The organism is Lentzea sp. NPDC102401, assembly GCF_044765805.1.
In the GTDB taxonomy this organism is placed as follows: domain Bacteria; phylum Actinomycetota; class Actinomycetes; order Mycobacteriales; family Pseudonocardiaceae; genus Lentzea; species Lentzea sokolovensis.
In genome coordinates this window covers 165,959-223,629 of sequence record NZ_JBIWKS010000013.1, presented here as the reverse complement: position 1 = coordinate 223,629, position 57,671 = coordinate 165,959, and the positions used below count along the sequence as shown (strand labels likewise).

Here is a 57,671-nt window from a genome sequence, read left to right as displayed (position 1 = left end):
CTCGAAAAGGAGCTCGACACCAACACCTCGACGCCGCCGTCCACGACGACGCCGAAGCCGCCGAAGCCGACCAGGTCGTCGGAACCCACGACGCCGTCCTCCACGCCGTCGACCGAGCCGTCGACGCCTCAGCCGTCCACGCCGACCTCGTCGGAGACTCCGGCGCCGCCGACGTCGAACGGCGAGGTGATCCCGCCGCCTCCGCCGCCGCCGGACCCCGGTGGCGAGACCAGGTCGACCGGCACCGCCGGTGAGACCATCGGCGAGACGACCGGCTCCAACTGAGACGCAGTGTGAACGGCCCCTGACCTTTCGAGGTCAGGGGCCGTTCACATGCTCAGGCGTTCACACGTCAGGTGGAATGTGACCGGTCCTGCGGTCAGCGGGCCGACTCGGTGGCCGTGACGCCGTCCGCGTATCCCCGGCAGTACTCCCAGCTGACGTAGGAGCCGGGGTTCGGGTCGAAGGCCGGCTCGTGCGGGCGCATGCGGCCGTCGGCGAGGAGTTGTTCGAGTGAGGCTCGCAACAGTGCCCAGTCGTGATAGTGCGGTTCCTCGCACTCGCCGCAGTCCACGACGATGCCGCGCACGCCTCTGTGTTCCAGCAGCGCTTGGTAGACGGCGAGATCGCTCAGGTCGCTGACCAGCTCTGTTCGCTCGTCGTCGTCCATCGGGGGGTGGTCGTGGTGCGGTTCGCCCAGAGAGAGTGCGGGGTCTTCTGGGTCACCCGCGAAGGGGTCTGGTGGCAACGCGTCGTGCGGCACGACCCCGCACGGTACCCGCCGTACCCCCTCGGTCGTCCAGATACCATGGGTCGCACCGCCTCCGCCTGCGGAAACTGGACACGCAGGACCCCAAAAGGGCAGGCAGAGCGCAGACCGCACGACGGAAGGCATGTCACCCGCTATGACCAGCGAGCTCAACGCTGATGGAGTCCCGCAGAAGTTCGCCATGCTGGGACTGACCTTCGACGACGTGCTCCTGCTGCCTGCCGAGTCCGACGTCGTTCCGAGTGGCGTCGACACGAGCACCAGGATCTCGCGCAACATCACCCTCAGGATTCCGCTGGCCAGCGCCGCCATGGACACGGTCACCGAGGGCCGGATGGCGATCTCGATGGCACGTCAGGGCGGCATCGGCGTGCTGCACCGCAACCTGAGCATCGAGGACCAGGCCCGTCAGGCCGAGACCGTCAAGCGGTCGGAGGCCGGCATGGTCACCGACCCGGTCACCTGTTCGCCCGACGACACGCTGGCCGAGGTCGACGCGCTGTGTGCGCGCTACCGCATCTCCGGTGTGCCGGTCACGGACTCGAACAACAAGCTCGTGGGCATCATCACGAACCGCGACATGCGGTTCGAGCTCGACCACACCAAGCGCGTGATCGAGGTCATGACCAAGGGCCCGCTGGTCACCGCGCAGGTCGGGGTGTCAGCGGAGGCCGCTCTCGGCCTGCTGCGCCGGCACAAGGTCGAGAAGCTGCCGATCGTCGACGGTGACGGCAAGCTGCAGGGCCTGATCACGGTCAAGGACTTCGTCAAGACCGAGCAGTACCCGATGGCCACCAAGGACCCGGACGGCCGCCTGCTGTGCGCCGCCGCCGTGGGTGTGGGCGAGGACTCGTTCGTCCGCGCGATGACGCTCGCCGAGGCCGGCGTCGACGTGCTGATGGTCGACACGGCCCACGGGCACTCGCGCGGCGTGCTGGAGATGGTCGCGCGCATCAAGAAGGAGCTCGGCGACTCGGCGGACGTCGTCGGCGGCAACGTCGCGACGCGGGCCGGCGCCCAGGCGCTGGTGGACGCGGGCGCGGACGGCGTGAAGGTCGGTGTCGGTCCCGGCTCGATCTGCACCACGCGCGTCGTCGCCGGTGTCGGTGTGCCGCAGATCTCCGCGATCTACGAGGCGTCGCTGGCCTGCACCCCTGCCGGTGTGCCGGTGATCGGCGATGGCGGCATCCAGTACTCCGGCGACATCGCCAAGGCCATCGCGGCCGGCGCGTCCGCCGTGATGCTCGGCTCGCTGCTCGCGGGCACCCAGGAGGCGCCCGGCGACCTGATCCTGGTCAACGGCAAGCAGTTCAAGACCTACCGCGGCATGGGCTCGCTGGCCGCGATGCAGTCCCGTGGCGAGAACAAGTCGTTCTCGAAGGACCGCTACTTCCAGGACGACGTGCTCAACGAGGACAAGCTCGTCCCCGAGGGCATCGAGGGCCGCACGCCGTTCCGCGGCCCGTTGTCGCAGGTCGTGCACCAGCTCAACGGCGGCCTGCGCGCGGCGATGGGCTACACGGGCTCCCACACGATCGCCGAGCTGCAGAACCAGCAGCTCGTGCGCATCACCGCGGCGGGCCTGAAGGAAAGCCACCCGCACGACATCACGATGACCGTCGAAGCCCCGAACTACACCACCCGTTAGGGTGTTCGGGCTGGTTGAGGGCTCGTTCTAAAGCTTTGGAGAGGAACCACAGGTGCGCGATCTGGTCGAGATCGGCATGGGCCGGACCGCGAGGCGGGCCTACGAGCTGGACGACATCGAGATCATCCCGTCGCGTCGGACGAGGTCGTCGAAGGACGTCTCCACGACGTGGCAGATCGATGCCTACCGCTTCGACATCCCGCTGATCACCCACCCGACCGACGCCATCGTGTCGCCGGGCACGGCGGTCGCGATCGGTGAGCTCGGTGGCCTCGGTGTGCTCAACGCCGAGGGTCTCTGGGCCCGCCACGGCGACGTGGACGAGGCGCTGTTCCGCCTGGTCCAGGCGACCGAGGACAGCGACGACCCGGCGGCGGCCGTGAAGGTCCTGCAGGAGCTGCACTCCGCGCCGCTGCGGATGGACCTGATCGCCGAGGCGGTCAAGCAGATCCGCGAGTCGGGCGTCACGGTCGCGGTCCGCGTCAGCCCGCAGCGCGCTGCCGAGCTGACGCCGGACCTGCTGGCCGCGGGCGTCGAGATCCTGGTCGTGCAGGGCACGATCATCTCGGCGGAGCACGTGTCGCGTGACGGCGAGCCGCTGAACCTGAAGTCGTTCATCGCGGACCTCGACATCCCGGTGATCGCCGGCGGTGTCGGCGACTACCGCACCGCCATGCACCTCATGCGCACCGGCGCGGCGGGCGTGATCGTCGGCTACGGCTACACACCCGGCGTCACCACCACCGACTCGGTGCTGGGCATCGGCGTGCCGATGGCCACCGCGATCGCCGACGCCGCGGCCGCGCGCCGCGACTACCTCGACGAGACCGGCGGCCGCTACGTGCACGTCATCGCCGACGGTGGCGTCACGACCTCGGGCGACGTGGCGAAGTCCATCGCCTGCGGTGCCGACGCCGTGATGCTCGGCGAGCCGCTGGCCGCCGCGACCGAGGCACCGGGCCAGGGCCTGTACTGGACGGCGTCGTCCGCGCACCCGTCCGTGCCGCGCAGCCTCGTCGCCGACGCGGTGGACCAGGAGCTCGACCTGCGCAAGCTGCTGTTCGGCCCGTCCGCCGACCCGCGCGGCGTGACGAACCTGTTCGGGGCCCTCAAGCGCGCCATGGCCAAGACCGGCTACTCGGACCTCAAGGAGTTCCAGAAGGTCGGCCTGACCATCCGCGGCTGAGATCAACCAGGTCGAGGGGCGCGTTCCAGCAGGGACGCGCCCTTCTGCTTTCCTGGACGCCGTGCCGCTCGTCGAGATCACCTACGCACCCCACGTCCCCCACGCAGTGCTCAAGGAACTGGCGGCAATGCTCCCGCACGCCGTCTCGGTGGCGGTCGAGTGCCCGGAAGAGCCCTACGACGGCGATCTCCAGCCGGCGATGTGGAACTGCGCTTCCGCCCGCGCGGCCCGTTCGACGTCAGCGGCATGGACATCGTTGTCGAGGTCCGCTCGAAGTGGTTCGAGAGCCGCGCCGCCAACCGCCAGGACCGGGTCGACGACCTGTGCAAGGCCATCGCCGACGCTTGCGGCCTCGCTGACGTGGGCGTTTACCTCAACCTCCCGATCGCCGCGTGGGCCCAGACCTGATCTTGCAACCAGACGGCTACTCCGCGCGTCCTTGTGTGCGTGGAATTGGATGCCTTGTTCGGCGACGGCAAGAACAGTGATGTGGACACGATCGACCCGGACGCCGAAGTCCAAGAGTTCGAGATCGACGAAGCGCCAGAGGAGGTCGACGAGCGAGTCGGGGACATCGGCTGGAAGATGCTGACCCTGTTCGTCTGCGGTGGGCTGGTGATCACGGCGCTGGCCGTGGCGTTCATGGTGTGGGTGATCGAGGGCCTGGTCCTTTGAGTCGACGGGTGCGCCTGCCCGCGCACCCTCGACCTTCTGTCCAGATTTTCTGTATAGTTCGGTACATGACCGCACTTCACGAGGCTCGCGAGCTGACCGTCACGGAGGCCACGAAACGTGGCGTCGCCGGGCTGGTCGCCGACGCCGAGCAGGGTGGTCCGGTGGTCGTCACGCGGCACAGTCGTCCAGTGGCCGCTGTCGTCGCGATGAGTCGCCTGGCTGAGATCGACGAAGCAGCGGCGGATCTGAGGGACCTGGCGCTCGTGCTGGCGCGGTCGGCTGCCGACTCGGGCCGGCGCACGTCCTTCGACGACGTGCTGGCGGCGTTCGGGCACACCCGTGAGTCGCTGGCGGCGGTGAAGGACGACGACTCGCTCGATGGCTGAAGTTCTGTTCACCGACGCGGCTGTCGATGACCTGCGTCGCCTTGGCCCTGATGTCGTGCCCAAGGTTCTCAAGAAGATCCAGATCCTGCTCGACAACCCGGAGGCCGGGCATCCGCTCGGTGGCGAGTTGACCGGATTTCGCAAGTTGGTGGTGGGACGCAACCACTGGCGGATCGTCTACCGGGTCACGTCTGACGGCGCGATCGAGATCTGTGAGGTCTGGTGCGTGGGCGCACGCTCGGATGCCGAGGTCTACGCCGAGGCGTCCGCGAGGATCGCGTCGATCGCTGACGAGGACTCCACGCTGGCCAAGCTGGCCGATGTCATCGGCAGGCTCGGTCGCCTCGCGGGCGACGTGGTCGTGGAGGAGGTCCCGCCGCGGGAGCCGGTCCCCGACTGGCTGGCGCAGCGTCTCGTGCACACCGCCGGGATTCCTCTGGAGCAGGTCGCGGCGCTGAGTCTGGAGCAGGCGGTGGACCTCTGGACCGCCTTCATGAGCGTTCCTCGCCCGTCTGAACCGATAGGGGACTAGGCGTTACCGGAAGTAACGCCTACTCTCCGGTTCATGGGTGAACTCGCCGGTAACTTCGATGTCGTCATCGTCGGCTCCGGGTTCGGCGGAAGCGTGGCCGCGCTCCGCCTGACCGAGAAGGGCTACCGCGTCGCCGTCCTGGAGGCGGGGCGACGGTTCGCCGACGACGAGTTCGCCGAGACCAGCTGGAATCTCCGCAAGTACCTGTGGGCGCCGCAGCTCAGGTGCTTCGGGATTCAGCGCATCCACCTGCTGCGCAACGTCATGGTGCTCGCCGGTGCGGGCGTCGGTGGCGGAAGCCTCGTGTACGCGAACACGCTGTACCGGCCGCTCAAGCCGTTCTACGAGGACCGGCAGTGGGCGCACATCACCGACTGGCAGGACGAGCTGGAGCCGTTCTACGACCAGGCGAGCCGGATGCTGGGCGTGGTCACGAACCCCACGACGACCCCGAGCGACGTCGTCATGCAGAAGGTCGCGAAGGACATGGGGGTCGAGAACAGCTACCACGCGACGCCCGTCGGCGTGTTCTTCGGCGAGCCCGGTCAGAAGGCGGCGGATCCCTACTTCGGGGGCGCCGGGCCGGAACGCACCGGGTGCACCGAGTGCGGCAGCTGCATGTCGGGTTGCCGGGTCGGCGCGAAGAACACCCTGGTCAAGAACTACCTGTACCTCGCGGAGAAGCTCGGCGCGAAGGTCTTCCCGCTGACCACGGTCACGCAGCTCAGCGAGAACAACGGCACCTGGACCATCGACACGAAGATGACCGGCGGGAAGGCCAAGGCCACCTTCACCGCCGACCAGGTCGTGATCGCCGCCGGCACCTGGGGCACCCAGCAGCTCCTGCACAAGGCGAAGGCCACGACGCTGCCGAAGATCTCGGCCAAGCTCGGCGAGCTCACCCGCACGAACTCCGAGTCGATCATCGGGGCCGCGCGCTACACGGTCGACCCGGACACCGACTTCACTCAGGGCGTCGCGATCACGAGCTCCATCCACCCCGACGAGATCACGCACATCGAACCCGTCCGGTACGGCAAGGGCAGCAACGCCATGGGCATGCTGCAGACCCTCGCCACGGACGGTGCGCTGAGCACGCCGCGGTGGTTGCAGTTCATCAAGCAGGCGGTCCGGCACCCGCTGCGGCTCCTGAGGCTGCTGAGCGTGCACCGGTGGAGCGAGCGGACCGTGATCCTGCTGGTCATGCAGAGTCTCGACAACTCCATCACCACGTTCCTCAAGCGCGGCAAGCTCACCAGCAAGCAGGGGCACGGCGACCCGAACCCGGCGTTCATCCCGGCCGGTCACGAGGCGAACCTGCTGGCCGCCAAGCACATCGACGGCATGGCCGGCGGCACGTGGGGTGAGCTGTTCAACATCCCGCTGACCGCGCACTTCATCGGCGGCTGTGCGATCGCGAGCGACGAGGAGCAGGGCGTGATCGACGCGTACCACCGGGTCTTCAACTACCCCGGACTGTCCGTTGTGGACGGTGCGGCGATCAGTGCGAACCTCGGCGTGAACCCGAGCCTCACGATCACCGCGCAGGCCGAGCGTGCGTTCTCGCTGTGGCCGAACAAGGGCGAGCAGGACCAGCGGCCGGAGCAGAGCCTGCCCTACCGCAGGATCAATCCGACGAAGCCGAAGAACCCGGCGGTTCCCGATCAAGCTCCAGCCGCTTTGCGGTTGCCGATCGTGAAGGCGTCCTGAGCTGGTTTCATTTGGCTACGGTGGAGGCATGGCCAAAAAGCCTTTTGCCTCCAGCGCCGACCTCGCCCCCAAGGACGAGGTCTTCGTCGAACTCGCCGAGGGCGTCTACACCCTGACCGCCGAAGGCGACCCCAACGTCGCGGCCATCGAGGCCGAGGACTTCCTGATCTGCTTCGAGGCCCGTGCCACACCCGCGGCCGCGCGACGATGGCTCACGCAGCTGCGCAAGCACACCAAGAAGCCGGTCCGGTACCTCGTGCTCAGCCACTACCACGCCGTGCGCACGCTCGGGGCCAGCGCGTTCGACGCCCAGGAGATCGTCGCGCACGAGATGACGCGGGTGCTGATCGCCGAACGCGGGCAGCAGGACTGGGAGAGCGAGTTCGGCCGCATGCCGCGGCTCTTCGAGTCGCCGGAGGAGATCCCCGGCCTGACCTGGCCGACGCTCACGTTCTCCGACCGCATGACGATCCCGCTCGGCGACGAGCGCGGCGATCTGGTGCTCCAGTTCCTCGGTCGCGGGCACACGGCCGGCGACATCGTGGCGTGGCTGCCGCAGCAACGCATCCTGTTCGCCGGCGACCTGGTCGAGTCGCAGGCCGCGCTCTACACCGGTGACGCGTTCCACGACGAGTGGGCAACGTCCACTTTGGACGAGATCGAGGAGCTGGGTGCCGAGGTCCTGGTCGGCGGACGCGGCAAGGTCGCCCGGGACCGTTACGAGGTCGAGGCCGCGATCAACCAGAGCAGGCACTTCCTCAACGAACTGCGCCGCACGGTCGGCGGGGTCCACGCCGAGGGGGGCACGCTCAAGCAGGCCTTCGAACTGGCGCACCAGGCCCTCGTGGACCGCTACGGGCGCTGGCCGATCTTCGAGCACTGCCTGCCGTTCGACGTGAAGCGCTACTGGGACGAGTGCGACGGCAGGGACTGGCCGGAGATCTGGACCGCCGAACGCGACCGCGCCGTCTGGAACGCCCTGCAGTGACGGTCCTGGTGGTGGGTGCCGGACCGGTCGGCCTCGCCGCCGCGCTGTTCCTCGCGCGAGCCGGTGTGCCGAGCATCGTCCTGGAGAAGGAGCCGAGGCGCGCGCAGACGGGCAGTCGTTCGATCTGCGTCCAGCGCGACGTGCTGGAGATCCTCGAACGGGTCGGCGTCGGGCAGGCCGTCGCCGACGCGGGCGTCACCTGGTACACCGGCCGCACCTACCACCGCGACCGCGAGGTCCTGACCCTGACCTTCCCGCCGGCCTCGGGTTTCCCGCCGTTCGTGAACACTCCGCAGGCCGTCGTCGAGCAGCTGCTGGAGGAACGGGTCCGCGCCGAACCGCTCATCGAACTCCGCTACGGGCACGCGGTCGAAACCCTTGCCCAGCAGGACGACGGAGTGTCCACACAGGACGGGATCAGGGCGAGTCACTGCATCGCGGCGGACGGCGCGCACTCAAAGGTGCGGCAGCTCCTGAACATCCCGTTCGAGGGCTTCTCGTTCGACGACAGGTTCATCATCGCCGACGTCCGCGTCGACTTGGACTTCGAGACGCCCGAACGCCGTTTCTACTTCGACCCGCCCTGGAATCCTGGCCGGCAGGTCCTCCTGCACCCGCAGCCGAAGGGCGTCTGGCGGATCGACTGGCAGGTCGCCGAGGACGTCGAGCTCACCGACGACCACGTCCGCGCGATCGTCGGCGACCGGCCGTACGAGATCGTCTGGCAGTCCACCTACCGCTTCCACCAGCGCCGAGCCGCCCGGTTCCGCGACGGGAGAGTCCTGCTCGCGGGCGATGCCGCGCACGTGATGAGCCCGTTCGGCGCCCGTGGCCTGAACTCGGGGATCTGCGACGCCGACAACGCGGCCTGGAAGATCGCCGCCGACCGCAGGGGCGAGGCGGGCCCGCACCTCCTCGACTCCTACGACACCGAACGCGGTGCCGCCGCCGACGAGAACCTCCGCGTCACCGGCGACACCATGCGTTTCCTCGTGCCGGGCACTCCCGAAGAACGAGCCCGTCGGCGGCACGCGCTCGAAACCGGCGAGGGCATCGACTCGGGCAGGCTCTTCACCCCGTTCGCCTACCCGAACGGCGGCGTGCTGGTCGAACGATCCCGCACGGCGGGCCCTGGCTTCACGGTCCGGGACGGCCTGCTGATCCGGCCGGACGGCCACGTCGCCGGACCGGACGACGAGGAGACGAGACGTCGTGCACTCGGCTGGTGACCCGCAGAACACCCTTTACGCACACCGAAAACCGCTTGAGGTGGTGAGGTGCGCACGGGTCGAGGACGTCCAGGCGGGCCTGGAACGCGCGGCACGCCAACGCATTCCGGTCGCCGCACGCAGCGGCGGCCACAGCTACGCGGGCTACTCGTGGCCCGACGGAGGCCTCGTCCTCGACCTCGCGGGGTTGTCGGACGTGCGGATCGACGGCTCGACAGCGGTCATCGGTGGCGGGGCGCGGATGTACGACGTCTACGAGGCGCTCGGTGTCGCGGGCCAGGCGTTGCCCGCCGGCACGTGCCGCTCGGTCGGCATCGGCGGACTCGCGCTCGGCGGCGGCATCGGCGTGACCGCGCGCAAGTTCGGCCTGACCTGCGACCACCTCGTCGAGGCGCGGATCGTCACCCCGGACGGCGTTCTGCGCACGGCCTCGGAGGAGCCGGACCTGCTCTGGGCGTTGAAAGGCGGCGGTGGCGGCAACTTCGGCGTCGTCACGGAGTTCACGTTCCGCACGGATCCCGCGCCGGGCCTGACCGTGTTCGGCCTCGACTACCCAGACGGCACGGCGGACGTGGTCGACGCTTGGCAGGAGTGGATCGCGGACGCGCCGGACGAGCTGTGGACGAGCCTGCGCGTCGACTCCGGCCCGAAGTCGGTGCCGAGCGTCAGGGGCGCGTACGTGGGACCGGCGAAGGACCTGCACCGGTTGCTGGACCGCATGCCGCCGGCCGAGCGCGAGGTCGAGGAGATGACGTACCTGCAGGCGATGCGCCACTACGCGGGACCTGCGGAAACCGGCGAACCGTACGTGGCGTCCTCGCGGATGCTGCACACGCCGGTGCCGGGGTCGAAGGTCGCCGCGCTGATGGACGGGCAGCCGCCGTTCATGATCCAGCTCGACTCGTTCGGTGGCGCGGTCGGACGGATCGCGGCCGACGCCACGGCGTTCCCTCACCGCGACGCCACCGCGAGCGTCCAGATCTTCGTCCACATCGGCGACCTGACCGAGTCACGGGCTCGCGCACTGCTCGCCGGCGTCCGTGACGGGCTCGGCGCCGGCACCACCGGGTACGTGAACTACATCGACCCGGAGATGCCGGACTGGCCGACTGCCTACTACGGCCGCAACCTCGCGCGCCTCAGGGAAGTCGCGAACAGGTACGACCCGGACCGAGTGCTGGCGTTTCCGCAGGGCCTATAACTGGATGCCCGTCAGCACGGTCACGCGTTCCTCGGTGAAGTCCTCCATCGCCGACCGGACGCCCTCGCGCCCGGTGCCCGACCCCTTCACGCCGCCGTACGGCATCTGGTCCGCGCGGTAGGACGGCACGTCACCGATGATCACGCCGCCGACCTCGAGTTCGGCCGCGGCCTCGAACGCCACCTGCACGTCCCGCGTGAACACCCCGGCCTGCAGCCCGTACTTGGAGTCGTTGGCCTGCGCGAACGCGTCGTCCACGCCGTCCGCGACGGACACCACGAGCACCGGCCCGAAGATCTCCTCGGTCCAGACCTTGGCCGTCTTGGGCACGTCCGCGAGCACCGTCGGCTCGACCGTCGACCCGGTCCGCTTGCCGCCGAGCAGCACCCGTGCGCCCACGTCGGTGGCCATGTTGATCCACTCCTCGACGCGGCGTGCGTTGTCCTCGTCGATCAACGGCCCGACCTCGACCTCGGGGTCGTGCGGGTCGCCGGTCTTCAGCGCGGCAACGGCTTCCACGAGTTTCGGCACGAACTCGTCGGCCTTCGAGCGGTCCACGATCACCCGTTGCACGGCGATGCACGACTGCCCGGCCTGGTAGTTGCCGAACGTCGCGATGCGCTGCGCCGCGTGGTCCAGATCAGTCCAATCAGGACAGATGATCGCCGCCGCGTTGGAACCCAGCTCCATCACGACGTGCTTGCGCGGCGCGGCTTCCATCAACGACCAGCCGACCTTCGTGGACCCGGTGAACGAGATCACCGGCAGCCGTTCGTCGCGCACCAGGACGTCCATGTCCTTGCCGCGCACGGGAAGGATCGAGAACACGCCCTCCGGCAGTCCGGTCTCGGCCAGGATCTCGCCCAGCAGCAACGCCGAGAGCGGCGTGGCCGAGGCGGGCTTCACGATCACCGGCGCACCCACCGCGAGCGCGGGCGCGACCTTGTGCGCCACCAGGTTCAGCGGGAAGTTGAAGGGCGCCACGGCCAGCACCGGTCCGAGCGGCACGTGCCGGACGATCGCCATCCGCCCCACACCACCGGCCTCGGTGTCGAGCCGTTGCAGCCCACCGGTGAACCGGCGCGCCTCCTCGGCGGCGAAGCGGAACGTGTTGACGGCGCGCGAGACCTCGATCTCGGCCCACTTCAGCGGTTTGCCGTTCTCGGCCGTGATCGTCTCGGCGATCTCCTCCGCGCGTTCGGCCAGCGTCCGCGACACCTGCAGCAGTGCCTCGGCGCGCACGTGCGCGGGTGTTCGCCGGAACTCCTTCGCGACGGACGCGGCCGCCGCGATCGCGCGTTCCACCTGATCTCTGCCCGGTACGGCCACCGAGGCGACCTCGGTGCCGTCGAACGGGTGGAGGACCTCCAACGCCTGCTCGCCCTGCTCGGGGCGGCCGGCGACCCAGCACGGCCTGGGTTGCGGTGTGAACGCGTCCATGGAAACCACGTTAAGCCCTAGTGGCTTGCACAGCAGACACCCTGGAAGACGGAATTCGTTTGGTGGCTGAAATGGGCTTCGCCGATTTCAGCCACCAATCCGACTGATGAGACCCAAGTAGTGGTCGACATGCCCTTCGGCCCGCTGAAGCACGAACCTCGGATCCTCCAGGATCGTTTGGATCGTGTCGTCCAACCGGGTCAACACGTGTTCGCGGTCGTACTCGATCCCGTATGTCTCGCAGAACAGCCTCGTGCGCCGTTCTCGATCATCCGGCAGACCCAGCACGAACTGGATGATGGCCCAGCTGACGTCCCACCAGCGCGGACCGGGATGAGCGGTGTCGAAGTCGAACACGCCCACCGGAAGGCCATCGCGGTAGACCGTGTTGTACGGCGCGAAGTCTCCGTGCAGCACCACCTCGACCGGTTCCCTGGCGGCGTGCTGCCATCCGTCGAGCTGATCCACGAGCGGGATCGTGGCGTCGTGCAGCCTGCGCAGCATCAACGCCGACTCGACCAGCGGCGCGTCGCCGGAGGGGAACACGTGGCCAACGTCACCGGGCAGGTAGGTGAGCAGCTCGTGCTCGTCGTCGAGCGCCAGCGGGACCGGCGCGATCCCCAGCGGTGCCAAGCGCCGCAACAGGTCGTGCACCCGAGGCGCCCACGGCCCTGCCGGTCTGCGCACCGCGTCACCCACCCTGAACACCTGGTTCAGCCCGCCACCGGTCAGCAGTTCACCGTCCACGCATGAGATCCTTGGCGACGTGTCCGACACCAGCAACCGCCCTGTTCTCGTCGTCGACTTCGGCGCCCAGTACGCGCAGCTGATCGCCCGCCGCGTCCGCGAGGCCCAGGTCTACTCCGAGGTCGTCCCGCACACCGCGACCGTGAGCGAGATCCTCGACAAGAACCCGCTGGCCATCGTTCTGTCCGGTGGCCCGTCGAGCGTGTACGAGGAGAACGCCCCGCAGGTCGACCCGAAGCTGTTCGAGACCGGCGTCCCGGTCTTCGGCATCTGCTACGGCTTCCAGGCCATGGCGCGCGCACTTGGCGGCGCGGTTGAGCAGACGGGCACCCGCGAGTACGGCCGCACGGACCTGAGCGTGCCCACCGAGGGCGGCGCGCTGCACCAGGAGCTGCCCGCGAGCCACCCGGTGTGGATGAGCCACGGCGACGCCGTCACGAAGGCACCCGAGGGCTTCACCGTCACCGCGACCAGCGAGGGCGCGCCGGTCGCCGCGTTCGAGAACAGGGAGCGCCGGTTCGCCGGCGTGCAGTACCACCCGGAGGTGCACCACTCGCCGCACGGCCAGGAGGTGCTGCGCCGGTTCCTGCACGAGATCGCGGGCATCCGTCCGCAGTGGACGACGTCGTCCATCGTGGACGAGCAGGTCACCCGGATCCGCGAGCAGATCGGTGACGGCAAGGCGATCTGCGGCCTGTCCGGCGGCGTCGACTCGGCCGTCGCGGCCGCGCTGGTCCAGCGCGCCATCGGCGACCGCCTCACGTGCGTCTTCGTCGACCACGGCCTGCTGCGCTCCGGCGAGCGCGCCCAGGTCGAACGCGACTACGTGGCCGCCACGGGCATCCGCCTGGTGACCGTCGACGCCCGCGAGCGTTTCCTCAACGCCCTGGCCGGCGTCACGGACCCCGAAGAGAAGCGCAAGATCATCGGCCGCGAGTTCATCCGCGTGTTCGAGCAGGCGGAGCGCGACCTCAAGGCCGAGGGCGACTACAAGTTCCTCGTCCAGGGCACGCTCTACCCGGACGTCGTCGAGTCCGGCGGCGGCGCGGGCACCGCGAACATCAAGTCGCACCACAACGTCGGCGGCCTGCCGGACGACCTGCAGTTCGAGCTGGTCGAACCGCTGCGCGCACTCTTCAAGGACGAGGTCCGCCGCGTCGGCACCGAACTCGGCCTGCCGGAGACGATCGTGCAGCGCCAGCCGTTCCCCGGCCCCGGCCTCGGCATCCGCATCATCGGCGCGGTCGACCAGGAGCGCCTCGACACGCTGCGCCAGGCCGACGCCATCGCCCGCGAGGAACTGACCCTGGCGGGCCTCGACCGCCAGATCTGGCAGTGCCCGGTCGTGCTGCTCGCGGACGTCCGCAGCGTCGGCGTCCAGGGCGACGGCCGCACCTACGGCCACCCGGTCGTGCTGCGCCCGGTGTCGTCCGAGGACGCGATGACCGCGGACTGGACCCGCCTGCCGTACGAGGTGCTGGAGCGGATCTCGACCCGCATCACCAACGAGGTGGCCGAGGTCAACCGCGTGGTGCTGGACGTGACGTCCAAGCCGCCGGGCACCATCGAGTGGGAGTAGAGACGTGAGGAAAGGGCCCCGGTCAGCTGACCGGGACCCTTTCCCAATTCAACGCTGCTGGTGCTGCAGGAAGCTGGAGTCGACGGCCACCGGGCCTGTCAGGCGCCAAGCTCCCCGCTCGAAGGCCAGGTTGCCGGTGACCGTGAACGGCAACCTGTTCCGGTGAGCGAAGATCGCCCAGTCGTAGTCCTCGCCGCCCAGGAGGATGTGGATCTTCCGTGCCCTTCCTCGGACCTCGGCGCTCAAGATGATCGTCGTCTCTTCCTGGTCGTCTCCACCGGAGTCTTCTCGAGTGAGCGACCGAACCTGACCGACGATGGTCTCCGTGCGCGGCGGCTCTTCGCGCCGAACCAGGCGTTCCCGAACGCGCGACAGACCGGCCATGGCGTCACGGTTGACCACGATGCGCGAGGCGGGAACCTTTGGCCGAGGTTCGCCGGCCGCCCAGTCGAAGGACAGGTCCAGTTCGCGCAACGAGTCCGACTCCGTCAGGTCTTGGAGCGACTCCACGAGGTTCGCGCTGAGACCGCGCTCAGCGGCGCGTTCGACAGCAAGAGCGTCCCAGTTCAGCGACAGGTCTCTGGCCGCGTGCAAGCCTGTGGCCAGCGTTTCCATCACACGTCGCGGGAACGGGGTCACGCGAGAGCCGTCGTCGTGATCGGGCAACGGATCTCCGAGCCGAGTGACGACGGTGAAAACGAAACTGCCGCGCTTCGTGTGCCCGAGACGTATGTCCTCGTCGAGGAAGTCGGTCACGGTGCTGGAGCGGCGTCCGCGATGGGAATGAGTGGGATCGTCCGCCGAGGTCGCGGCCGCTTTCATCATTTTGAACAGGCCGTCCAGCGCCGTCTCCGCCTGTTTGAACGGAAGGGTGCCGTCGACCATGGCCTGGTCGAAGCGGACGAAGAACAGGTCGGCGCGGGTGGCGGTGATCTTCTCGGCCAGGCGTTCGGGATCCCAGTCGTACACGGTGGCCAGAGCGCGCAGAGTGTCGCGGAACCGCTGGGCGAAGTCGACGAAGTCCGTGGCCAGCGGAAGCATGACCCGCGCCTCGTCGTTCAGCCGCCAGATCTGCCGTACGTCGGGAACCTGCGCTTCAAGCTGCCAGTCGTTGGCGGCGAGGTACTGCTGCACGGCCAACGGGTGGAGGCTGTCGGCGAGCTCGCGGTAGTCGTCGAGTGATGGGCTGCTCACCACACACCTCCTTCGCCAACCCTTTGCATGGTGCTCTGCAAGCTCTCTACGTCGAAGAGGTTAGTTCTCGGTAGATGCACTGTCTTGCTGGTGGCGCCGTCGCTGATGTCACCCAGAAGCCTGGCGTGTTCCCAGTACATGCGACTGGAGGAGAGGAGACCCTCCTCGTTCAGCCTCACCAACGGCTCATCGTCGCGAGGAACCACGAGCACACCGAGAAACGCCTCGTTGTACCGCTTGCCGTGGGTCAGCTTCAGGAACGGATCACGCTCCATCTTCCACGTGAAGTGCGCGTCGCGGAGCCGGTCGTGCTGGGTGGTGCACTTGAGCTGAAGTTCGAACTGCGGGCAGTAGTACGTCTCGTACTCGGTCGACGAGGCGATCGTGATGTCCACGCCGTCGTAGTCCGTCTCGTGCGACTTGATCGAACAGCCGGCCGCGGCGGCGATCATCCTCACGAACGCCAAGCTGAACTGCTCCTGGCGGGCGGTCATCGGCAGGCCTCCGTCAAGCGGAGTCACCGATTCCAGACCGTCGCCTCCATCGGTCATGAGCTCCCTCCTCGTAGCGGCAGACCGGGAGCACATTAGGAGCAGTCGAGACGGGCGAAAGGGGGATCCGTGCGGCAGCCACCCGAAAGTGGAAAGGGCCCCGGTCAGCTGACCGGGGCCCTTTCTCATCAGTGGGTCTTGCGTCTGATCGAGTTCGTCAGCAGCACCAGCCCGACCACGATGGCCGTCCCTCCCAGCGCCCACCGGAAGTCGAACCAGAACGACCCGTTGCTCAGCACGTAGGCCGCCATCAGCCCGCCGCCGATCCCGAAGACCAGCGTCACGGGGTCGATCCGCCTGCGCATCCCCTGCTCAGTCACGGAGCACCTTCACCTCTCCGACGCTGGCCTGCACGTCGAGCTCGATCTGGAGGCCGCCCTCGCCGTTCTCGCCGAGGTCGCGACCGCTGACGTCCACGCTGCTGCCCTCGGCACGCTTGCCCAGGCAGTCGAGCTCGCCGATGGACGACGCCTCGCACCGGTACGTCACGTCCGCGTTCTTGGGCACGCGCACCTGCACCTCGCCGAGTTCGACCTCGATCGCGGTCTTCACCGAACCGGAGTCGGGCAGGTCTCGGAGATCGAGCTGCACGCTGCCCACGCTCGTCTCGTACCGGTCGCGCACGTCGGTCACGGACTTCGGCTTCTCGTTGTAGCTGCTCAGGTTGGACGGGCTGCCGTCGAAGTCGATCGCCGTCATGCCGAAGCCCACCACGGACAGCGGGATCATCAGCCAGATCAGGCCGCGGCCGCCGCCGGTGAACGACCCGAGGAGCAGGCCCGCCGCCAGTACCGCGAGCACCAGGCCGATGACGTGCGGCACGGTGAACCACGGCGCCCAGGCACCGGCGATCGCGGAACCGGCGACCACCAGCGTCGCCACGCCCAGCGTCATCAGGCCGATGCGCGGTCCGCGAGGCGGCCTGGGGGCCGGTGGCTGCGGCTTCGGCGTCGGTTCCGGCAGGTCCCACGCGAACGGCGCGGCACCCAGCGGGTCCCAGGCCGGTGCACCCGGCACCGGTGGCGTCACGGGTGTCACGGAGTCGGAGAGCGTCGTCGCCGGCTGCAGGTGCCCACGGTTCTTCTGCAGCAGGTAGATGCACGCGACCGCCGCGGCCAGCGTCACCGCGACCTGGAACCCGCCGCTGTCGAACGTGAAGGCCATCGCGGGGAACATCAGGACGCCCAGCAGCACCGTCTGGGCGTGGGACATCGAGCTGTGGCCCTTGTTGATCAACGACTCCAGGGGCGAGACCTCGTCGCCCTCCTCGGGCAGCAGCAGCCAGCCCGCGAGGTACAGCGGAACGCCCACGCCACCCGACAACGCGAGTGCGACGAACGCGATCCGGACGATCACCGGGTCGATCTGGAAGCGCAGGGCGATCCCGGTGGCAACGCCGCCGGCCTTGCGTCCTGCACGGGGCCGCACCGGACGGTGGGCCCAGAACTCTCTGAGCGTGTCCGCCACGCCCTGCATCGCCTTCTCAGTCCCGCTCACGATGACAAGGTTGCGCTGTCACGCCTGGAACCACATCAGGGACCAGCCCTGATTCACGGAACCGGGGTCATCCCTGATGAACAACTCGCCGGGACGTGTGACGATCGGATGGTGAGTGCACGCATTGAGCCGATGCGCCGTCGACGCACCGGCCGGGTGGTCGCGGGCGTCGCGAGCGGACTGGCCGACCATCTCGGCGCACCTGTCTTCTGGGTGCGCGCGATCTTCGCCGTGTTCGCCGCGTTCAGCGGGGTCGGGATCATCGCCTACGCGTTGCTCTGGATGTTCGTGCCGCAGTCCGCGGTGGCGGAACCGGAGACCGACAAGGACCGCAAGGAGTGGCAGCAGGCCGTCGGCCTCGCCGCTCTCGGCATCGGCGTCTCCGTTTTCACCGGACTGATCGGCAACGGGTGGAGCGGGTGGATCACCGGCCCGATCGCGGTGGCACTCGTGGGCGCCGCGGTCGTGTGGCGCGAGGCGGACGAGGCACAGCGCCGCCGCTGGAGGGACGGGGCCTTCTCGCAGGGGAAGACGGGAATCGTGCGGACGGTCGCGGGAGGCGCGCTGGTCGTGGCGGGGGTCGCCGCGTTCCTCGTGGTGAACGACACCGTCCAGAACCTCTCGACCGTCATCCTCTCCGTGCTGGCCACGTTGATCGGCGTCGCGGTGCTGACCGTGCCGCTGTGGATGCGGCTGGTCCGCGACCTCGACTCGGAACGCCGTGCGCGCATCCGCACCGAGGAACGCGCCGAGATCGCCGCCCACCTGCACGACTCCGTGCTGCAAACGCTTGCCCTGATCCAGAAGCAGTCCGAGTCGCCGCGCGAGGTCAAGCGCCTGGCCCGCAGCCAGGAACGCGAGCTGCGCGGCTGGCTCTACGGCCGTGAGGTGGGCGAGCAGCCGCACTCCATCAGCGTCGCGATCGCCCAGGTGTGCGCGGAGGTCGAGGACGGCTTCGCCATCGCCGTCTCGCAGGTCGTCGTCGGGGACGCCGAACTGGAGGACGGGATGTTCGCGCTGGTCCAGGCGGCGAAGGAGGCGATGGTCAACGCGGCCAAGCACGCGGGGGTGGCCGAGGTCAGCGTCTACGCCGAGGTCGAGCCGGAGAAGGTCACGGTGTTCGTGCGCGACCGGGGCAAGGGATTCGACCCCGACGCGGTGCCGGACGACCGCCATGGCCTCGCGGGCAGCATCAGGGGGAGAATGACGAGGCACGGCGGGGAGGTGCGACTGCGCACGGCTCCGGGAGAGGGGACCGAGGTGCAGCTCGAGATGCCGAGGAAGACGGAGGCCAGGACATGAGCGTCAGGGTGTTCCTGGTGGACGACCACGCGTTGTTCCGCGCAGGCGTGAAGGCGGAGCTCGACACCATCACCGACGAGGTGGACGTGGTCGGCGAGGCCGGCAGCGTCGGCGAGGCGGTGGCGGGGATCGCGCACCACAAGCCGGACGTCGTGCTGCTGGACGTGCACATGCCCGACGGCGGCGGCGCCGAGGTGCTGCGGCAGATCCGCACCAAGATCCCCGAGGTCACGTTCCTCGCCCTGTCGGTCTCCGACGCGGCCGAGGACGTCATCAACGTCATCCGCGCCGGTGCGCGCGGCTACGTGACGAAGACGATCTCCAGCCAGGAGCTGGTCAGGGCCGTCGTGCGGGTGTCGGAGGGGGACGCGGTGTTCTCGCCGCGGCTGGCCGGGTTCGTGCTGGACGCGTTCGCCGACCGGCCTGGTGCCGCGCCGATCAGCGACCCCGAACTAGACCTGCTGACGCCGCGCGAACGCGACGTCCTGCGGCTGCTGGCGCGTGGTTACGCTTACAAGGAGATCGCGTCCGAGCTCTTCATCAGCGTGAAAACGGTGGAGACGCACGTGTCGAGCGTCCTGCGGAAGACCCAGCTCTCCAACCGGTACGAGCTCTCCCGCTGGGCCACTGATCGCAGACTGGTCTGAGGGGACTTTGATCAAAAAGGTCGCCCGCGGTGCCACCGAGGTGCTGGCGCCGTGGGTCTGGGTGATTTTGCTGCCGTTCGGCGTTGCCGCGTCGACGGAGAACGTCTGGATGACGCTGCTGTGGGGGTTCGTGGTCGCCTTGACGGCGTCTGTCATCCCCATGGCCGTCATCGTGCGTGGCGCCCGCAAGGGGAAGTGGGACGGCCACCACGTCACGAACCGCGAAGGCCGGGTTGTTCCGCTGGTCACGGCAGGTGCGTCGCTGGCGGCCGGCACGGTGATCATGGTCCTGGGCGACGCGCCCCGGAACATGCTCGCGCTGGCGGGCAGCATGTTCGCCTCGCTGGTCGTCAGCATGGCGATCACGTTCGGCCTGAAGTGGAAGATCTCGCTGCACGCCGCCGTGGCGTGGGCCGCGGTGGTGACGCTGGCGATCGTCTACGGGCCGTGGTGGCTGCTTCTCGCGCTGCCGGCCGCCCTGGTGGCGTGGTCCCGCGTCGAGCTGGGTGATCACACGACGGCGCAGGTGCTGGCAGGGTCGGTCATGGGCGTGGTCGTCGGTGGCGGCAGCTTCTGGCTGCTCAGCTGACGCGCTTGGTGCTGACGATCTTCATCTGGTTGTCGACCGCCGCGACCTCGATGTCGTAGACGCCCTTGTCGGCGACGCCGTTGCTGATCGTCAAGAGGCCGATGTTGACCACCCAGTTCCGGCCCTCCGACCGCACCGTCCCCGGTCCCAAGATGGTGACGCTCGTGTAGTTGCCCCAGCGATTCAGGTAGTCCGCCAGCGGTTCGGCGGCCTGGCCGTAGAGGTTCCGCCACGCCGTTTCCGCGTTGCTCGGCAGCAGGCGGTAGTGGTCCTGCACGAAGCCGTTCGCCTGGTCCGCGGAGAAGTAGACCGGCTGCTGCTGGGTGAAGTCGGCCTGGTTGACCGGGGTGCTGCCGTTGCCGGTGCCGTTCCAGTACGCGGCCGCCGCGCCACCGCCGATCGCCAGCACCGCGATGACCGCGAGGATCACCAGGATCCGGCGGTTCGGTGCCTTGAGCCTGCGTCGCGGTGGCTGCGGGATCTCCAGCGGCTGCGACGGCTGCGGCTCGGAGGCCAGCAGTTCGGCGGCCTCCTGCATGCTCGGCCGGTCCTCCGGGGCCTGCGAGAGCAGTCGCAGCAGCAACGGCGTGAGCTCGCCCGCGTTCTTGGGATCGCGGAGCTGGCCGCTGGCGGCGCGGTAGAGGAGGCCGAAGCTGTTGTCGCTGGGCCCGAAGACGGACTCGCCCTCGATGGCCGTGTAGATCGTGGCGCCGAGCGAGAACACGTCGGACGCCTCGCCGGGCTGCTCGCCGCGCGCCACCTCGGGTGCGAGGTAGGCGGGGGTGCCCGAGATCATGCCGGTGTCGGTCATCGTGCCGTCACCGGTCGCCTTGGAGATGCCGAAGTCGGTGAGCTTGACCGTGCCGTCGTGGCCGATCAGGACGTTGCCGGGCTTGACGTCGCGGTGGACCAGTCCGGCGGCGTGCGCCGCGGCCAGCGCGGAGGCGACCTTGCCGCCGATGCTCGCGGCCTGGGCCGGCTTGAGCGGCCCGCGCTCGGCGATCAGCGCCGAAAGGCTGTGCGACGGCAGGTACTCCATGACGATCCACGGCTCTTCGTCGTCGCTGCCGACGACATCGAACACGGCGATCGCGTGCTGGTGGTGCAGCCGCGCGGCGTTGCGAGCTTCCCGCATCGCGCGCTGGTGATCGCCGGTGACGAGCTCCTTGACCGCGACCTCGCGGGCCAGCACTTCGTCCCGTGCCCGCCAGACCACCCCCATCGCCCCGCTGCCGATGCGCTCCAGCAGCGTGTAGCGGCCCCCGATGGTTGTCACACCTTGAGACTAATCAATCGCGCAGACGAGCATCGAACGATCCGGTCTGCCCGTCGAAGATCGGTGAAGTGCTTCACGCCGAGCCCAGGTCACCGGTGGGGACTGTCTGCCTCTGTGACCCGCTCTGCCTGTTGAGACGTGCGTTCGCCGCTGCCCACGACGTCGCACAGCGCCGTTCCCGGTGGTCTCCGGTGACGAGCTGGTCGGCAACGCTGCCCCGCGTGCCGGCACCTCGTCCCGCGCCCGTAGAACCACCCCGGAACATCGCCGGGGGACTAGTCGATCGTCGAGACCAGCTTCTGCAGCTCACGGTCGAAGTCGATCCACAGGTCCTCCTCGCCCGGCTGCACGACGTCGTAGGAGTTGTCCAGGAACTCCGCCACGTCCTCGGCGACGGCGCTGAGGATGGCGAACCCGGTCGGCGCGTTCAGCTCGACCAGGACGCGCTCCGGGTCGTCGGACGCGGGCCGCACGAGGATGTCGCCCTCACCGGACGGCGTCAGCAGACCGTCGGCCAGCAGGTCGCGGGCGAACATCCACTCGACGCGGCCGGAGCCCGTGAAGAAGATGACCGCGACCGCGTAGGGGTCCTCGGGGTCGTAGACGAGTTCGGCCTCGACCGGCGCCGGCGGGGCTCCGGGTGCCAGGAGCTGAAAAGTCGTCCGGTTGGTGACCTTCAGGTTCTCGTTGTTCATGTCGATGTCCTTCCCAGGCTGGTCTCCATTGCCGCTCACAAAGAGGAGACGGCCAAGCAGCCCGTTAAGGACGCGATTCGTCTCGGATCCATCCTATTGGGGGAGACGCGCGTCTCACCCCTCAGCGTTTGACCAGGTCGCGTGTCTCGTTTGGTGAGATGGTCTGACCTGCCGCGACGGGCTTCCTCCGGGTCAGCGCGACGCCCAGGAGCACCACCAGCATGCCGACGACGACCCTTGCGTTGAGTTGCTCTCCGAGGAAGATCGCTCCAAGGAGTACCGAGACGACGGGCAGAAGGTAACCGACGGTAGTTGCCGTCGTGGCGCCCTCGTCGGCGATGACGCGGTAGTTGAGGATGAACGCGACGCCGGTGCCGAAGACGCCGAGGATCATGACGGCGACGATGCCCACCCAGTGCAGGTGCAGCGGCTGCAGGCCGCCGAACGGCGTCGCCAGGAGCAGCATCCCCATCGCGGTCGTGAGCTGCATGGCGGCGAGCTGCGTCGAGGTGGCGCCCGTGTTGACCAGGTAACGGCCGGCGTAGGAGTAGCCGATGGCGTAGCTCGCGGCGCCGATGAGGCACAGGACCGCGCCCCAGCTCGCGATGCTGTTGGCCGACTGCCACGGCGCGAAGATCACCAGCACGCCCGCGAAGCCGAGCCCGAGGCCGAGCATGCGAACCAGGTCGCTGATCTTCTCCGAACCGAGCACGAGGCCGATGGCCAGCGCGAACAGCGGCGTCGTGGAGTTGAGCACCCCGGAGACGCCCGAGTCGACGGTCTGGCCGCCGAACGCGAACAGCGTGAACGGGACGGCGCTGCCGAAAAAGGCCACGAAGAGCATGTGACCCCAGATCCTGCGGTCGCGCGGCAGACTCATCTTCGCCAGTGCGAGCACGACGAACAGCACGAGCGCCCCGAAGAACGTCCGCACGAGCGAGATCTGCAGTGGCGCGAGACTCCCGAGCGCGAGCTTCATCCACAGGAAGCTGGATCCCCACAGCAGGGCGAGCACGCCCATCCTGATCAACGTTCCGCGTTGGTTCACGTGTCAACCATGCGCCCGCTGACACCTAATGACAATTTAATTGTTGTGCTGAACCTTTAAGCGCAGCTGTAAGGTCGAGGCATGCTGGACGTGCGACGAATGCAGGTGCTCAGGGCCGTCGTGAGCACGGGTTCCATCACCGCTGCCGCGACCAACCTCGGCTACACCCCGTCCGCCATCTCGCAGCAGGTCGCGGGCCTGGAGAAGCAGGCGGGACTGCCGCTGCTGGAACGCGTCGGCAGGGGAGTCCGCCCCACCGCGGCCGGACGTCTGCTCACCGAGCACGCCGGCCGCCTCGCCGAGCAGCTGGCGGAGGCCGAGAGCGCCCTGACGGCGTTGCGCAACGGCTGCGCCGGCACCCTGCGCGTCCGCTACTTCGCCACGGCCGGAGCGGCGCTCGTGCCGCCCGCGGTGGCGACGTTCCGTGCCGAGCGCTCTGGCGTGGAGCTCGATCTGAAGCTGACCGAGCCGACCGACCCGTTCGTCGAACTGGCGGCCGGCCGCGCGGACGTGGCGATCACCGTCCTCGAACCCGACGCACCCGCGCCGGAGGGCATGGTCGCGCGGCACCTGCTCGCCGACCCGTTCTACGCCGTGCTCCCGCGAGGCCACGTCCTGGCCCGCAAGCGCGTGCTCGATCTCGGGGAACTGGCCGACGAGCCGTGGATCGACGCGGACTGCGGCGCCGCCGGCCCGTGCGCGGACCTCGTGCGCAATGCCTGCGCGGGCGCCGGATTCTCGCCGCAGGTGGCCGTGGAAAGCGACGACTACGCGACCGCACAGGGATTCGTGGCGGCCGGACTGGGCGTCACGATCATTCCCCGGCTCGGCCTGGGATACGCGCACCCCGGCGTTGTTCTGCGGAAGGTGCGCAATCCCGAACCGGTCCGGCACATTCACGTGGTCTATCGCGAAGATGCCGCGTGGAATCCCGCTGTGCTCACTCTCGCGGAAGCCCTGGAGAAGGCCGCACGGGCCTCCTGACCAGGGCCGCGATTAGTAGGAGCCGAGCGACTTGTCGCTGTGCATGAGGAAGTTCGGGCTCTTCCACTCGAACGAGATGCCCCGGCGTTCGGTGGTCGTCCCGCCGCTCTTCTTCGTGTACTCGACGTCGACTTCCCAGTAGAAGCCTTCTTTTTCGGTGGCCTCGATGATCTTGGCTTCCTTGACGCCCGACCAGAAGCTCTGGAAACCGCTGTAGCCGCCGGGGAAGCTGCCCTGGAAGTTGCCGTTGCCCAGCTTCCAAGCCTCTTCAGGGGACTTGGGAGCGGTGTCGAAGTACTCCTCGAGGAACGCCTTCATGTCTTCGGGCTGGGGCGAGCTCGTCCACTGGCCGGCCTTGCCCGCGGACTTCGGCGGCGTCGACTGCTTGGTCGGGTCGTTGCCCTGGGTCTGTTGCGTCGAGGTGTTCGCGCCCGCGTTGTTGTCGTTACCGCCGTCGCCGCCGTTCGACAGCATGCTCGCGAACATGATGCCCACGACCGCCGCCGCCACGATGGCGAGCGCGGTGTAGATCGTCGACTTCTTGCTCTTCGAAGACGCCGACGACTGCGCCGCCGGCCTCGGGCGCTGCGAGTACTGCGGCGCGGCGGCAGGGCGGTGGTTCGACGGCGGCTGCTGCGCGGTGCGCGGCGGCGGCGTGTGCATGTCGACCCGCGTCGCGTTGGGCGGCGGCGGTGACTGCTGCTGCCCCTGCGGCGGCGTCAGGGCGCGCGTGGCGGCCTGCTGCGGCTGCTGCTGCACCGGCACACCGCGCCACGACGGCGGGTGGGTCGGCGCGACCACGGCGGGGGTGAAGGCGGGGGCGGCCTGGCCGTTCGCGACGGCGGCGAGCGCGTCGCGGGCCTCGGCCATGGTCGGGCGGTCTTCCGGCTCCGCCCGCAGCAGGCGCATCAGCAGCGCGGTCAGCGGCCCGGCGTTGCGCGGCGGGTTGACCTTGCCGGACGCGACCTTGTGCAGCAGCGCGATGGTGTTCTCGCTCAGGCCGAACGGCGGCTCGCCCTCGATCGCGGCGTACAGCGTCGAACCCAGCGAGAACACGTCGGACGGCGAGCCGGGGTCGTAGCCCTTGGCCACCTCGGGCGCGAGGTAGGCCGGGGTGCCCGCGAGCATGCCCGTCGCGGTGACCGTGACGTCACCGGTCGCGCGGGAGATGCCGAAGTCGGTGATCTTGACCGTGCCGTCGTCGCCGAGCAGCACGTTGCCGGGCTTGATGTCGCGGTGCACGATGCCGGCGTTGTGCGCGGCGGCCAGTGCGGACGCGACCTGCATGCCGATCGACGCCACGTCACGCGGCGGGAGCGTCCCGCGTTCGGAGAGCACCGCGGACAGGCTCTTCGACGGCAGGTACTCCATGATCAGCCACGGCTGGCTGTCGTCCTCGGCGACGTCGTAGACAGCGACGGCGTGGGGGTGTTGCAGGCGCGCGGCGATACGGCCCTCGCGCATGGCACGTCTCTTGGCCTCGTCCGTGTCAGCTTCGGCTAGTCCAGGCTGCAGGAGGAGTTGCTTGACCGCGACTGTGCGGTGCAGGCGTTCATCATGTGCCGTCCAAACGACGCCCATGGCGCCGCTGCCGATCCGCTGGCTCAATCGGTAGCGACCAGCGACCAATCGGCCATCGTCGGTCACAGTTGCTCCCCGCTGTGCGGTCACTTGCTCTCTGTTCAACGGCTGATCACACCTTCGGGTTCAGATCACCCATCGGTGCGGGTACCCACCTTACGAGATTTCAACGGCGTAATGACGCTTAGCCCGCCTGTGATGGCGCGGTCGTCGTTGTTGTCGTCGTCGTCGTTGTAGTCGTCGTAGACGGCTTCGACGGCGGCGTTGTCGTTGTAGTCGTCGTGGTGGTCGTAGTTGTAGTCGTCGTCGTTGTAGACGTCGTTTCGCGCGTCGTCGTTGCCTCGGGCGTGGTTGTCGTCACCTCGGGCAACGAACTCGTCGGCTCCACCGTCTGCGAACTGCTCGCCGGCGGCGCGGAGGGGGTCTGCGGTTCCTTGTTGAAGACCCCGAGCGCGACCATCAAACCACCGATTACCAGCAACAACGCCAGCACCACCGCGGCGATCACCAGCGGCCTGTTGTCCTGGCCCCTTACGGGCGCCATCGGCGGCGCGGTGCGCGGTGGCGCGGTCCGGGCGACCGGCCGGACCACACGGGTCCGATCGGGCTCCACGATCGTCGTCGGGTCGGGCCCGGCGGTCACCGCCAGGCCGCTGAACGACGGCGAACGACCGTGCGCGACGGCGTTGAGCACCTCGCGCGCCTGGGCCATGGTCGGCCTGTCGTCCGGTTCGAAGTTCAGCAGGTACAGCAGCGTGTCGGAGAGCGGGTGGTCGACGGTCGGCGGGTTGATCCGCCCGGCCGCGACGGCGTGCAGAACACCGAGAGTGTTCTCGCTCACTCCGTAGGGCGGCTCGCCCTCCATCGCGGCGAACAGCGTCGAGCCGAGCGAGTAGACGTCGGAGGCCGGCGTCGGGTCCTGGCCCCGCGCGATCTCCGGCGCGAGGTACGCGGGCGTGCCGGCGATCAGGCCGGTCTTGGTGACCGTGATGTCGTCGGAGGCGCGCGAGATGCCGAAGTCGGTGATCTTGACGACGCCGTTCTCGGCGATCAGCACGTTGCCGGGCTTCACGTCGCGGTGCACGATCCCCGCCGCGTGGGCCGCGGCCAGCGCCGCCGCGCACTGGGAGCCGATGCTGGCGACCTCGATCGGGTCCATCGGCCCGCCCTCGGCCAGCGCGTCCGCGAGGCTGTAGGACGGCAGGTACTCCATGACCAGGCACGGGACGCCGTCTTCCTCGACGACGTCGTACACGGCGATGGCGTTCGGGTGGTGCAGCTTGGCGGCGATGCGGCCCTCGCGCATGGCGCGCTGGATGGCCTCGTCCTGCTCGGTCTCGTCCAGGCCGGGCGCCAGCAGCAACTGCTTGATGGCGACCTCGCGGCCGAGGCGTTCGTCGTGGGCGCGCCAGACGATGCCCATCGCGCCGGAGCCGATGCGATCGAGGAAGCGGTAGCGGTCGGCGATCAGACGGCCGTCCGAGGTGCCGGACGTCGTCACAAGCCCACCTCAGGGGTGCGCGAAGGCGTGACTGCGGCTGCGGCAGCAGATCCCACGCTCGTGCTCCTCGTGCGGTAGTCAGCGGGTCGTCCGGAATGCCCGCACAGGGTACCTGTCGAGGGCGGCCGCTGAAGCTACGTGTCGTACGTCAGTTCGCCGGGGCGAAGAAGTCGAATCCGCCGACGACGTCGCCCACGGTGTTCAGCACGGGGTCGAGGATGCCGAGGTCCACACTCACGTCGACCGGGTTGGACGGCGGCGGCAGCGGGTTCTGGGAGGTCGGCGGCGTGCTGTTGCTCGGCGGGACGGCCGTGGTGGAGCTCGGCGGCGGCGGAGGCGTCTCGCTCGACGGCGGCGTGCTCGGCTGGCTGGTCTCCGTGGACGTCGACGGCGGCGTGGTCGGCGTCGAGGTCTCGGAGGTGGGCTGCTGCGTCTGCTGGGTCTGCGTCTGCTGCGTCGGACGCTGCTGCTGGGTCTGGACGTTCGGCTCGACGCGCCTGGTCGGGCTCGTGGTGGTCGGGTCGGCCTGCTGGGTCTCGGTGGCGTCGGACTGCTGCGTCTTGTTCGACGGCAGCTTCACGACGCCTTCGGTGCCGGAGCTGGCGCCACGGGCCTGGGCGCGCTCGTCGAACCGCACCTCGGCGAGCGGGCGCTCGTCCGGCGAGGACAGCCACGAGGAGGCGGCGAACGCCACCGAACCGCAGATGATCACGCCACCGCTGGCCGCCGCGGCCAGCTTGCCGACGGTGAACCCACCGCGGTGGGTGTCGTCGGCGAGGCCTTCCCGGCGCAGCAGCTCGGTGATGTGCAGCTCCTTCATGGGCTGCTTCTTCTTGCTGCCAGGAGCCTTGACCGGCTTGAACTTGACGGTCGGCTCGAACGACTCCGGGGCGATGTCGTCGGCGAGCATGTCGGCGGTGATCACCGGGATCTCCACGGTTTCCGCCTCGCGGCGGGCGATCAGCTCGGCGACGGACAGCTGTCCGGTTGACTCAGCCGACCCTGTCAGCCGCCGACGATGGTCCTCAATCGACACCGCTCGTTCACCCTTCCAAGTTCGCGTTCGCGCACTGGCGGGGATATGGATACCGAATCGTGACCCGAGATGTAACCCCTATGGGGGAATTTTCACGATCAAACCTGGGTTTTCGCGACGAGCGGTCACCGTTCGACTGCGAACGGCGATCCGGTTGGGTGCGACCTAAGTTCGCGGCTAACTGCGTTGCGCCGAAAGGACCTCGGTGCCGACGATGCGCGGCTGGCTCGTGCTGGTCAGCCAGAAGAGCTGCTCGATGCGCAGCCAGCTGCCGTCGATCTCCTGCATCGAGACGACCGCGAGCACCGATCCGTCCGGCCGCACCGACGTCTGGTCGACGTTCACCGTCCTGACGGTGCCCCAGGACCGGACGAACTCGGCGGGGTTCGCGCCGACCAGTTCCGGTGAGAGCAGCTTGGCCGCCGAGGCGGGCTTGGTCGTGAGCAGTTCGTAGAACCGCTTCACCACGTCGACCTGCGGCTGAGGGCCGACCGAGACCTCGGGCGTGGACGGTTCGGGGTCGGCCGTCTGCAGCAGGAGCGCGGACGGCTGCGGCATCGGGACGGCGGTGGTCTGCACCGGCGTGCGCTCGTTCGGTAGCTGGGCCGACAGGACGTCCGGGCGCAGCGCGCTCGACCCGGACAGCGCGACGGGCCGTTCGGTGACCGGGACGCCGTTGTTGGCTGGGCGCTTGTTCGCGAGGACCACCGCGCCCGCGATCGAGGAGACCAGCACGATCGCACCGGTCAGCAGGCCGGCGGCTCTGGCGAGGGTGCCCGACCTCGTGCGGCGGCGGCGACCGGGCACGACCGGGATCACGGTGGTCGTCGCGGTCATGTTCTCGGTGGGGCCGAGCAGAGAGGTGACGAGAGCGTCGGTGGCGGCTTCCTCGTTCGACAGGATGCGCATCGGGGCCGGCTGCTGCTTGATCAGCTCGGCCACGCTGATCGCGCCGGCGCGGGCGTGCCGCCGTCCGGTCGTCGCCGCGGGACGCTGCACTGCTCTGGCCCTCCGTACTGTCCGTGTTCACCTGAAGACGTACCGTGGCCGCACCTGAAGGCGCCAGTTTCTTGGTGGACTTCACTCGTCCGTGGCGGCCAGCGGTGCTCAGGATTCGCTCAAAGGTGCTAACTACTACGTTCGGTAGCTCCGGGCGTGACCTTTAGCCACTTCAGCCGCCGGTCTTCAACCGTTCACTGTTGATCAGCGGCAGGTCGCCGAGCGTGAAACTGAGCTCGCGCTTCTCGGTGCTGACCGAGCCGTCCTTCTTCGTCACCTGCAGCAGGCTGACGGTGAGGCCCTTGCTCGGGTCGACCGCGATCTCCTTCACCTCGATCAGCGAGATGTCGGCGAGCCTGCCCTCCAGCAACGCGTCGGCGTTCGAGCGCACGGTGTCCGTGGTCATGGCGAGCGCCGTGTCCGCGTTCGTCGCCATCGCGCGGTAGAAGGTCTCGGTCTGCTCGGCGATCTTGCCGCCGTCGACGACCGGGGCCTGGGTGACCGGCACGGTCGTGATGACCGGTGGGAGCGTCCCGGACGGCTTGGGGTTCGGCGCGGACGCGGAGGCCGGGCCGCTCGCGGCGGGCGCGCTGGTGCCGGTGCCCGGCACGGGAGCGCCCCGCCCGGTCTTCGCGGCCGTCGGCGCGGTGCCCGTGGCGGACGGGGTCGTGCCGCCAGTGGGCAGCTGGGAGATGAGCGGCACGTCCGACGGGTAACCGGGCAGCCCTACCGTCTCGGTCGTGCCGCCACCGCCGACCAGCTTGGCCGCGGCGACACTCAGACCGACCAGCACGAGCACCGACGAGACGACGGCGAACCAGGCCGCGCGCTTCCAGGTGCGCGGCGGCGTGACCGAGGCGGGCACCAGCCCGATGTTGAACTTGCGCAGGCCGTCGGTGTCCTGCAGCGGATCGATCTGGCGGCCGCGCGGCAGCGGGATGCGGTCGCCCCCGACGACGGGCCGCTGCTGCCTCTCCGGTGGCAGCGCGACCCCGTCGTCGAGACGATGCTTGCCCGGCAGTTCGTCCATCCCGACACCCCTCTGCGACCCAATCAGCGTAGGGCCGTCTGGAGGTACCGAACCAACCAAAAGGGGGTGTTCAGGACGAGTGACACTCTTTTGTGTGAAGTTTGTCAGCGCGGCGGGAGTTGAGCTTGACCGCTGTTCAGCTGCTTGCGCGTGTTCTGGACGCCGTTGAGCGCGACCAGACCGCTGCCACCCGCGATCAGCGAACCGATGACGTCGGCGCCCAGCGAGTCGCCGTTGGTGATCAGCAGGCCGATCACCGCGCCGGCGGTCGTGATGATCGCGGTCTTCCAGCGGCTGCGGACGAACTGCGAGACGGGCGCTCCGGCGAGGCCCTTCTTGTTCGCGGCCGAACCGAGCAAGCCCAGGTAAGCGTCGTGCGCCAAGGCGGCGAGCAGGCCGGCGATGGCGATCAGTGCGGCGATGAGGCCCATGTGTCCAGTGTGCCCCCAGAACTTTTCGGTGGACCATCCGTGATCGCCCTGATATCCGATTCGGGTGGACATGTTCTGGCACGACGACTGCCTCGAGCACGACGCCGGCGAAGGTCTGTGGGAGCTGCCGGGCTCCTGGCCGTGGCTGGACGTCGGCGAACCGCACCCGGAGACCGCGGCGCGGCTGCGCACGTTCCGGCACGCGCTGACGCACGGCCCGGTGGCGCCGCACCTGAAGTGGCACGAGGGGCGCCACGCGTCCGTTGACGAGCTTCTGCGCGTGCACACGGCGGGGTACTTGGACTCGTTGCGCGTATCGGAGCGTGTCGCCCTGGAAGTGAACACGGTCGTCGGGCCGGAGACGTGGCGTGCGGCGTCCGCGGCGGCAGGGACCGCGTTGGCGGCGCTGGAGTCCGGTGCGCCAGTGGCGTACGCGCTGGTGCGGCCGCCGGGCCACCACGCGCAGCCGGACATGGCGGACGGCTACTGCTTCGTGAACAACGCGGCGCTGGTGGCGGAAACCGCGCGGCGCCAGGGAATGAGGGTCGCCGTCCTGGACTGGGACGTGCACCACGGCAACGGCACGCAGGAGGTGTTCTACGACCGGACGGACGTGCTGACGATCTCGGTGCACATGCGGCACGGATCGTGGGGCACGAACCATCCGCAGACCGGCGCGCCATCAGAAGTGGGCGCCAACGGCAGGAACGTGAACATCGAACTTTCGCTCGGTGCGGGCGACACGACGTACCTGCGCGCGCTCGACGAGATCGCCTTCCCGCTGCTGCGCGACTTCGGGCCGGACCTGCTGGTGTGCGCCTCCGGGTTCGACGGGTCGGCGTTCGACCCCAACGGGCGCCACAACCTCACGGCGAACGGGTACCGCGAGATCGGCCGGCGGGTGGCGTCGTTCGGACCGCGTGCCGTGCTCACCCAGGAGGGCGGCTACCTGCGCGGCTACTCCGCGCTGTGCCTGCACGCGCTGGTGGAGGGCCTGCTGCGGCTGCCGGAGCCGTTGCTCGAGGACCCTTTGGCCTACGTGCCGGACGACTCGCAGCTGGCCGACGCGGACTTCGAACGCGTGCGCGCCGCCCTGAAGCCTTTTTGGCCCGGCGTGCTGTGACGCCGGGCCCGTGGGGTGCTGCTACCTGCCGAGCGGGCCGCGACCCATCTTGAGCAGGATCATCGCGAGGTCCTTGCCCTCGGTGCCGAGCGGCCGGTACCGGTTGAGGACGTCGATCTCGCGGTTGTGCACGATCTTCGTGCCGCCGGCCGCCATGCGGGCCGCGCCGATGATCTTGGATACCTCGACGCGCCGTTGCACGAGGCGGAGGATCTCCGCGTCGAGGTGGTCGATCTCCTCGCGCAGCGCGTTGATGTCGGGTTCGGTGGTGGTGTCCATCGTGGTGACCTCTCGACTCTTCGAGTCCTGGCCCGGAAGCGACGAAGCCCCGGTGTCCGAGGACTCCGGGGCTTCGTGGTGGCTTTTCAGCGCTAGACGACCACGGGAGCCGGAGTCCGGGTCCCGTAGAAAAACTCGAAGAACGTCGCGCGCATGGATTCAGTGTGACACAGAACCTCCCGCACCCGCCAAGTCCGTGCGGTTGAAGGGCTCATCAGGTGGGAAACCAGCGCCTGAAGAATTCCTTCTTCTGCTCTAGCTCCACGTCGCAAGTGTGGACATAGAGTCTTGCCGTGCTGAGACCAAGACCTGGGGTTCCTATGAAGTACGCACTCGGGATGGCGACAGCTCTGGCGCTGTCCTCGTCGGTCGCGCCGGCGGCGACCGCAGCGGAGCCGGACTTCGCCACCATCAGGATCACCAGGGTCTCCGGCTGGTTCGGCCAGGAGGACTTCTGGACCACCAGGGGTGGGTTCGTCCCCCGGCAGAAGTTCGCCGTCGACATCACGAACGTCGTGGGTCATGACGAGCGGAGCCTGAACCTCTTCATCTCGTTCCCGACCGACCGCCTCGAGGTCACGGCCTACGAGGGCGACGGCTGGACGTGCCGCGACGTCAACGAGGGCATCGGCGCCGAAGGTCTCAGGTGCACGCAGGATCACCTGATCGTGCACGAGGAGGCGTGGCCGACGCTCACGGTCGAGACCAGGGCCGAGGCCATCTGGACGCAGGACTCCATCGACCTGTACGCCGAGGCAGACGGCCACGCGGCCGTGCACGCGGCGAAGCCCTTCAGGATCGACACGAGCACCTGATAGCTCCTGCTCATCGAACACATGGTCGGGCGGTACCGGATTTGTCGGTGCCGCCCGGTACCGTGGATGGACGATGAGCGCCTTGTTCGACTTGCCCTCAAGTCCCCCCGTTTCCCGCGCGGGCCACCTGCTCGACGACCTGAACCCCGCGCAGCGCCGTGCCGTCGAGCACGCCGGTTCACCGCTGCTCGTGGTGGCGGGCGCCGGCTCCGGCAAGACGCGCGTCCTCACCAGGCGGATCGCGTACCTGCTCGCGGAACGTGACGTGCACCCCGGCCAGATCATGGCCATCACGTTCACGAACAAGGCCGCCGCCGAGATGAAGGAGCGCGTCGCCGACATGGTGGGCGCGCGCGCCCGTTCGATGTGGGTGTCGACGTTCCACTCGATGTGCGTCCGCGTGATGCGCCGCGACGCGAAGACGCTCGGCATGTCGTCGAACTTCTCGATCTACGACAGCGACGACACGCGCCGCCTCGTCACGCTCGTGGCCAGAGACCTCGACCTGGATCCGAAGAAGTACGCGGCCCGCACCCTCGCCGTGCACATCTCGAACCTCAAGAACGAGCTCATCGACCCGGAGACGGCCACCGCCCAGGCCACGAACGACCTGGAACGCCGGGTGGCCGAGGTCTACACCGTCTACCAGCGCCGCCTGGGCGAGTCGAACTCGCTCGACTTCGACGACCTCATCATGAGGACCGTCGAACTGCTCCAGCGCTTCCCGGACGTGGCGGAGCACTACCGCCGCCGCTTCCGCCACGTCCTGGTCGACGAGTACCAGGACACGAACCACGCGCAGTACACCCTGGTGCGCGAGCTCGTCGGCAAGGCAGGCGGCGAGATCCCCCCGGCGGAACTCTGCGTGGTGGGCGACGCGGACCAGTCCATCTACGCCTTCCGCGGCGCCACGATCCGCAACATCGTGGAGTTCGAGCGCGACTACCCGGACGCCACCACGATCCTGCTGGAGCAGAACTACCGCTCCACGCAGAACATCCTGACGGCCGCCAACGCGGTGATCTCGCGCAACCCGAACCGCCGCGACAAGTCGCTCTGGTCCGACCTCGGCGAGGGCGAGAAGATCGTCGGCTACGTCGCGGACAACGAACACGACGAAGCGGCCTTCGTGGCGAACGAGATCGACCGCCTGGTCGACGGCGGCGAGGTCAACAACTCCGAGATCGCCGTCTTCTACCGCACCAACAACCAGTCGCGGGTCTTCGAGGAGATCTTCATCCGCCTCGGCCTCCCGTACCGGGTGGTCGGCGGCGTCCGCTTCTACGAGCGCCGAGAGGTCCGCGACGCCCTCGCCTACCTGCGAACCCTGGCGAACCCGGAAGACACGGTCTCGCTCCGCCGAATCCTGAACGTCCCGAAACGGGGCATCGGCGAACGAGCGGAAGCCTGCGTCTCCGCCTACGCGGAACGCGAACGAATCAGCTTCGCCGCGGCCCTCCGCGAGGCCGTGAACGACCGAGTCCCGATGCTGAACCCGCGCTCCCGCAACGCGATCGCCGGTTTCGTCGAGATGATGGACCAACTCGGCGAGATGGTCGCGCGCGAGGACGACGTGGCCGACATTCTCGAATCGGTCCTGGAGAAGTCCGGCTACCGCACCGAACTGGAAGCCAGCGAGGACCCGCAGGACCACACGAGGATCGAGAACCTCAACGAACTCATCACCGTCGCCCGCGAGTTCACCGAACTGGAACTCCCCGAAGGCGCGGAGCCGATCCCGTCGCTCCCGGCCTTCCTGGAACGCGTCTCGTTGGTCGCAGACGCCGACTCGATCCCAGACGCGGACTCCGACGGCGTGGTCACCCTCATGACCATCCACACGGCCAAGGGCCTCGAATACCCGGTCGTCTTCAGCACGGGCTGGGAAGACGGCGTCTTCCCGCACATGCGGGCACTGGGCGACCCGGCCGAACTGGCAGAGGAACGTCGCCTCGCCTACGTGGGAATCACCAGAGCCCAACGCCGCCTCTACCTCTCCAGGGCCCTGGTGAGATCAGCCTGGGGCCAGCCGTCGGCAAACCCGGCCTCCCGCTTCCTGGGCGAGATCCCGCAGGACCTCCTGGACTGGCGCCGAGTAGAACCGTCACGCTCAGGCCCAGCAGCAGCCACGACGTGGGGCCGCTCAGCCTCAGGCGGCATAGCCTCCCGAGGCCTCTCCCGCCCAGCCCCTGGCAAGGCGGGCTGGAAGGACGGCCCGGCGATGAAGCTGGAAGTGGGCGACCGAGTAACCCACGACAAGTACGGCCTGGGCCGAGTGATGGCAGTGGACGGCGAGGGCCTGCGAGCCACCGCGACGATCGACTTCGGCGCCTCGGGCACAGTCCGCCTGATGCTGATCGGCAGCGTCCCAATGACAAAACTCTGACAAGCCACCCAGTCCATCCCGCCCGCGAAGCCAAGGCAAGCATCAGAGCGCGCGATCACGGCAAGCACCCGATCGCCCGCGATGCCGAGCCGTCCTCACCGTGCGGTCTGGGTGGGGGGGGGGGGGGGGGGGGGGGGGGGGGGGGGGGGGGGGGGGGGGGGGGGGGGGGGGGGGGGGGGGCGGGGGCGGGGCCCCCCCCCCCCCCCCCCCCCCCCCCCACCAACGCGCCCACCTACGCAGCGCAACTCCGCCCAAAGCAACAGGCGTGCCATCAACCCGCGTACGGCGTAGACCCCGGTTTTTGATCAGATTGGCGGGGTCGGGGGCAGCGCCTCAAGAATCAGCCGCCACATCCCCTCGCACCCCAACCACCTACGAACACGAAACAGGCACCCGCCAACGCAACCGGGGGACGACCCCGAAGACCGGCGCGACAACGCCGAAGGCGGCCCCACCCCACCCACTTACGGAACGCCAACGACCCACCATCCGGGTGCACGACACAAGCCACATCCCCACCCAAACCGACCCACCCCCACCCCCGTGACCAGCACTTTCCCCACCCCCGAAGAAATCCCCCAAAAATCCTGAAAACCAGCGCAACGGACCGCCGGAACGTGCGTCTATGTGGGTGTCGCAAGCAGCACAGCCAGGGAACGTTCGGGGCGGTCCACGGCACAACGAGCAGCCTGCAGACAAAGGGGAGCGAAGGGACGGCGGGGGCCAAACTTCGCGGCGAGGTGCGGCCGGACCGAACGGGAGAGCGGTCCGGCCGCACTGTCTTCTCAGGACTGTCTCCTAGGGACTGCGAGTCCGGCACGGGCGCGCCCTTCTTCGGCGCAGCCCCGGTGTGTGCCGCGGAGCAGCGGCCAGCCAGAAGATCGACGCAGGTCATCCCCACCGCGTCCAAAAATTGTCAGACCCCCGGAGCATCATCGACCGCATGAGGCCACAACCCCAGCGGGAGAGCTCGAGATGGATCACGTACTGGCCGGCGCTCTGCACGAACGTGTGTTCGCAATCCTCAGCCAGCTGGAATCCCCGGAAACGACCAATCTGGTCGAAGCGTGGCGCACCCTGCTCAGCCTCCACGAACCAACGGAGAGCGGGTCCTGCAAGGCATGCGGCCCACGCTGGCGCAGGCACATGTGCTCGGTCTGGCGCGTAGCGGCGACCTGTTTCGTCCGGCCTGAGGTAGCTCGGTCCCAGGCTCGCCGGCCCGGTCTCGCCCGGTAGGCCCCGCCAGAGCACAGCCGGAGCGCGCAGCGGGAGGGCGAAGCTGGAGCGCAACTAGAGCGACGCTGGAGGCTCCTGGGCCACAAGTGCCCTCTGAGGCTTCTCAAACACCCTGACCCACACCACGAGGTGGGTCAGGAGCGAAATCCCGTCAGAAAGCTACTGAGCCGTAGTTCAACAAGTCCCGAACCAGAGGCCGGAAGCCCCGCGAACCGACGAACCCGGAGGTCCGGTGAATCAGACCGTCACACCGCGGGCGTTCAGCCAGGTCAGCGGGTTGATCTTCTGGCCACCGGGGTTCCAGACCTCGAAGTGCAGGTGGGGGCCGGTGGAGAAGCCGCGGTTGCCCATGCGGGCGATCTGCTCGCCTGCCTTGACGACCTGGCCCTCGCGGACGTTGAACGTGTCGACGTGGCCGTAGACGGTGATGGTGCCGTCGGCGTGCTCCACGCGGACCCAGAGACCGAAGCCGGAGGCGGGACCCGCCTCGATGACCTTGCCGTCGGAGGCGGCGAGGATCGGGGTGCCGATGGGGCCGGCGATGTCGATGCCGAGGTGCATGGTGCCCCAGCGGCCGCCGTAGCCGGAGGTGAAGTCACCGGCGGCGGGGCGGACGAACTTCGGGCGCTTCTTCTCGGCCTCGACGGCCTCGCGCTCGGTCGTGAGCTGCTGGCTGCGCAGGAGCTTGGCGGCCTCGGCGGAACCCTCTGCCGTGGTCTTGGAGACCGCGAGGATCTGCGGGGCGGGGGCGGTGTCGCCTCCCACGCCGTCGAAGGTGGCGGCGCCGCCGGAGTGGTTCGCGAGCTGGACGTCACTGCTGTCGTCCGCTGCGGCCTGGCCGATCTGGCCTGCGCCTGCTGCGGCGAACGCGCCTACTGCGACGGCGGCGACGACGATGCGTCCGCGAAGCGCCGACGGTGGCGGGGGGAGCCGGTGAGAGCTGACCGTGCGCACGTTGGCGCGGTCGACTGCCTCTTCAAGCGCAGCACTGCGTTCATGGCCGCCGGGGGAGCGGTGGTGACTCAAAGCTTGCCCTTCCGCCTTCGGGGAGCCTGATCGGGTGGACTGCCGGGCGGGGGATTCCCGGTGAGTCAGGATTCGGGGTTCTGACTCGGTGTCCTTCTGTGATCAGACCGTGACAACGGACCGGGGGAAGGTAACGGCTGGGAGCCTCAGAGGGCAAACCCCAGTTCGTTATGTCCTCCCAATGGGCGGCGACCAGCGGGTTTCAACTGTCAACTGTGACTGTCGGTCATGCCGGGCGCTCGACACGCCTCACCGCCAGCGGCGATGGGGTGAGTTGACAAGTCATCCGATCGGGTGATGGCCGTCACAACTACGTGAAGAGTCCTCGTGTCAACCGGCAAAGAAAGGTGACCTGAATCACGTATCTGGTGCTCTTCGACGTGCAACGACGAGTGCTCCAGTCGGGCGTTGCGCTGAGGCACGATGATCTGATCCATCTCCGACCAGACCACGACGAAGCGCGTGCGGCACGGCCGGCACGGTTCGGCGAGCTCCTCGAGCAACTCGGAGCCCGGTCGCAGTTGCTTGGTCAGCGGAGTCGGCAGCAGATAGGCGGCGAGCGTGCCGCTGTGCGGCGTTCCCAGTGTTACGAGTGTGCGAACGCGTGCGTCGCCGTGCAGCCGTTGCACGTAGTACCGAGCAATGAGCCCGCCCAGCGAATGGCCGACGACGTGCACCTGATCGGATCCGGTCTGTTCACAGATCCGCTCGATGTGGGCGCCGAGCAACGCGGCCGAACGGCGGACGTCTCCGGTCAACGCGGTCAGCACGCTGTAGTTGATGGCGTGAACCACCCCGAAGCCCCGCCTTCGCAGCGCCCCCGACAGCACCGCGAAGGCGGAACGGTTGTCCCCGATGCCATGCACCAACACGATCGGGGTGCCCGCCGCGTCCATCGCCGAAACCATCAGCCCGCGCTGGCGCGGGGGCAGGCCGTCGGTGCGGTAGTGCCGGTACTGGCCGTCTGTGCGCAGCTGTTCGGTGATCGCGCCCCACGGGTAGAGCACCGCGTGGGCGGTCAGCCAGGCCGCTTCCATCGCGACCCCGCGCACTCCGCCCGGCGTGGCCATCGCCCGCAGCGCGACCTTCACCTCTTCCGCGACATCACGAACCGTGTGCACGCCCCAGCCGGCACGGTCGAGGGCCGCGTCCGTCAGACGCGTGATCCACGACCGGCCGCTCTCGCTCACATGAGCGACGGTAAGTGATGAAGTCACGGGCTAGGAGTACCCGGCGGACGTTTTCCACATGCGAACGAAATTCGTCTTGATACGCCCAGGAGGCCACACGCGGTCACACATCGGTCTTGCTAGGTTCGCCCGCGATGACTCGCACCGAGCTCGAGAACCAGACCCCGGCGGCCGCGAGGCTGCGCACGTCGTGGGCACTCGCCGCGGCAGGCTCCCTTCTACTGGCGGCCGGTCCGCTGCTCGGCGTGGTCGACGGCGCGGATCCCGCCTTCACGTCGTGGCCGCTGCTCGCCCTGCTGGCGCTGTTGCCGCCGGTCGTCGCGGGTGTCCTGCTGATGCGCGGCCGCCCGTTCGTGGCGGCCGGACTGATCGCCGCGGTCGGTGTCTTCGCGGTCGGACGCCTGCTGAGCGACTTCCAGATCGTTCTCGACGCGATGAAGGTGGCGCGGCCGGAGCTGTTCCGGCCGACGACCCTCGTCGCGGTCGTCCCGTCGGCGGGGGTCTGGCTGCTGATCGCCGGGCACCTGCTGGTGATCGCGGGCGGCGCCCTCGCGGCCGGTCGCGCCGGCATGCCCGCGGACGAGTCGGAGCCCCCGACCCTGGTGGCCATGCCGGTGATCATCGCCGCGTGGGCCGCGATCGGGTTGCTGGGCAAGCCGTTCATCTCGACGGACCCGTTCCAGCTGGACCGCGGGCCGTGGGACCTGCCGGTGCTCGGCCTGACCGGCGGTCTGCTGATCGCACTGGCCGCGCCGCTCGCCACCGCGCTCGCGGCCAGCTCGCCCGACCCGGACACCCGCCAGGGCGGGACGATCGGTGTGACGCTCGCGTTGCTGGCCGTCGTGCTGCCGCCGCTGGTGGCGGGCACCGTCGCGGCCGGGCTGAGCATCAGCGTGGGGTCGATGATCGCGCTGGTCGCCGCTCTCGTGCTGCCCATCACGCCCCTTTACGGCCGGACGGCGCGACTGTTGCGCGGCAAGCGCGACGAGACGCGCGACCCGGCACTGCCCTCTCTTCAGCGCATGCACCTGGCCGCAGGTGTCTTCGCCGTCCTCTCGGCCGCCGCGATGCTCATCGGCGCGTTGCTTCCGCAGCTCGTCCTCCCCACGGGCGGTGTCGCACCCGACCTGGCGTCCGTGAACCTGCTCTGGGTGGCCGGACTCGCGTTCGCCGGGCTGGGACTTCTCCTGGTGCTGCCGTCCACGGCCGCCGTGGTGCGCCCGGCACTGGTGGGCGGTTACTTCGCCATGCAGTTCGCCGCGGCGGGCGCGACCGAACCCGTGCTGGCGGCGAGCCAGCTGGGCGTCGCGCAGCCCGGCGCGGGCTTCTGGCTGATGACCGTCGAGATCCCGCTCGGCCTGCTGGCACTGGCCTGCGCGGGCCTCGCGGGCGCGATCGAGCGGGAGAACGCGGGCGAGACCAAGAAGGAGCAGGTGCCGGTGACCGAGCTGGGCGCCGTGCTGCTCGCCGGGCTCTTCGCGGCAGGCGCCTTCGCGCTGCCGACCCTGCGTGGCGACAGGTACACGTCACCGACCCTGGTCCCGGACAACGACCCGACGGTCTCCGCGGTCCTGCTGATCTCCCTCATCGTGCTGATCATGAGCCTCGTGCTCGCGCTCCGGTCGAAGCCCGCTCGTGGCGCGGCCACGCTCGTGGGCATCGCGCTGCTGCTCGGCGTGCGGGCGCTCGAACTGCCGCTGACCGGCGGCCGCGTCGAGGGCGCGGTGGCGGCGCCCGGCACGTGGCTGGCGCTGGCGTCGATCGCGGCGCTGCTGATCGCGGCCGGGTTGATGGGGACTCGCGCGACCCGCTGAAACGTGTCGCAAAAGACTCACGAACGTCTCGAGCGCCTGCTTTTTCCTCATAACGCGCGCGCACGCGTGATCGACCTCACCGCCGTTGAGACCGACCTCACCGGTGGTGGCGTGCGAGCGGTACCTGCAGCTCGATAGTGTCTGGGCCCAGCCGCGTCAAGTGGGTTCGCACGGCCCCTTGAGGACCACCCAGGCGCGGTGTTCCGACACCGACGTCGCAGGAGACCCGAGTGGACCTGTACGAGTACCAGGCGAAGGATCTCTTCGCCGCCCACGGCGTCCCGGTTCTGCCGGGCGATGTGGCAACCAACCCAGCTGACGCCAAGGCCATCGCCGCGAAGTTCGGCCAGGCCGTTGTCGTCAAGGCCCAGGTCAAGACCGGCGGCCGCGGCAAGGCCGGTGGTGTGAAGCTCGCTTCCACCCCCGAGGAGACCGAGGAGAAGGCGACCGCCATTCTCGGCCTCGACATCAAGGGGCACATCGTTCACCGCGTTCTGGTGACGCCCGCCTCCGACATCGCGGAGGAGTACTACTTCTCCTTCCTGCTCGACCGTGCCAACCGCACCTTCCTCGCCATGGCGAGTGTTGAGGGCGGCATGGACATCGAGGAGGTCGCCGCGACCAAGCCCGAGGCCCTCGCGAAGATCGCCATCGACGCCATCAAGGGCGTCGACGTGGCCAAGGCCACGGAGATCGCCGACGCGGCGAACTTCCCGGCCGAGGTCAAGGACCAGGTCGTCGACACCATCGTGAAGCTCTGGGAGACCTTCGTCTCCGAGGACGCCACGCTCGTCGAGGTCAACCCGCTGGTCCGCGACCCGCAGGGCAAGATCGTCGCGCTCGACGGCAAGGTCACGCTCGACGAGAACGCCGGCTTCCGCCACCCGGCGCACGCCGAGCTGGTCGACAAGCAGGCTGAGAACCCCCTCGAGGCGAAGGCCAAGGAGAAGGGCCTCAACTACGTCAAGCTCGACGGCGAGGTCGGCATCATCGGAAACGGTGCCGGTCTGGTCATGTCGACGCTGGACGTCGTCGCGTACGCCGGTGAGCAGTACGGCGTGAAGCCCGCGAACTTCCTCGACATCGGTGGCGGCGCGTCCGCCGAGGTCATGGCCAACGGCCTGGACGTCATCCTCGGCGACGAGGCCGTCCGCTCCGTGTTCGTGAACGTCTTCGGTGGCATCACCGCGTGCGACGCCGTCGCCAACGGCATCGTGAAGGCGCTGGAGATCCTCGGCGACTCGGCCACCAAGCCGCTCGTCGTCCGCCTGGACGGCAACAACGTGGAGGAGGGCCGCGCGATTCTCGCCGAGGCCAACCACCCGCTGGTAACCGTTGTCGACACGATGGACAACGCGGCCGCCAAGGCCGCCGAGCTCGCGGCTGCGGGGGTCTGACCAAGATGGCTATCTTCCTCAACGAGACCAGCAAGGTCATCGTCCAGGGCATGACCGGTGCCGAGGGCACCAAGCACACCAAGCGCATGCTCGCGTCCGGCACGAACATCGTCGGTGGCGTGAACCCGCGCAAGGCGGGCGAGAAGGTCGACTTCGACGGCACCGTCCTCCCGGTCTTCGGCACCGTCAAGGAGGCCATGGAGGCCACCGGCGCGAACGTGACCGTGATCTTCGTCCCGCCGGCCTTCTCGAAGGCCGCCGTGGTCGAGGCGATCGACGCCGAGATCGAGCTGGCCGTCGTCATCACCGAGGGCATCCCGGTGCACGACACCGCCTACTTCTGGGCGCACGCCGTCGCGACGGGCCACAAGACCCGCATCATCGGCCCGAACTGCCCCGGCATCATCAGCCCCGGCAAGTCGAACGCCGGCATCATCCCCGCGAACATCGCGGGCAGCGGCAAGATCGGCCTGGTGTCGAAGTCGGGCACGCTGACCTACCAGATGATGCACGAGCTGCGGGACTTCGGTTTCTCCACCGCGATCGGCATCGGTGGCGACCCGATCATCGGCACCACGCACATCGACGCCCTCGAGGCGTTCGAGGCGGACCCCGAGACCACCGCGATCGTGATGATCGGTGAGATCGGTGGCGACGCCGAGGAGCGCGCCGCGGCGTACATCAAGGAGAACGTGACCAAGCCGGTCGTCGGCTACGTCGCGGGCTTCACCGCTCCCGAGGGCAAGACCATGGGCCACGCCGGCGCCATCGTCTCGGGCTCGGCGGGCACCGCGCAGGCGAAGAAGGAGGCCCTCGAGGCCGCCGGCGTCAAGGTCGGCAAGACGCCGTCCGAGACGGCTGACCTGATGCGCGAGATCATGCAGGGTCTCTGAGTTGCTGAGTCTCTGATCTCATACACGCAGTACAACGCGAGGGCCGGGTTCCGAGTAGTTTCGGAGTCCGGCCCTCGCCGTGTAGTGGCGAAAAGTGAACACGGTGCCGGGTTCCGGCTACTTTCGGAGTCCGGCTCTCGCTCGTATGGCGGAACCGGCATGATCGGTCCATCGTCTTAGTAGCGGGTGCAGAGCACTGCTAGCGTCATTCGACGCACCCTGGTTTGAGGAGGAGACCTCGACATGTCCGTGCCTTACGGCGCACCCCAACAGCAGCCGCCGGGTCCGGCACAGCACCAGGCTCCGCCGCCGGCCCACGGGGCCCCCGGCGCCAACAACATCAACCTGGCCCTGATCCTCCCGCTGGTCGCGGCGGGTCTCGGCCTCGTCGCCTACCTCGTCGCGTTCGCGGACGACGTCAGCGGCAACGTGACGTACCTGGTGGCCGCGGGCATGCTCGCCGGCCTCTCGGTGCTGCCCAGCATCCCGAAGGGCTTCGTCCCGGTCGCCGCGGTCCTCGCGGCCGTCCAGACGCTGCTCCAGCTGCAGGGCATCATCAAGTCGCCGTCCGTGCAGGGCCTCGACATCGTGCTGCTCATCGTCGCGCTGCTCGAGACGGCCGCGGTCGTGCTCGCGTTCCTGCTCGCCGAGGGCATCGTGAAGTTCGAGCCGAAGCCCCCGAACCCGTACGCGGGTCAGCAGCAGGGCCAGCCGGGCGGCTGGAACCCGCAGTCCGGCGCGTTCCCGCAGCAGGGTCAGCACCCGCAGCACGGCGCGCCCCAGCAGGCCCCGCAGCAGCAGGCGCCTCAGCAGTTCGGTCAGCAGCAGCAGTTCGGTCAGCAGCCGCAGCAGCCCGCCCAGCCGGGTCAGCCGCCGCAGCAGACCAGCTTCATGCCGCAGCCGGGCCAGTTCGGCTCGCCGGGCACGCCGCCCGGCGGCTTCGGCGGACCGCAGCAGTAAGGTCCGCACACCGTTCGACCTCAGGGGTGGTGCCGGTTCTCCGGCGCCACCCCTGTCGTATGACCCGGCGTGCCTGCCCCGAATGGCTCAGGCGGCCTGACACAGTGGAGAAGTGCCCGTGCTGCAACGCGATGTGACCCGCGAGGTCAACACCGTGCGCCCACCGGAGTTCTCGCGGTCCGAACGCACGCGTGTGCTCATCGCCTCCGCGGTCGGATCGGTGGTCGTCGGATATGCCGCGGTCGCCGCGGTCCTCGCGCTGGTCTCCGCGACGGCCACGTACGCCGAGTTCTCCACGTCAGGCGTGCTCAGCGCCGCCGCGCCCGCCTGGCTGGCGGCGCACCACGTGCCGCTGCGCTTCGACTCCGGCCAGCTCGGCGTGCTGCCGCTGCTGCCAACGGCGTTGCTGATGCTGCTGGTCGCCCGCACCGCCGCGGGTGCCGCCGACCGTCTCGGACTGTACGAACCGCTGCAGGCGCGCGGTGTCGTGCTCAGCATCGCCGGATCGCACGCGGTCGTCGGCGGCACGATCGCGCTGGTCATGGGCGAGGGCGTCGTGCGCGCCACACCGGCTGTCGCGTTCTTCGGTTGCGCGGCCGTGTCCGGTCTCGCCGCGACGATCGGCGTGGCCCGCCGTTGTGGCCTGGTCGAGGTGGTGTTCGACAAGCTCGACCCGGTGGCGCTGCACGGTCTGCGCTCCGGCTTCATGGCGTTGTTCGCGCTGGTCAGCATGGGTGCGTTGGCGGTGGCCGCCGGTCTCGCGGCGTCCTGGCCGACGACCAGCGGGCTCTTCGCGGAGGCCGGTCCGTCGTTCGGTGTGGGCCTCGGCGTGTTCCTGCTGTGCCTCGGCTACCTGCCGAACGCGATCATCGCGGGCTTCTCGTACGTCGTGGGCGCCGGGTTCTCACTGGGTGGGGTCGAGGTCGCGCCGACGCGGTTCGTCGGCGGTCCGGTGCCCCCGGTTCCGCTGCTGGCGGCCATGCCGGAGAGCGCGTTCGCGTGGAGTCCCGCCGTGCTGGCCGGCGGCGCGGTGATCGGCGTGTTCGTCGGCTGGACCTGCCGCAAGGTGTCCGACCGGCCGACCTCGCGGCTGCGCGCGGTGCTGGTGGCGGCGATCACGGCGGGCGTGGGCAGCCTGGTGCTCGCCGCGACGGCCGGTGGACGGCTGGCCGGCGGCGCGTTCGACCCCGTGACGGTGCCCGCGGGCCTGCTCGCGCTGCTCGTGGTGCTGTGGGTGCTGGTGCCGGGCGCCCTGGTGGCCTGGCTCGCGGGGAACCGCAAGAAGACCGCGGTGGCGGACGACGCCGAGTTCGTCGAGCCGGACTACGACGAGGACGGGGAGGCCGTCGACCCGGACGTCGTGTTCGAGGACGACGAGCTCACCGAACAGTTCGAACAGCTCGAAGTCGTGGACGAAGACGAGTTCGAGGTCGAGGAGGACCTCGAGGACGACGACTACTACGACGAGGACGAGTACGACGAGGAAGAGCCAGAAGACGCCGAAGACGTTGAGGACGAACAGGAAGACGACGCGGACGAGGACCTCGAAGAGGAAGAGGACCTTGATGCGGAGTTCGACGAAATGCTCGGCATGCCCTCCGAGGAGGACCTGGACGGCAAGCCGGGACGGTGACGTCCTAGGCTGCTCCTGAGCTGCTGCAACGACCAGGAGTAGACGCTGAGCACCGAACTTCGGCTTCCCACACCGGCGCGCGTCGTCGTACTCGTCTCCGGTTCCGGAACCCTCATGCAGGCCCTGCTGGACGCGGACCTCCCGATCGAGGTGGTCGCGGTCGGCGCCGACCGCGAGAACATCGAGGGCCTCAAGCGCGCCGAACGCGCCGGGGTGCCCCACTTCGCCGTGAAGCTGCGCGACCACGCCGACCGCACGGCCTGGGACGCCGCCCTGACCGGGGCCGTCGCGTCGTACGAGCCCGACCTGGTCGTGTCCGCCGGCTTCATGAAGATCATCGGTGAGCAGTTCCTCGCCCGCTTCGGCGGCCGCATGATCAACACCCACCCCGCGCTGCTGCCGGCCTTCCCCGGCGCGCACGGCGTGCGCGACGCCCTGGCCTACGGCGTGCACGTCACCGGATCGACGGTGCACCTGGTCGACGCGGGCGTCGACACGGGGCCGATCCTCGCGCAGGAGGCCGTTGTCGTCGAACCCGGCGACACCGAGGAGACCCTGCACGAACGCATCAAGGTCGTCGAACGCCGGCTGCTCGTCGAGACAGTCGGCCGGCTCGCCCGTGAGGGCTGCACCGTGAACGGACGAAAGGTGAGCATTCCGTGAGCACTCCTGCCGAGAGGCGACCGGTCCGCCGGGCCCTGATCGGGGTCTCCGACAAGGCCGGCCTGCTGGAACTGGCCACCGGCCTGCACGCGGCCGGAGTCGAGATCGTGTCCACCGGCGGCACCGCGAAGGTGCTGGCCGACGCGGGCGTCCCCGTGACGCCGGTCGAGCAGGTCACCGGGTTCCCCGAGTGCCTCGACGGCCGCGTGAAGACGCTGCACCCGCGCGTGCACGCCGGTCTGCTGGCCGACCTGCGCAAGGACTCGCACGTCCAGCAGTTGCGCGAGATGGACATCGCGCCGTTCGACCTGCTGGTCGTGAACCTGTACCCGTTCACGCAGACCGTCGCGTCGGGTGCTTCCCCGGACGACTGCGTCGAGCAGATCGACATCGGCGGTCCCGCGATGGTCCGCGCGTCGGCGAAGAACCACGCCAACGTCGCGGTCGTCGTCGACCCGGCGCGCTACGACTGGGTGCTGGAGAACGTCCGCGAGGGCGGCTTCACCCTGGCCGACCGGCAGCGCCTGGCCGCCGACGCGTTCCGCCACACCGCTTCCTACGACGTCGCCGTGGCTTCGTGGATGGGCAACGCGCTGGCTCCGGACGACGAGGGCAGCGGCTTCCCCGGCTGGGTCGGCGCGACCTGGAACCGGTCGAACGTGCTGCGCTACGGCGAGAACCCGCACCAGAGCGCCGCGATCTACACGCAGGGCGACGGCCGCGTGGGCCTGGCGTCGGCGAAGCAGTTGCACGGCAAGGAGATGTCGTACAACAACTACCTCGACGGTGACGCCGCGTGGCGTGCCGCGTGGGACCACGAGCTGCCGTGCGTCGCGATCATCAAGCACGCCAACCCGTGCGGCATCGCGGTGTCCGAGCTGAGCATCGCGGACGCGCACCGCAAGGCGCACGAGTGCGACCCGGTCAGCGCGTTCGGTGGCATCATCGCGGCGAACCGCGAGGTCACCGTGGAGATGGCCGAGTTCGTCTCGGAGATCTTCACCGAGGTCGTCATCGCTCCGTCCTATGCGGACGGTGCGGTGGAGGTGTTGCAGCGCAAGAAGAACGTGCGCATCCTCGTGGCCGAGGCGCCTGCTCGCGGTGGCGCCGAGATGCGTCCGGTGTCCGGGGGCCTGCTCCTGCAGCAGCGCGACGCCATCGACGCGTCCGGTGACTCGCCGGCGAACTGGACCCTGGCGGCAGGCAAGCCCGCGGACGAGAAGACGCTGGCGGACCTCGAGTTCGCGTGGCGTGCCATCCGCGCGGTGAAGTCGAACGCGATCCTGCTGGCGGACAACGGCGCCACCGTCGGCGTCGGCATGGGCCAGGTCAACCGGGTCGACTCGTCGCACCTCGCGGTGAAGCGCGCCGGTGAGCGGGCCAAGGGCGCGGTCGGCGCGTCCGACGCGTTCTTCCCGTTCTCGGACGGTCTCGAGGTGCTGCTGGAAGCCGGCGTGCGCGCGGTCGTGCAGCCCGGTGGTTCGGTGCGCGACTCCGAGGTCATCGCCAAGGCCGAGGAAGCGGGCATCACGCTGTACCTCACGGGCACGCGCCACTTCGCCCACTAGATCTGCCGGCAGAAGGGCCGCTTCCCGTTGGGGGAGCGGCCCTTTCGCTTTCAGATCTTCGCGACCATCTCCTCGGCGACGGCCTTCGCGGCCGCTTCGAGCTCTGCGGGGTCGGGCTTCGTGTTGGCGAACAGGCCCGCGTCCCAGCCCGAGTGGTCGACCTTGACGATCAGTTCGCCCTTGCGCACGATGACCGACATCTCGGTGAACGCCGACTTCGTCTCCATCAGGATCACCACGGCCTCGTCGCCGAGACCCTTGATCGGTTTCTGCAGCGGCCTGCCCTGGGTGGTGCCCATGTACATCGAGATGGACCGGCTGAAGGCGGACTCCGCCTCCTCGCGCTCGTTGGTGACGGAGACGTCGGTGGTGCGGTGGCCCGCGCCGTCGGTGCCCTTGGTCTGGTTCCACGAGCAGGTCGTGCGGACGCCCTTCGACAGCTTCGTCTCACGTGACATGAGCCCGTTGGGGTTCGTCGTGTGCGCCTTGGCCAGCGCGGCCTCGGACACGTTCCCGCACAGCGCGGGCAGCTTGTCTGCGCGCTTGGGGCTGCCGCCGTCCTCGTTGACGTTGAGGTGGATCACGAGCGCGGTGATGGCGCCCGCGAGCACCAGCACGCCGACGAGGATGCCGACGACCAGCGGCGCCTTGCTCTTCCCGGGTGGCGGCTGCGGAGGGCCCCAGCCCGGTTGCGGTTGGTAGCCCTGCTGTGGCCAGTTCTGCGGCGGTCCTGGCTGCTGGTGCCAGCCGTGCGGAGGTGGTTGGTTCACGATTTCCCCAGTTCCCGGCGGTGATCGGGCCACCGTAGAGGAGCTTCCGGACCCGTGTGACCGTGTCCACCAAAAGGGTGACGCTCTGGGATTGACACAGGGGTGCGTCCACACGCTACGATCATCTCGTTCGTTCGAACAAGCGTTCGAATAAGCAAGTCGCCGAACTTCCCTCGGCGGTCGTGCACAGGGGTGCGCACGGTCCGTGAAGGGAGGTGGGTGGAGTGTCCAGGTCGGCAACGGCGTCGTTGGCCGCGCTCGGGGTGAACCCGGCCAGCGAGTTGACCAGCACCACCACCGACCACACCACGGGGCGGGTTCTGCCGGTTCGCGGGGAACTGGCGGGCCTGCTCCCGTGGGGCGGCTTGCGGCGTGGCAGCACGGTGTCGGTGGGCGGATCGACATCGTTGCTGCTCGCCCTGCTGGCAGGCGCGACCGCGGACGGCTGCTGGGCCGCCGTGGTCGGTCTGCCCCAGGTGGGAGTGCTGGCCGCGGCCGAACTGGGCGTCGCGGTGCAACGCCTGGCACTGGTCCCACGTCCTGGCTCCGATCCGGGCCCGGTCATCGCGGCCCTGCTGGACGGCATCGACCTGGTGGCCGTCGCCTGCCCGCTCCCTCCCTCACTGGCCCGCCGCCTGACGGCCCGTGCCCGTCAACGCCGCTCCGTGCTCATCGCCTACGGCCCCTGGCCCTCGGCCGACGTGGAACTGACCGCGGAGTCTGTGAGCTGGAACCCGTTGCGCGACGGCGCGGAAACGTTGCGGCGCCAGGAGATCACCGTGCGCCGCGGTGGCCGCGGTTCGGCAGGACGCGCGAAGAACGTGCTGCTGACCTTCGGCGCGGAAGAAATCGAGCTCCCGCTGGTGGCCGGCGAACCGGCCCGCTCCGACGAGCCGGCTGATGCCGGTCCGGGCCGGGCCGACGAGCTGGCCGCCAGGCGGGTGGACAGTGCCGTCACCAGGCGGACGGAGGCAGTGGAACGCCTGGTCAGGCTCGCGCAAAAGGGTCCGTCGGCGTGAAGGACACACGGCTGCTCGCCGTCTGGTGCCCCGACTGGCCCGTCATCGCCGCCTGCACCGCCACCGGCACCGCCCCGCACGTGCCGGTGGCGGTGGTCGACGGCAACGAGATCGTGTCCACCTCGGCGGTGGCGCGGGCCGAGGGCATCCGGAGGACGATGCGCAAGCGCGCGGCCGAGGCGATGTGTCCTGAGCTGATCACCTTCGAGCACGATCCGCAGCGCGACGCGAGGTTCTTCGAGCCGGTCGCGGAGGCCGTCGAGGAGCTCGCGCCCGGCATCGAGGTCGTGCTGCCCGGGCTGGTCGCGGTGCCGGCGCAGGGGCCGGTCGGCTACTTCGGGTCCGAGGAGCAGGCGGCCGAACGGATTGTCGACCACGTCGCGGCCCGCACCGGGACCGAGGCCCAGGTGGGCATGGCCGACAGCCTGTTCGCGGCCATGAAAGCCGCGCACCGCAACGTGATCGTGCCGCCGGACCGGACGCCGGAGTTCCTCAGGCCGTTGGGCGTGCACGAGCTTGATGCTCCAGATTTGGTCGACCTGCTCAGAAGGCTCGGGCTGAAGACGCTCGGCGCGTTCGCGGACGTGCCGGAGAACGCGGTGGCGTCGAGGTTCGGCGGCCCGGCGACCCGGCAGCACCGGCTGGCGCGCGGGTTGCCGGAACGCCCGCTCGACAAGCGCAGGCCCGCGCCGGAACTGGCGGTCACCGAGACCTTCGACGACCCGGTCGAGCGCATCGACGCGGCCGCGTTCGCCGCGAAGATCCTGTCGGAACGGCTGCACGAGAACCTCGCGGCCAGAAGTCTCGCGTGCACGCGGCTCGGCATCCACGCCCGCACCGAGAACGACGAGGAGCTGCACCGGGTGTGGCGGGCCGCGGAACCGTTGACACCACGGGGAATCGCGGACCGGGTGCGCTGGCAGCTCGACGGGTGGCTCACCCGCGAACGCCTCACCTCCGGCATCCGCACGCTCACCCTCGAACCGGTCGAGGTCGTCAACGGCACCGCGCTCCAGCTCGGGTTGTGGGGCCACGACGACGAACGCGCGGTGCGGGCGTTGCTGCACGTCCAGGGCCTGCTCGGCCCGGACGGCGTGCTCACCGGGGTCATCGACGGCGGCAGGGGACCGAAGGAGCAGGTCAGGCTCGTGCCGTGGGGTGACGAACGAGTGCCCGCGAAGAACCCCGGCCACCCGTGGCCCGGCCGGCTGACCAGGGCGCCCGCGACGCTCGCCGACGACCCCGCGGACCTGAAGGACGAGGCGGGCGGCGAGGTCGGTGTGACCGGCCGCCTCGAACTCACCGCGCAACCGAGAAGCCTGACGGTCAAAGGAAAGAGGCGGGAGATCACCGCGTGGGCCGGGCCGTGGCCGGTCGACGAACGGTGGTGGGCGCCGGACCCGCACCGGGCCGCGCGCATCCAGGTGCAGACGAACGACCAGGCGTTCCTGCTGATCCGCAGGGACCAGAGGTGGTTTCTGGAAGGGGTGTACGACTGATGTACGACGAGTACTGGGATCTGCTGGAGACCCTGATCCCGTTGCCGCGGAAGGTTCCTGATGGGCTGGAATAACCCGCCGGTCCGCTGGAGAGAGCTGGAGCGGGCTCTCTCCGGCAAGCCCTACGAACAGAAACCCGACGGCGGCGACGGTCCGGGGTGGGGAAGACACCGCGACCGGTACGCCGCCCCGCCGGGGTTCGAGCTGCACGCGGACGAGCTCGCGGTCACCCGCAAGCGCGTGCCGTACGCGGAACTGCACTGCCACTCCAACTTCAGCTGGCTCGACGGCGCGAGCCACCCCGAGGAACTGGTCGAGGAGGCGCAACGGCTCAAGCTCGACGCCATCGCGATCACCGACCACGACGGCATGTACGGCGTGGTCCGCTTCGCCGAGGCCGCCAAGGAACTCGGCATGCACACGGTGTTCGGCGCCGAGCTGAGCATCGGACTGAGCAGGCCCGCCAACGGTGAACCGGATCCCGAGGGCGACCACCTGCTTCTCCTCGCCCGCAAACAGGACGGCTACCACGGGCTGTGCCGCACGCTCACCACCGGCCACCTCGACGACAACGCCGAGAAGGGCAAACCCGTCTACGACATCGACCAGATCGTGGCCGACACCAAGGGCGATGTCGTGGTCCTCACGGGCTGCCGCAAGGGAACCGTCCGCCGCGCGCTGGTGAGAGAGGGCCCGGAGGCGGCGTTCGAGGAGATCGTCAGGCTCACCGACCTGTTCGGCAGGGGCCGCGTCTACGTCGAGCTGACCGACCACGGCCTTCCCGAGGACAGCAGGCGCAACGACATCCTCAACGCGATGGCGCAGAAGCTGCAACTCCCTGTCGTGGCAACGAATGCGGTGCATTACGCGACCCCGAGCCGTGGCAGGCTCGCCGCCGCGATGGCCGCCGTGCGCGCGCGAAGCAGCCTCGACGACATGGCCGGCTGGCTGCCGCCGTCACCCGCCGCGTTCCTGCGCAGCGGCGAGGAGATGTTCCACCGGTTCCGTCGTTTTCCCGGCGCCGTGCACAACGCCGCGTTGCTCGGCATGCAGCTGGCCTTCGACCTGCGGCTGGTCGCGCCGAAGCTGCCGCCGTTCGACGTGCCGGACGGCCACACCGAGATCAGCTGGCTGCGCCACCTCACCTACGAGGGCGCGCGCCGGCGGTACTCCGACAGCGACGAGAAGGCGTTCCGGCAGATCGAGCACGAGCTGAGGATCATCGAACAGCTCGGCTTCCCCGGTTACTTCCTCGTCGTGCACGACATCGTGGACTTCTGCAAGCGCAACGACATCCTCTGCCAGGGCAGGGGCAGCGCGGCGAACTCCGCGGTGTGCTTCGCGCTCGGCATCACCAACGTCGACGCGGTCCGCTTCGACCTGCTCTTCGAACGGTTCCTCGCGCCCGCCCGCGACGGCCCTCCCGACATCGACGTCGACATCGAGTCCGACCGGCGCGAGGAGGTCATCCAGCACGTCTACGCCAAGTACGACCGCAGGCACGCGGCTCAGGTCGCCAACGTCATCACCTACCGCGCCCGATCCGCGGTGCGCGACATGGCCCGCGCGCTCGGTCACTCGCCGGGCCAGCAGGACGCGTGGAGCAAGCAGATAGACAGGTGGGGTCCGCTCGGCACCACCACCGACGACTGCGACATCCCGCGTGACGTGCTGGAACTGTCCGCGCAGCTGGAGAACTTCCCGCGCCACCTCGGCATCCACTCCGGCGGCATGGTGATCTGCGACCGCGCCGTCAGCGAGGTGTGCCCGGTGGAGAAGGCGCGCATGGACAAGCGCACGGTCCTGCAGTGGGACAAGGACGACTGCGCGTCCATCGGCCTGGTGAAGTTCGACCTGCTCGGCCTCGGCATGCTCTCCGCGCTGCACTACGCCATCGACCTCGTCCGCGACCACGAAGGCGTCGACGTCGACATGGGGCGCATCGATCTCAACGACCAGCGCGTCTACGAGATGTTGCAGAAGGCCGACTCGGTCGGCGTCTTCCAGGTGGAGAGCCGCGCGCAGATGGCGACGCTGCCGCGCCTGAAGCCGCGCGAGTTCTACGACCTGGTCGTCGAGGTCGCGCTGATCAGACCCGGCCCGATCCAGGGCGGCTCGGTGCACCCGTACATCCGGCGCCGCAACGAGGTCGAGAAGTGGGACTACGACCACCCGTTGCTGGAGAACGCGCTGAAGAAGACCTACGGCGTCCCGTTGTTCCAGGAACAGCTCATGCAGATCGCGGTGGACGTGGCCGGCTTCACCGCCGCCGAGGCCGACGAACTGCGCCGCGCGATGGGCGCCAAGCGCTCGACCGCCCGGATGGAACGTCTGCGCGACCGCTTCTACGAGGGCTGTGCCGCTCAGGGCATCGACCAGGAACTGGCCGGCCGCATCTACGCGAAGCTCCTGGCGTTCGCCAACTTCGGCTTCCCCGAGTCGCACGCCCTGTCGTTCGCACACCTGGTGTTCGTGAGCGCTTGGTTCAAGCTCTACTACCCGGCGGCGTTCTGCGCGGCCCTGCTCAGGGCCCAGCCGATGGGCTTCTACTCGCCGCAGTCGCTGGTGATCGACGCCCGCCGGCACGGCGTGACGGTGCACGGCCCGTGCGTGAACCGGTCGCTTCCCTGGGCCGGTCTGGAACCGTTCGAGGGCAAGAACTCCGTCCGCATCGGGTTGTCCGCCGTCCGCGGCATCGGCGACGCAGATGCCGAGCGAATCGTTGCCGCACAACCGTTCCGCGACATGGAGGACTTCGGCACCCGCGTGCAGCTCACAGCGGCTCAGGTGGAAGCCCTCGCCACCGCAGGCGCCTTCTCCTGCTTCGGCCTGGAACGCCGCGAGGCTCTCTGGGCGGCCGGCGCGGTGGCCGCCATCAGGTCCGATCGCCTGCCCGGCACCGTGGTCGGCGTCGACGCGCCCGCGTTGCCCGGCATGGACGACGTCGAACTGGCGGTGGCGGACGTCTGGGCCACGGGCCTGTCCCCGGACAGCTTCCCGACCCAGTTCGTGCGGTCCACATTGGACTCGATGGGCGCACTGCCGGTGACCGCCCTCGCATCCGTCGAACCCGGCACCCGCGTGCTGATCGGCGGCGCGGTGACGCACCGGCAACGCCCGGCGACGGCGGGCGGGGTCACGTTCCTCAACATCGAGGACGAGACGGGCATGGTGAACGTCGTGTGCTCGCCGGGTCTGTGGGCGCGGTACCGGCGGGTGGCGCGCGGCAGCGGCGCGATGCTCGTGCGGGGCGTGGTCGAGTCGGCGGAGGGCGTGGTCAGCGTGCTGGCGGACCGGTTGCAGCACCTGGACCTGCGGATCCCGTCGAAGTCACGGGACTTCCGCTGAAGTTCCCCTGCCAGGATTCGAACCTGGTCCTCCCGCGTAACAGTCGGGCGTGCTGCCATCAGCACTTCAGAGGACACGGTGGAGCGGAGGATGCAGGATTCGAACCTGCGCAGCGCTCGCGCGCTGACCACTGTTTTCGAGACAGCTGCCTTACCGGGCTCGGCCAATCCTCCCGAGGACGCGGAGGGCGCGCGGATCGAACGCGCGCCAGACGTTGCTGGACCACGGATCAGCAATCCGGTGCCTTACCACTCGGCCAGCCCTCCTTTGCCCTGCGTTACCGGTGCGCCAGAAGGCGCCTTTCCGTCGGATGCCCGCGAGTCGAACGCGGTGTGTCCTCATCCCAAATGAGGTGGGTTGCCGTCTCCCTCGCACCCGTGAGTACCCCTGCCAGGAGTCGAACCTGAATCTCGGCGTTCGTAGCGCCGCACTCTGTCCGTTGAGCTACAAGGGTGTATTTAAATGCACGGCAAACAAAGAGAGCCGCCCTGATCGGTTTCCCGATGGGCGGCTCCCCGTGTGACCTGAAGCTTGGCCACTACAAGGAGCTCACCTGCGAAAACGGTCGCGAGGAGCTGGGGAGCCGCGATGAGCGCACGCAGGCGACGACGCTGCTGGAGCGTCCGCGTCGCATGTCCTGGCTCGTCATGACTGTCCCTTTCGGCTTGGTGTGTGGCACAAGTATTGCGGCGGGCGATGTCCGCCGTCAATCATTTTTTCGAACGAATTCAATTGTTGAACTAGTTACCGGCGACCTGCCAGCCTCCGAACGGGTTCGTGGGGCCGGCCGCGCTCTGCTTGCGTTCGTAGAGCTTCGCGTCCGCGCCGACGACCAGCACCCGCACGAAACCCGAAGCGTCGCGCACGGCGGCAGGGCCGACCTCCGCGTATCCGCCGAGGTCCTCCCAAGGGCTGAACGTGTTGCCGCTGGTCTGTCGCGCCACGCTGATGCCGTAGCTGTCGTTGCGCGCGAACACCAGCACGCGCGCGGCAGAGCCACCGCCGGATGTCACGGCCGCGACCGGACCGACACCGCCCTGTCCGCCGAGGTGGGCGAGCGCGCCGAACGTGCCGTTGCTCGAGCCTTCGGCGACTGTGCCGACGGCACCGTCCGAGTGCTCGCGCACGAGCAGGCGCACCTTGTTGCCGTCCATCGCGACACCGGGTGCGTGCGTGCACTCGACGGACCCGATCGACTTGTACGTGGCCGACCCGCCCTGGTTCTGCTGCCAGTGGTTGACCTGACCGTTGGCATCGCCGAACAGGTGCATCCGGCCGGTCGACGAGGTGAACCCGACGGGCGGCGACACGATCATGGCGGTGTTGCCGGTCAGCGCCACCCAACCGCTGAACGACCCGTCGCCGTTCTGCCAGGCGTTGCTCACGCCGTTGGCCTGGTTGATCGCGAACAGTTCGAGGCCGCCGTCGCCGTTGAGCACGAGGCCGGGCGTGCCGAACGCGGGCGTGGCGCCGTCCGGGTTGCCGACGTCGGTCCAGGTGCCGAACCCGCCGCCGGGCGAGGTCTGGCCGGTGATCAGGATCGAACCGGTGTCCAGGTCCAGGACGGCGATGTGCACGAGGCCCGACCCGTTGAGCGCGACGGCGACACCCGGTGCGAACGTGCCGGCGCGCAGGATCTGCGGTCCGGCCCAGGCGCCGTTGACGGACTGGCGCCACCACATGATCGAGTCACCGGCGGCGACGAACGCGTGCAGCGTGCCCGTGCCGTCGACGATCGCCCACGGCGCGGCGACGGGCCACCGGTGGTAGTTGCGGAACACGTGCTCGTCGAAGGCGGGGCCGGTGACCGGGTCGTGCTCGGCGTACGCCTGGTAGGCCTCGGACTTCGGCCCGCGCAACGCGTCCGGCACGTTGGCGGGAGACGCGGCGATGTTGTAGCAGCGGTAGCGGGTCAACAGCACGTACCCGCGCTCGTTGGTGCCTTCGTATGCCTTGACGGCCTTCGTCGCGAACTTGGCCGCGTGGATGTGATCGGTGTGCTCGCCGCTCTCGTTCGGAAAGTCGTAGTTCGGTTCTGGGTCCTGGATGCGGATCACCGTCGGCTGGTACTCGTCGAGCAACGCGAGCAGGACGTTGTTCACGTCCGCCTGGTTGTACCACTGGGACGCCTGGACAGGTCCGCCCGTCGGGATGATCGTCGGGGCGGCGAAGTTCGGGTCGTTCCAGAGCCTCTGCAGAGCCAAGGTGTGGTCGGGGAAGTTCGGGTCGTCGTCGCCACCGTCCGGCAGGCTCAGGTAGACCAGTTGGACGTTCGGTGCGCCCACGAGGGTGTCGACCTCGAGGAACATGGTCGCGACCTGCTTGGATTCGCGGTTCCAGTTGTTCGGCTTGCCCGCGAGTTTCGCGTAGGCGGAGCGCTGGCCTTCCCGCACGCTCGCGGCCAGTTCTTCGCGAGTCATGTCCCCGAACCCCTGGTTCTGGTCCGCGGTCAGGACGATCGTCCGCACCGGAAGTCCGGACAGGACGGACGGCTGGATGTCCGGGTTGAGGAACAACAGGTCGTCGTCGGTGTGCGCGACGATGTTGACGAAACTGCCCTGGCTGGGCAGGGCGCTGGTGCCTGGTGCCGCGGCGAACGCGATGCCGGTGTGGGCGATCGTGGTCGCGGCGGCGGCAGAGGCACCTGCGACGAGCACGGTGCGTCGGCTGATGCAGGTCATCGAGAATCCCCCAGATTCTGTCCAATGCAACAAACCACAGGACGCGCGGTTCCACAGGAGGTTGCACAGGCCTCAGGGGCGTTCGTAGGTCATGAACGAGACCCCGCTCTCGAACAGCTGGGCGTCGGTGCGCCGGAACTTCGTGATGTCGGCCTTCCCGTCGAACAACGGGATGCCGCGCCCGAACACCACCGGGTGGATCTTGAGCAGCAGTTTGTCGATCTCGGGCAGGAGTTCGCCCGCGAGCTTGCCGCCGCCGCACAGCCAGATGTCGAGGCCGTCCTCCGCCTTCAGCGAGCGCACGCGCCCGACGACGTCCTCGCCGATCAGTTCGACGTCGGCCGGGGTGTCGAGCGCCTGGGACGTCACGACGAACTGGCGCAGGTGCGCGTAGGGCGAGGCCAGGCCGCCGGGGACCTGATAGGTGTTGCGGCCCATCAGGACCGTGTCGAAGTTCCGGTTCGGCGCGTCCTGCAGGCCGAGTGCCTCGCGGAACTGGGTGGGCAGCGTGTCCGCGTACACGGCGTTGATGCCCTCCATGTGGTCGCCTTCGAAGACGAACCCGTCGAAGGTCCCGTCCTCGGCCGCGATGTAACCGTCCAGCGTGACGGCCACGTAGTAGACGAGCTTTCGCATGCAAACCCCCTGGATCTCGTTCAACCACGACAACTGTAGTACTATGGCTGTAGTGGTTGTCAAGGAGGCATCGTGGTCCGGAACGAGGCACGGCGAACTTCTCTGCTGGACGCGGCGATCGACGTCCTGGCCGAAGAGGGCGCGCGAGGGCTGACCTACCGCGCGATCGACGCGAAGGCGCGGGTGCCGGTGGGCACGGCGTCGAACTACTTCGCGAACCGCGACGAGCTGATGTCGAACGTGATGACTCGGGTGCACGACCGGCTCATGCCGTCCGACGAGTC

At 69.0% G+C, this 57,671-nt stretch carries 52 protein-coding genes and 4 tRNA genes (2 of these 56 running past the window's edge); 30 read left to right on the top strand and 26 right to left on the bottom strand.

Annotated features, from left to right (window positions below):
- Window positions 1–285: the end of an anti-sigma-D factor RsdA gene (locus tag ACIRG5_RS37095; protein WP_402913837.1), read on the top strand. The gene continues 597 nt to the left of window position 1, outside the view; 285 of the gene's 882 nt are visible here — the last part of the coding sequence; its start codon lies off the left edge, out of view; it ends in the stop codon at window positions 283–285.
- Window positions 286–379: 94 nt separating this feature from the next.
- Here ACIRG5_RS37095 and ACIRG5_RS37090 read toward each other — a convergent pair whose 3' ends face one another.
- Window positions 380–763 carry a DUF5319 domain-containing protein gene (locus tag ACIRG5_RS37090; protein WP_402913834.1) on the bottom strand — a complete coding sequence of 128 codons (384 nt, stop codon included), beginning with the start codon at window positions 761–763 and terminating at the stop codon, window positions 380–382.
- A gap of 142 nt (window positions 764–905) precedes the next feature.
- On the opposite strand from ACIRG5_RS37090, the gene guaB reads away from it, so the two are divergent.
- The 10 genes from guaB (at window position 906) to ACIRG5_RS37040 (ending at window position 10,324) form a co-directional block, all read left to right on the top strand.
- The gene (gene guaB / locus ACIRG5_RS37085; RefSeq protein ID WP_319974959.1) at window positions 906–2,417 is read left to right on the top strand and encodes an IMP dehydrogenase; all 1,512 of its coding nucleotides are present in this window, start codon (window positions 906–908) and stop codon (window positions 2,415–2,417) included.
- A 52-nt stretch (window positions 2,418–2,469) separates the two neighbouring features.
- Window positions 2,470–3,603 carry a GuaB3 family IMP dehydrogenase-related protein gene (locus ACIRG5_RS37080; RefSeq protein ID WP_319974960.1) on the top strand — a complete coding sequence of 378 codons (1,134 nt, stop codon included), beginning with the start codon at window positions 2,470–2,472 and terminating at the stop codon, window positions 3,601–3,603.
- A gap of 201 nt (window positions 3,604–3,804) precedes the next feature.
- Entirely contained in the window at window positions 3,805–4,011 is a 207-nt protein-coding gene (locus tag ACIRG5_RS37075) for a hypothetical protein (protein ID WP_402913830.1), read from the top strand.
- Between the two features lie 39 nt (window positions 4,012–4,050).
- A complete protein-coding gene (locus ACIRG5_RS37070; protein WP_402913828.1) occupies window positions 4,051–4,278 on the top strand; it encodes a hypothetical protein in 228 nt (75 codons plus the stop codon).
- A 65-nt stretch (window positions 4,279–4,343) separates the two neighbouring features.
- Complete coding sequence (locus ACIRG5_RS37065; protein WP_402913825.1) at window positions 4,344–4,664, top strand: type II toxin-antitoxin system Phd/YefM family antitoxin; 321 nt, start codon at window positions 4,344–4,346, stop codon at window positions 4,662–4,664.
- Complete coding sequence (locus ACIRG5_RS37060) at window positions 4,657–5,196, top strand: type II toxin-antitoxin system RelE/ParE family toxin (RefSeq protein WP_402913823.1); 540 nt, start codon at window positions 4,657–4,659, stop codon at window positions 5,194–5,196. Before ACIRG5_RS37065 ends, ACIRG5_RS37060 begins: the two co-directional genes overlap by 8 nt.
- A 33-nt stretch (window positions 5,197–5,229) precedes the next feature.
- Window positions 5,230–6,906, top strand: coding sequence for an FAD-dependent oxidoreductase (locus ACIRG5_RS37055; RefSeq protein ID WP_402913820.1), 1,677 nt, complete (start codon window positions 5,230–5,232; stop codon window positions 6,904–6,906).
- Window positions 6,907–6,934: 28 nt separating this feature from the next.
- Window positions 6,935–7,894 carry an MBL fold metallo-hydrolase gene (locus ACIRG5_RS37050; protein ID WP_402913818.1) on the top strand — a complete coding sequence of 320 codons (960 nt, stop codon included), beginning with the start codon at window positions 6,935–6,937 and terminating at the stop codon, window positions 7,892–7,894.
- Window positions 7,891–9,123: an FAD-dependent monooxygenase gene (locus ACIRG5_RS37045; protein WP_402913815.1), complete on the top strand. Its 1,233-nt coding sequence runs from the start codon at window positions 7,891–7,893 to the stop codon at window positions 9,121–9,123. The genes ACIRG5_RS37050 and ACIRG5_RS37045 overlap by 4 nt, the downstream gene beginning before the upstream one ends.
- Window positions 9,124–9,166: 43 nt before the next feature.
- Entirely contained in the window at window positions 9,167–10,324 is a 1,158-nt protein-coding gene (locus ACIRG5_RS37040; RefSeq protein WP_402913813.1) for an FAD-binding oxidoreductase, read from the top strand.
- On the opposite strand, the gene ACIRG5_RS37035 is transcribed toward ACIRG5_RS37040, so the two are convergent.
- Both ACIRG5_RS37035 and ACIRG5_RS37030 read right to left on the bottom strand, forming a co-directional pair.
- Window positions 10,319–11,764, bottom strand: coding sequence for an aldehyde dehydrogenase family protein (locus tag ACIRG5_RS37035; RefSeq protein ID WP_402913810.1), 1,446 nt, complete (start codon window positions 11,762–11,764; stop codon window positions 10,319–10,321). The genes ACIRG5_RS37040 and ACIRG5_RS37035 overlap by 6 nt on opposite strands.
- A gap of 87 nt (window positions 11,765–11,851) precedes the next feature.
- A complete protein-coding gene (locus ACIRG5_RS37030; RefSeq protein ID WP_402913807.1) occupies window positions 11,852–12,511 on the bottom strand; it encodes a phosphotransferase family protein in 660 nt (219 codons plus the stop codon).
- Window positions 12,512–12,530: 19 nt separating this feature from the next.
- Between ACIRG5_RS37030 and guaA the strand changes: the two genes are divergently transcribed.
- Window positions 12,531–14,090, top strand: coding sequence for a glutamine-hydrolyzing GMP synthase (gene guaA, locus ACIRG5_RS37025; RefSeq protein ID WP_402913804.1), 1,560 nt, complete (start codon window positions 12,531–12,533; stop codon window positions 14,088–14,090).
- Window positions 14,091–14,138: 48 nt separating this feature from the next.
- Here the strand turns inward: guaA and ACIRG5_RS37020 are convergent, their stop codons facing one another.
- The 4 genes from ACIRG5_RS37020 to ACIRG5_RS37005 form a co-directional block, all read right to left on the bottom strand.
- The gene (locus tag ACIRG5_RS37020; protein ID WP_402913801.1) at window positions 14,139–15,284 is read right to left on the bottom strand and encodes a hypothetical protein; all 1,146 of its coding nucleotides are present in this window, start codon (window positions 15,282–15,284) and stop codon (window positions 14,139–14,141) included.
- Entirely contained in the window at window positions 15,281–15,835 is a 555-nt protein-coding gene (locus tag ACIRG5_RS37015) for a DUF4365 domain-containing protein (protein ID WP_402913798.1), read from the bottom strand. Before ACIRG5_RS37015 ends, ACIRG5_RS37020 begins: the two co-directional genes overlap by 4 nt.
- 128 nt (window positions 15,836–15,963) lie before the next feature.
- On the bottom strand, window positions 15,964–16,155 hold the full coding sequence (locus ACIRG5_RS37010) for a hypothetical protein (protein ID WP_319974975.1): 192 nt from the start codon (window positions 16,153–16,155) through the stop codon (window positions 15,964–15,966).
- Complete coding sequence (locus tag ACIRG5_RS37005; protein ID WP_402913795.1) at window positions 16,148–17,332, bottom strand: PspC domain-containing protein; 1,185 nt, start codon at window positions 17,330–17,332, stop codon at window positions 16,148–16,150. Before ACIRG5_RS37005 ends, ACIRG5_RS37010 begins: the two co-directional genes overlap by 8 nt.
- A gap of 108 nt (window positions 17,333–17,440) precedes the next feature.
- Between ACIRG5_RS37005 and ACIRG5_RS37000 the strand changes: the two genes are divergently transcribed.
- The 3 genes from ACIRG5_RS37000 to ACIRG5_RS36990 are packed head-to-tail and all read left to right on the top strand — an operon-like array spanning window position 17,441 to window position 19,870.
- Complete coding sequence (locus ACIRG5_RS37000) at window positions 17,441–18,634, top strand: PspC domain-containing protein (RefSeq protein ID WP_402913792.1); 1,194 nt, start codon at window positions 17,441–17,443, stop codon at window positions 18,632–18,634.
- Window positions 18,631–19,281 carry a response regulator transcription factor gene (locus ACIRG5_RS36995; RefSeq protein WP_090067146.1) on the top strand — a complete coding sequence of 217 codons (651 nt, stop codon included), beginning with the start codon at window positions 18,631–18,633 and terminating at the stop codon, window positions 19,279–19,281. The genes ACIRG5_RS37000 and ACIRG5_RS36995 overlap by 4 nt, the downstream gene beginning before the upstream one ends.
- A gap of 7 nt (window positions 19,282–19,288) precedes the next feature.
- Window positions 19,289–19,870 (top strand): phosphatase PAP2 family protein, encoded by a 582-nt coding sequence (locus ACIRG5_RS36990; protein ID WP_402913791.1) that lies wholly within the window; start codon window positions 19,289–19,291, stop codon window positions 19,868–19,870.
- On the opposite strand, the gene ACIRG5_RS36985 is transcribed toward ACIRG5_RS36990, so the two are convergent.
- From ACIRG5_RS36985 to ACIRG5_RS36975, 3 genes are all read right to left on the bottom strand, one after another.
- Window positions 19,863–21,146, bottom strand: coding sequence for a serine/threonine-protein kinase (locus ACIRG5_RS36985; protein ID WP_402913790.1), 1,284 nt, complete (start codon window positions 21,144–21,146; stop codon window positions 19,863–19,865). The two genes, ACIRG5_RS36990 and ACIRG5_RS36985, sit on opposite strands and share 8 nt — an antisense overlap.
- Before the next feature lie 275 nt (window positions 21,147–21,421).
- Window positions 21,422–21,841, bottom strand: a complete 420-nt coding sequence (locus tag ACIRG5_RS36980; protein WP_402913787.1) for an SsgA family sporulation/cell division regulator — start codon at window positions 21,839–21,841, stop codon at window positions 21,422–21,424.
- 121 nt (window positions 21,842–21,962) lie between these two features.
- Window positions 21,963–22,889 carry a DMT family transporter gene (locus tag ACIRG5_RS36975; RefSeq protein ID WP_402913785.1) on the bottom strand — a complete coding sequence of 309 codons (927 nt, stop codon included), beginning with the start codon at window positions 22,887–22,889 and terminating at the stop codon, window positions 21,963–21,965.
- Between the two features lie 81 nt (window positions 22,890–22,970).
- Between ACIRG5_RS36975 and ACIRG5_RS36970 the strand changes: the two genes are divergently transcribed.
- A complete protein-coding gene (locus ACIRG5_RS36970) occupies window positions 22,971–23,873 on the top strand; it encodes a LysR family transcriptional regulator (RefSeq protein ID WP_319974982.1) in 903 nt (300 codons plus the stop codon).
- A 12-nt stretch (window positions 23,874–23,885) separates the two neighbouring features.
- Here ACIRG5_RS36970 and ACIRG5_RS36965 read toward each other — a convergent pair whose 3' ends face one another.
- From ACIRG5_RS36965 to ACIRG5_RS36940, 6 genes are all read right to left on the bottom strand, one after another.
- Window positions 23,886–25,520 (bottom strand): serine/threonine-protein kinase, encoded by a 1,635-nt coding sequence (locus ACIRG5_RS36965; protein WP_402913782.1) that lies wholly within the window; start codon window positions 25,518–25,520, stop codon window positions 23,886–23,888.
- 118 nt (window positions 25,521–25,638) lie between these two features.
- Window positions 25,639–26,955, bottom strand: a complete 1,317-nt coding sequence (locus ACIRG5_RS36960; RefSeq protein ID WP_402913780.1) for a serine/threonine-protein kinase — start codon at window positions 26,953–26,955, stop codon at window positions 25,639–25,641.
- 148 nt (window positions 26,956–27,103) lie between these two features.
- Complete coding sequence (locus tag ACIRG5_RS36955; RefSeq protein ID WP_402913777.1) at window positions 27,104–27,991, bottom strand: hypothetical protein; 888 nt, start codon at window positions 27,989–27,991, stop codon at window positions 27,104–27,106.
- 177 nt (window positions 27,992–28,168) lie between these two features.
- A complete protein-coding gene (locus ACIRG5_RS36950) occupies window positions 28,169–28,990 on the bottom strand; it encodes a hypothetical protein (protein WP_402913775.1) in 822 nt (273 codons plus the stop codon).
- Window positions 28,991–29,162: 172 nt separating this feature from the next.
- Window positions 29,163–30,020 carry a hypothetical protein gene (locus ACIRG5_RS36945; protein ID WP_402913772.1) on the bottom strand — a complete coding sequence of 286 codons (858 nt, stop codon included), beginning with the start codon at window positions 30,018–30,020 and terminating at the stop codon, window positions 29,163–29,165.
- Window positions 30,021–30,124: 104 nt separating this feature from the next.
- On the bottom strand, window positions 30,125–30,451 hold the full coding sequence (locus tag ACIRG5_RS36940) for a hypothetical protein (RefSeq protein WP_319974988.1): 327 nt from the start codon (window positions 30,449–30,451) through the stop codon (window positions 30,125–30,127).
- 70 nt (window positions 30,452–30,521) lie between these two features.
- Between ACIRG5_RS36940 and ACIRG5_RS36935 the strand changes: the two genes are divergently transcribed.
- Complete coding sequence (locus ACIRG5_RS36935; protein ID WP_402913985.1) at window positions 30,522–31,574, top strand: histone deacetylase; 1,053 nt, start codon at window positions 30,522–30,524, stop codon at window positions 31,572–31,574.
- 21 nt (window positions 31,575–31,595) lie between these two features.
- Here the strand turns inward: ACIRG5_RS36935 and ACIRG5_RS36930 are convergent, their stop codons facing one another.
- The gene (locus tag ACIRG5_RS36930; RefSeq protein ID WP_281251318.1) at window positions 31,596–31,943 is read right to left on the bottom strand and encodes a chorismate mutase; all 348 of its coding nucleotides are present in this window, start codon (window positions 31,941–31,943) and stop codon (window positions 31,596–31,598) included.
- Window positions 31,944–32,173: 230 nt separating this feature from the next.
- Here ACIRG5_RS36930 and ACIRG5_RS36925 point away from each other — a divergent pair, with 230 nt between their 5' ends.
- A complete protein-coding gene (locus tag ACIRG5_RS36925; protein WP_402913769.1) occupies window positions 32,174–32,668 on the top strand; it encodes a hypothetical protein in 495 nt (164 codons plus the stop codon).
- A gap of 73 nt (window positions 32,669–32,741) precedes the next feature.
- A complete protein-coding gene (gene pcrA, locus ACIRG5_RS36920) occupies window positions 32,742–35,054 on the top strand; it encodes a DNA helicase PcrA (protein WP_402913767.1) in 2,313 nt (770 codons plus the stop codon).
- 1,473 nt (window positions 35,055–36,527) lie between these two features.
- Here pcrA and ACIRG5_RS36915 read toward each other — a convergent pair.
- Together ACIRG5_RS36915 and ACIRG5_RS36910 are read right to left on the bottom strand one after the other, a co-directional pair.
- Window positions 36,528–37,244, bottom strand: coding sequence for a M23 family metallopeptidase (locus tag ACIRG5_RS36915; RefSeq protein ID WP_402913764.1), 717 nt, complete (start codon window positions 37,242–37,244; stop codon window positions 36,528–36,530).
- A gap of 281 nt (window positions 37,245–37,525) precedes the next feature.
- The gene (locus ACIRG5_RS36910) at window positions 37,526–38,407 is read right to left on the bottom strand and encodes an esterase/lipase family protein (RefSeq protein ID WP_402913762.1); all 882 of its coding nucleotides are present in this window, start codon (window positions 38,405–38,407) and stop codon (window positions 37,526–37,528) included.
- A 233-nt stretch (window positions 38,408–38,640) separates the two neighbouring features.
- On the opposite strand from ACIRG5_RS36910, the gene ACIRG5_RS36905 reads away from it, so the two are divergent.
- The 7 genes from ACIRG5_RS36905 to purH all read left to right on the top strand — a co-directional run bounded on the left by ACIRG5_RS36905 (window position 38,641) and on the right by purH (window position 47,434).
- A complete protein-coding gene (locus ACIRG5_RS36905) occupies window positions 38,641–40,320 on the top strand; it encodes a hypothetical protein (RefSeq protein ID WP_402913759.1) in 1,680 nt (559 codons plus the stop codon).
- Window positions 40,321–40,550: 230 nt separating this feature from the next.
- On the top strand, window positions 40,551–41,717 hold the full coding sequence (gene sucC, locus ACIRG5_RS36900) for an ADP-forming succinate--CoA ligase subunit beta (RefSeq protein WP_402913756.1): 1,167 nt from the start codon (window positions 40,551–40,553) through the stop codon (window positions 41,715–41,717).
- A 5-nt stretch (window positions 41,718–41,722) separates the two neighbouring features.
- A complete protein-coding gene (gene sucD, locus ACIRG5_RS36895) occupies window positions 41,723–42,610 on the top strand; it encodes a succinate--CoA ligase subunit alpha (RefSeq protein WP_402913753.1) in 888 nt (295 codons plus the stop codon).
- Between the two features lie 243 nt (window positions 42,611–42,853).
- Window positions 42,854–43,570: a DUF5336 domain-containing protein gene (locus tag ACIRG5_RS36890; RefSeq protein WP_402913751.1), complete on the top strand. Its 717-nt coding sequence runs from the start codon at window positions 42,854–42,856 to the stop codon at window positions 43,568–43,570.
- Window positions 43,571–43,688: 118 nt separating this feature from the next.
- Window positions 43,689–45,203, top strand: coding sequence for a DUF6350 family protein (locus tag ACIRG5_RS36885; protein ID WP_402913748.1), 1,515 nt, complete (start codon window positions 43,689–43,691; stop codon window positions 45,201–45,203).
- Window positions 45,204–45,248: 45 nt separating this feature from the next.
- On the top strand, window positions 45,249–45,866 hold the full coding sequence (gene purN, locus ACIRG5_RS36880; protein WP_319975188.1) for a phosphoribosylglycinamide formyltransferase: 618 nt from the start codon (window positions 45,249–45,251) through the stop codon (window positions 45,864–45,866).
- Window positions 45,863–47,434, top strand: coding sequence for a bifunctional phosphoribosylaminoimidazolecarboxamide formyltransferase/IMP cyclohydrolase (gene purH / locus ACIRG5_RS36875; RefSeq protein WP_402913745.1), 1,572 nt, complete (start codon window positions 45,863–45,865; stop codon window positions 47,432–47,434). Before purN ends, purH begins: the two co-directional genes overlap by 4 nt.
- Window positions 47,435–47,484: 50 nt before the next feature.
- Here the strand turns inward: purH and ACIRG5_RS36870 are convergent, their stop codons facing one another.
- Complete coding sequence (locus tag ACIRG5_RS36870) at window positions 47,485–48,204, bottom strand: hypothetical protein (RefSeq protein ID WP_402913742.1); 720 nt, start codon at window positions 48,202–48,204, stop codon at window positions 47,485–47,487.
- Between the two features lie 224 nt (window positions 48,205–48,428).
- Between ACIRG5_RS36870 and ACIRG5_RS36865 the strand changes: the two genes are divergently transcribed.
- The 3 genes from ACIRG5_RS36865 to ACIRG5_RS36855 are packed head-to-tail and all read left to right on the top strand — an operon-like array spanning window position 48,429 to window position 54,070.
- Window positions 48,429–49,223 (top strand): hypothetical protein, encoded by a 795-nt coding sequence (locus tag ACIRG5_RS36865; protein WP_402913740.1) that lies wholly within the window; start codon window positions 48,429–48,431, stop codon window positions 49,221–49,223.
- Window positions 49,220–50,722: a DNA polymerase Y family protein gene (locus ACIRG5_RS36860; protein ID WP_402913737.1), complete on the top strand. Its 1,503-nt coding sequence runs from the start codon at window positions 49,220–49,222 to the stop codon at window positions 50,720–50,722. The genes ACIRG5_RS36865 and ACIRG5_RS36860 overlap by 4 nt, the downstream gene beginning before the upstream one ends.
- Window positions 50,723–50,782: 60 nt before the next feature.
- Window positions 50,783–54,070, top strand: a complete 3,288-nt coding sequence (locus ACIRG5_RS36855; RefSeq protein WP_402913734.1) for an error-prone DNA polymerase — start codon at window positions 50,783–50,785, stop codon at window positions 54,068–54,070.
- 2 nt (window positions 54,071–54,072) lie between these two features.
- On the opposite strand, the gene ACIRG5_RS36850 is transcribed toward ACIRG5_RS36855, so the two are convergent.
- From ACIRG5_RS36850 to ACIRG5_RS36825, 6 genes are all read right to left on the bottom strand, one after another.
- Window positions 54,073–54,144 (bottom strand) — tRNA-Asn (locus ACIRG5_RS36850).
- Window positions 54,145–54,154: 10 nt separating this feature from the next.
- Window positions 54,155–54,243 (bottom strand) — tRNA-Ser (locus ACIRG5_RS36845).
- A gap of 8 nt (window positions 54,244–54,251) precedes the next feature.
- Window positions 54,252–54,336: transfer RNA gene (locus ACIRG5_RS36840), tRNA-Ser, on the bottom strand.
- A 116-nt stretch (window positions 54,337–54,452) separates the two neighbouring features.
- A tRNA-Arg gene (locus tag ACIRG5_RS36835) sits at window positions 54,453–54,524 on the bottom strand.
- A 286-nt stretch (window positions 54,525–54,810) separates the two neighbouring features.
- Complete coding sequence (locus ACIRG5_RS36830) at window positions 54,811–56,751, bottom strand: PIG-L family deacetylase (RefSeq protein WP_402913732.1); 1,941 nt, start codon at window positions 56,749–56,751, stop codon at window positions 54,811–54,813.
- 72 nt (window positions 56,752–56,823) lie between these two features.
- A complete protein-coding gene (locus ACIRG5_RS36825; RefSeq protein ID WP_402913729.1) occupies window positions 56,824–57,387 on the bottom strand; it encodes a dihydrofolate reductase family protein in 564 nt (187 codons plus the stop codon).
- 72 nt (window positions 57,388–57,459) lie between these two features.
- Here ACIRG5_RS36825 and ACIRG5_RS36820 point away from each other — a divergent pair, with 72 nt between their 5' ends.
- A protein-coding gene (locus ACIRG5_RS36820; RefSeq protein ID WP_402913727.1) for a TetR/AcrR family transcriptional regulator crosses the window boundary here: on the top strand, window positions 57,460–57,671 show its 5' portion. 358 nt of this gene lie beyond the right edge of the window; 212 of the gene's 570 nt are visible here — the first part of the coding sequence; the start codon lies at window positions 57,460–57,462; its stop codon lies off the right edge, out of view.

Coding starts and splice junctions, on each gene's coding strand:
- ACIRG5_RS36935 (WP_402913985.1), top strand. CDS start 30,522: ATGTTCTGGCACGACGACTGCCTCGAGCACGACGCCGGCGAAGGTCTG.
- ACIRG5_RS36890 (WP_402913751.1), top strand. CDS start 42,854: ATGTCCGTGCCTTACGGCGCACCCCAACAGCAGCCGCCGGGTCCGGCA.
- ACIRG5_RS36970 (WP_319974982.1), top strand. CDS start 22,971: ATGCTGGACGTGCGACGAATGCAGGTGCTCAGGGCCGTCGTGAGCACG.
- ACIRG5_RS36940 (WP_319974988.1), bottom strand. CDS start 30,451: ATGGGCCTCATCGCCGCACTGATCGCCATCGCCGGCCTGCTCGCCGCC.
- pcrA (WP_402913767.1), top strand. CDS start 32,742: ATGAGCGCCTTGTTCGACTTGCCCTCAAGTCCCCCCGTTTCCCGCGCG.
- ACIRG5_RS36825 (WP_402913729.1), bottom strand. CDS start 57,387: ATGCGAAAGCTCGTCTACTACGTGGCCGTCACGCTGGACGGTTACATC.
- guaB (WP_319974959.1), top strand. CDS start 906: ATGACCAGCGAGCTCAACGCTGATGGAGTCCCGCAGAAGTTCGCCATG.
- ACIRG5_RS37035 (WP_402913810.1), bottom strand. CDS start 11,764: ATGGACGCGTTCACACCGCAACCCAGGCCGTGCTGGGTCGCCGGCCGC.
- sucD (WP_402913753.1), top strand. CDS start 41,723: ATGGCTATCTTCCTCAACGAGACCAGCAAGGTCATCGTCCAGGGCATG.
- ACIRG5_RS36945 (WP_402913772.1), bottom strand. CDS start 30,020: ATGGACGAACTGCCGGGCAAGCATCGTCTCGACGACGGGGTCGCGCTG.
- ACIRG5_RS37000 (WP_402913792.1), top strand. CDS start 17,441: ATGGTGAGTGCACGCATTGAGCCGATGCGCCGTCGACGCACCGGCCGG.
- ACIRG5_RS37055 (WP_402913820.1), top strand. CDS start 5,230: ATGGGTGAACTCGCCGGTAACTTCGATGTCGTCATCGTCGGCTCCGGG.
- ACIRG5_RS36905 (WP_402913759.1), top strand. CDS start 38,641: ATGACTCGCACCGAGCTCGAGAACCAGACCCCGGCGGCCGCGAGGCTG.
- ACIRG5_RS36925 (WP_402913769.1), top strand. CDS start 32,174: ATGAAGTACGCACTCGGGATGGCGACAGCTCTGGCGCTGTCCTCGTCG.
- ACIRG5_RS37065 (WP_402913825.1), top strand. CDS start 4,344: ATGACCGCACTTCACGAGGCTCGCGAGCTGACCGTCACGGAGGCCACG.
- ACIRG5_RS36980 (WP_402913787.1), bottom strand. CDS start 21,841: ATGAACAACGAGAACCTGAAGGTCACCAACCGGACGACTTTTCAGCTC.
- ACIRG5_RS36855 (WP_402913734.1), top strand. CDS start 50,783: ATGGGCTGGAATAACCCGCCGGTCCGCTGGAGAGAGCTGGAGCGGGCT.
- ACIRG5_RS37015 (WP_402913798.1), bottom strand. CDS start 15,835: ATGACCGATGGAGGCGACGGTCTGGAATCGGTGACTCCGCTTGACGGA.
- ACIRG5_RS37060 (WP_402913823.1), top strand. CDS start 4,657: ATGGCTGAAGTTCTGTTCACCGACGCGGCTGTCGATGACCTGCGTCGC.
- ACIRG5_RS37050 (WP_402913818.1), top strand. CDS start 6,935: ATGGCCAAAAAGCCTTTTGCCTCCAGCGCCGACCTCGCCCCCAAGGAC.
- ACIRG5_RS36830 (WP_402913732.1), bottom strand. CDS start 56,751: ATGACCTGCATCAGCCGACGCACCGTGCTCGTCGCAGGTGCCTCTGCC.
- ACIRG5_RS36995 (WP_090067146.1), top strand. CDS start 18,631: ATGAGCGTCAGGGTGTTCCTGGTGGACGACCACGCGTTGTTCCGCGCA.